Source organism: Kribbella sp. NPDC031520 (assembly GCF_055580825.1).
On sequence record NZ_JBVIKS010000002.1, the window covers coordinates 1031600 to 1089270 of the forward strand.

Annotated in this window: 52 protein-coding genes (2 of these 52 running past the window's edge); 18 read left to right on the forward strand and 34 right to left on the reverse strand. The window is 69.6% G+C overall.

Going from position 1 to position 57671, the window contains the following annotated elements:
• Positions 1-228, forward strand: the 3' end of a protein-coding gene (locus ACZ5BU_RS13615; RefSeq protein ID WP_465698617.1) for a DUF418 domain-containing protein. It extends 957 nt beyond the left edge of the window; only the last 228 of its 1185 coding nucleotides appear in the window; its start codon lies beyond the left edge, outside the window; the stop codon is at positions 226-228.
• An 18-nt stretch (positions 229-246) separates the two neighbouring features.
• Positions 247-849, forward strand: coding sequence for a GNAT family N-acetyltransferase (locus ACZ5BU_RS13620; RefSeq protein WP_465698619.1), 603 nt, complete (start codon positions 247-249; stop codon positions 847-849).
• A gap of 9 nt (positions 850-858) precedes the next feature.
• Here ACZ5BU_RS13620 and ACZ5BU_RS13625 read toward each other — a convergent pair whose 3' ends face one another.
• Positions 859-1443, reverse strand: a complete 585-nt coding sequence (locus tag ACZ5BU_RS13625) for a TetR/AcrR family transcriptional regulator (protein WP_465698621.1) — start codon at positions 1441-1443, stop codon at positions 859-861.
• An 85-nt stretch (positions 1444-1528) separates the two neighbouring features.
• On the opposite strand from ACZ5BU_RS13625, the gene ACZ5BU_RS13630 reads away from it, so the two are divergent.
• Positions 1529-2599 carry a Gfo/Idh/MocA family protein gene (locus ACZ5BU_RS13630; RefSeq protein WP_465698623.1) on the forward strand — a complete coding sequence of 357 codons (1071 nt, stop codon included), beginning with the start codon at positions 1529-1531 and terminating at the stop codon, positions 2597-2599.
• Between the two features lie 44 nt (positions 2600-2643).
• Complete coding sequence (locus ACZ5BU_RS13635; protein ID WP_465698625.1) at positions 2644-4353, forward strand: alpha/beta hydrolase; 1710 nt, start codon at positions 2644-2646, stop codon at positions 4351-4353.
• Between the two features lie 367 nt (positions 4354-4720).
• Here the strand turns inward: ACZ5BU_RS13635 and ACZ5BU_RS13640 are convergent, their stop codons facing one another.
• From ACZ5BU_RS13640 to ACZ5BU_RS13690, 11 genes are all read right to left on the reverse strand, one after another.
• On the reverse strand, positions 4721-7183 hold the full coding sequence (locus ACZ5BU_RS13640; protein ID WP_465698627.1) for an ATP-binding protein: 2463 nt from the start codon (positions 7181-7183) through the stop codon (positions 4721-4723).
• 103 nt (positions 7184-7286) lie between these two features.
• Complete coding sequence (locus tag ACZ5BU_RS13645) at positions 7287-7730, reverse strand: hypothetical protein (RefSeq protein ID WP_465698629.1); 444 nt, start codon at positions 7728-7730, stop codon at positions 7287-7289.
• Between the two features lies 1 nt (position 7731).
• Complete coding sequence (gene dapB, locus ACZ5BU_RS13650) at positions 7732-8478, reverse strand: 4-hydroxy-tetrahydrodipicolinate reductase (protein WP_465698631.1); 747 nt, start codon at positions 8476-8478, stop codon at positions 7732-7734.
• A gap of 37 nt (positions 8479-8515) precedes the next feature.
• Positions 8516-10327 (reverse strand): hypothetical protein, encoded by a 1812-nt coding sequence (locus ACZ5BU_RS13655; protein ID WP_465698633.1) that lies wholly within the window; start codon positions 10325-10327, stop codon positions 8516-8518.
• Between the two features lie 24 nt (positions 10328-10351).
• A complete protein-coding gene (locus ACZ5BU_RS13660) occupies positions 10352-11347 on the reverse strand; it encodes an ABC transporter ATP-binding protein (protein ID WP_465698635.1) in 996 nt (331 codons plus the stop codon).
• The gene (locus ACZ5BU_RS13665) at positions 11347-12348 is read right to left on the reverse strand and encodes an ABC transporter ATP-binding protein (RefSeq protein WP_465698637.1); all 1002 of its coding nucleotides are present in this window, start codon (positions 12346-12348) and stop codon (positions 11347-11349) included. The genes ACZ5BU_RS13660 and ACZ5BU_RS13665 overlap by 1 nt, the downstream gene beginning before the upstream one ends.
• Positions 12345-13238, reverse strand: a complete 894-nt coding sequence (locus ACZ5BU_RS13670; RefSeq protein WP_465698639.1) for an ABC transporter permease — start codon at positions 13236-13238, stop codon at positions 12345-12347. The genes ACZ5BU_RS13665 and ACZ5BU_RS13670 overlap by 4 nt, the downstream gene beginning before the upstream one ends.
• A complete protein-coding gene (locus ACZ5BU_RS13675) occupies positions 13231-14157 on the reverse strand; it encodes an ABC transporter permease (RefSeq protein ID WP_465698641.1) in 927 nt (308 codons plus the stop codon). The genes ACZ5BU_RS13670 and ACZ5BU_RS13675 overlap by 8 nt, the downstream gene beginning before the upstream one ends.
• Positions 14154-15737, reverse strand: a complete 1584-nt coding sequence (locus tag ACZ5BU_RS13680; RefSeq protein WP_465698642.1) for a peptide ABC transporter substrate-binding protein — start codon at positions 15735-15737, stop codon at positions 14154-14156. The genes ACZ5BU_RS13675 and ACZ5BU_RS13680 overlap by 4 nt, the downstream gene beginning before the upstream one ends.
• Positions 15738-16069: 332 nt before the next feature.
• The gene (locus ACZ5BU_RS13685; protein ID WP_465698644.1) at positions 16070-17818 is read right to left on the reverse strand and encodes an ABC transporter ATP-binding protein; all 1749 of its coding nucleotides are present in this window, start codon (positions 17816-17818) and stop codon (positions 16070-16072) included.
• Positions 17815-19410 (reverse strand): ABC transporter ATP-binding protein, encoded by a 1596-nt coding sequence (locus tag ACZ5BU_RS13690; RefSeq protein ID WP_465698646.1) that lies wholly within the window; start codon positions 19408-19410, stop codon positions 17815-17817. Before ACZ5BU_RS13690 ends, ACZ5BU_RS13685 begins: the two co-directional genes overlap by 4 nt.
• Before the next feature lie 308 nt (positions 19411-19718).
• Here ACZ5BU_RS13690 and ACZ5BU_RS13695 point away from each other — a divergent pair, with 308 nt between their 5' ends.
• Positions 19719-20924: an HNH endonuclease signature motif containing protein gene (locus ACZ5BU_RS13695; protein ID WP_465698648.1), complete on the forward strand. Its 1206-nt coding sequence runs from the start codon at positions 19719-19721 to the stop codon at positions 20922-20924.
• 236 nt (positions 20925-21160) lie between these two features.
• Here ACZ5BU_RS13695 and ACZ5BU_RS13700 read toward each other — a convergent pair whose 3' ends face one another.
• Both ACZ5BU_RS13700 and ACZ5BU_RS13705 read right to left on the reverse strand, forming a co-directional pair.
• Positions 21161-22132, reverse strand: a complete 972-nt coding sequence (locus ACZ5BU_RS13700) for an ATP-binding cassette domain-containing protein (RefSeq protein ID WP_465698650.1) — start codon at positions 22130-22132, stop codon at positions 21161-21163.
• Positions 22133-23322: 1190 nt separating this feature from the next.
• Positions 23323-24168, reverse strand: a complete 846-nt coding sequence (locus ACZ5BU_RS13705; RefSeq protein ID WP_465698652.1) for a TIGR03619 family F420-dependent LLM class oxidoreductase — start codon at positions 24166-24168, stop codon at positions 23323-23325.
• A gap of 71 nt (positions 24169-24239) precedes the next feature.
• Here ACZ5BU_RS13705 and ACZ5BU_RS13710 point away from each other — a divergent pair, with 71 nt between their 5' ends.
• Positions 24240-25139 carry a LysR family transcriptional regulator gene (locus ACZ5BU_RS13710; protein WP_465698654.1) on the forward strand — a complete coding sequence of 300 codons (900 nt, stop codon included), beginning with the start codon at positions 24240-24242 and terminating at the stop codon, positions 25137-25139.
• Positions 25140-25186: 47 nt separating this feature from the next.
• Here ACZ5BU_RS13710 and ACZ5BU_RS13715 read toward each other — a convergent pair whose 3' ends face one another.
• Positions 25187-25804: a TetR/AcrR family transcriptional regulator gene (locus tag ACZ5BU_RS13715; protein ID WP_465698656.1), complete on the reverse strand. Its 618-nt coding sequence runs from the start codon at positions 25802-25804 to the stop codon at positions 25187-25189.
• A gap of 79 nt (positions 25805-25883) precedes the next feature.
• Between ACZ5BU_RS13715 and ACZ5BU_RS13720 the strand changes: the two genes are divergently transcribed.
• Complete coding sequence (locus ACZ5BU_RS13720) at positions 25884-26510, forward strand: hypothetical protein (protein WP_465698658.1); 627 nt, start codon at positions 25884-25886, stop codon at positions 26508-26510.
• Positions 26507-27628: a cytochrome P450 gene (locus tag ACZ5BU_RS13725; RefSeq protein WP_465698660.1), complete on the forward strand. Its 1122-nt coding sequence runs from the start codon at positions 26507-26509 to the stop codon at positions 27626-27628. The genes ACZ5BU_RS13720 and ACZ5BU_RS13725 overlap by 4 nt, the downstream gene beginning before the upstream one ends.
• Here ACZ5BU_RS13725 and ACZ5BU_RS13730 read toward each other — a convergent pair.
• Positions 27606-28793 (reverse strand): MFS transporter, encoded by a 1188-nt coding sequence (locus ACZ5BU_RS13730; protein WP_465698662.1) that lies wholly within the window; start codon positions 28791-28793, stop codon positions 27606-27608. The two genes, ACZ5BU_RS13725 and ACZ5BU_RS13730, sit on opposite strands and share 23 nt — an antisense overlap.
• Positions 28794-28872: 79 nt before the next feature.
• Between ACZ5BU_RS13730 and ACZ5BU_RS13735 the strand changes: the two genes are divergently transcribed.
• On the forward strand, positions 28873-29742 hold the full coding sequence (locus tag ACZ5BU_RS13735; protein ID WP_465698664.1) for a LysR family transcriptional regulator: 870 nt from the start codon (positions 28873-28875) through the stop codon (positions 29740-29742).
• Between the two features lies 1 nt (position 29743).
• Here ACZ5BU_RS13735 and ACZ5BU_RS13740 read toward each other — a convergent pair whose 3' ends face one another.
• The 5 genes from ACZ5BU_RS13740 to ACZ5BU_RS13760 all read right to left on the reverse strand — a co-directional run bounded on the left by ACZ5BU_RS13740 (position 29744) and on the right by ACZ5BU_RS13760 (position 36346).
• The gene (locus tag ACZ5BU_RS13740; RefSeq protein WP_465698665.1) at positions 29744-31126 is read right to left on the reverse strand and encodes an FAD-binding oxidoreductase; all 1383 of its coding nucleotides are present in this window, start codon (positions 31124-31126) and stop codon (positions 29744-29746) included.
• Between the two features lie 66 nt (positions 31127-31192).
• Positions 31193-32506, reverse strand: a complete 1314-nt coding sequence (locus ACZ5BU_RS13745) for a M16 family metallopeptidase (protein WP_465698667.1) — start codon at positions 32504-32506, stop codon at positions 31193-31195.
• Positions 32503-34713: a polyribonucleotide nucleotidyltransferase gene (locus tag ACZ5BU_RS13750; RefSeq protein WP_465698669.1), complete on the reverse strand. Its 2211-nt coding sequence runs from the start codon at positions 34711-34713 to the stop codon at positions 32503-32505. The genes ACZ5BU_RS13745 and ACZ5BU_RS13750 overlap by 4 nt, the downstream gene beginning before the upstream one ends.
• A gap of 281 nt (positions 34714-34994) precedes the next feature.
• Positions 34995-35267, reverse strand: a complete 273-nt coding sequence (gene rpsO / locus ACZ5BU_RS13755) for a 30S ribosomal protein S15 (RefSeq protein ID WP_184833659.1) — start codon at positions 35265-35267, stop codon at positions 34995-34997.
• 116 nt (positions 35268-35383) lie between these two features.
• Positions 35384-36346: a bifunctional riboflavin kinase/FAD synthetase gene (locus ACZ5BU_RS13760; protein ID WP_465698671.1), complete on the reverse strand. Its 963-nt coding sequence runs from the start codon at positions 36344-36346 to the stop codon at positions 35384-35386.
• Positions 36347-36464: 118 nt separating this feature from the next.
• On the opposite strand from ACZ5BU_RS13760, the gene ACZ5BU_RS13765 reads away from it, so the two are divergent.
• Positions 36465-37490 carry an SGNH/GDSL hydrolase family protein gene (locus ACZ5BU_RS13765; protein ID WP_465698673.1) on the forward strand — a complete coding sequence of 342 codons (1026 nt, stop codon included), beginning with the start codon at positions 36465-36467 and terminating at the stop codon, positions 37488-37490.
• Between the two features lie 40 nt (positions 37491-37530).
• Here ACZ5BU_RS13765 and ACZ5BU_RS13770 read toward each other — a convergent pair whose 3' ends face one another.
• The 8 genes from ACZ5BU_RS13770 to rimP form a co-directional block, all read right to left on the reverse strand.
• A complete protein-coding gene (locus ACZ5BU_RS13770) occupies positions 37531-38424 on the reverse strand; it encodes an NAD-dependent protein deacetylase (protein ID WP_465698675.1) in 894 nt (297 codons plus the stop codon).
• Positions 38425-38444: 20 nt separating this feature from the next.
• The gene (locus ACZ5BU_RS13775; protein ID WP_465698677.1) at positions 38445-39287 is read right to left on the reverse strand and encodes an LLM class flavin-dependent oxidoreductase; all 843 of its coding nucleotides are present in this window, start codon (positions 39285-39287) and stop codon (positions 38445-38447) included.
• 33 nt (positions 39288-39320) lie between these two features.
• Positions 39321-40211, reverse strand: coding sequence for a tRNA pseudouridine(55) synthase TruB (gene truB, locus ACZ5BU_RS13780; protein ID WP_465698679.1), 891 nt, complete (start codon positions 40209-40211; stop codon positions 39321-39323).
• Positions 40212-40219: 8 nt separating this feature from the next.
• A complete protein-coding gene (gene rbfA, locus ACZ5BU_RS13785; RefSeq protein WP_465698681.1) occupies positions 40220-40660 on the reverse strand; it encodes a 30S ribosome-binding factor RbfA in 441 nt (146 codons plus the stop codon).
• 95 nt (positions 40661-40755) lie between these two features.
• The gene (infB, locus tag ACZ5BU_RS13790; protein ID WP_465698683.1) at positions 40756-43986 is read right to left on the reverse strand and encodes a translation initiation factor IF-2; all 3231 of its coding nucleotides are present in this window, start codon (positions 43984-43986) and stop codon (positions 40756-40758) included.
• A 67-nt stretch (positions 43987-44053) separates the two neighbouring features.
• Complete coding sequence (locus ACZ5BU_RS13795; protein ID WP_465698685.1) at positions 44054-44458, reverse strand: YlxR family protein; 405 nt, start codon at positions 44456-44458, stop codon at positions 44054-44056.
• A 45-nt stretch (positions 44459-44503) separates the two neighbouring features.
• Entirely contained in the window at positions 44504-45496 is a 993-nt protein-coding gene (gene nusA / locus ACZ5BU_RS13800; RefSeq protein ID WP_465698687.1) for a transcription termination factor NusA, read from the reverse strand.
• 1 nt (position 45497) lies between these two features.
• Entirely contained in the window at positions 45498-46019 is a 522-nt protein-coding gene (gene rimP / locus ACZ5BU_RS13805; protein WP_465698689.1) for a ribosome maturation factor RimP, read from the reverse strand.
• 152 nt (positions 46020-46171) lie between these two features.
• On the opposite strand from rimP, the gene ACZ5BU_RS13810 reads away from it, so the two are divergent.
• Both ACZ5BU_RS13810 and ACZ5BU_RS13815 read left to right on the forward strand, forming a co-directional pair.
• Positions 46172-46732 (forward strand): cell division protein FtsK, encoded by a 561-nt coding sequence (locus ACZ5BU_RS13810; protein ID WP_465698690.1) that lies wholly within the window; start codon positions 46172-46174, stop codon positions 46730-46732.
• Positions 46729-47142, forward strand: coding sequence for a ferritin-like domain-containing protein (locus tag ACZ5BU_RS13815; protein ID WP_465698692.1), 414 nt, complete (start codon positions 46729-46731; stop codon positions 47140-47142). Before ACZ5BU_RS13810 ends, ACZ5BU_RS13815 begins: the two co-directional genes overlap by 4 nt.
• Here ACZ5BU_RS13815 and hisH read toward each other — a convergent pair.
• From hisH to hisD, 4 genes are all read right to left on the reverse strand, one after another.
• Complete coding sequence (gene hisH / locus ACZ5BU_RS13820; protein WP_465698694.1) at positions 47139-47780, reverse strand: imidazole glycerol phosphate synthase subunit HisH; 642 nt, start codon at positions 47778-47780, stop codon at positions 47139-47141. The two genes, ACZ5BU_RS13815 and hisH, sit on opposite strands and share 4 nt — an antisense overlap.
• The gene (gene hisB / locus ACZ5BU_RS13825) at positions 47777-48376 is read right to left on the reverse strand and encodes an imidazoleglycerol-phosphate dehydratase HisB (protein WP_465698696.1); all 600 of its coding nucleotides are present in this window, start codon (positions 48374-48376) and stop codon (positions 47777-47779) included. The genes hisH and hisB overlap by 4 nt, the downstream gene beginning before the upstream one ends.
• Positions 48377-48448: 72 nt before the next feature.
• Complete coding sequence (locus ACZ5BU_RS13830; RefSeq protein ID WP_465698697.1) at positions 48449-49573, reverse strand: histidinol-phosphate transaminase; 1125 nt, start codon at positions 49571-49573, stop codon at positions 48449-48451.
• Positions 49573-50886 carry a histidinol dehydrogenase gene (hisD, locus tag ACZ5BU_RS13835; protein WP_465698699.1) on the reverse strand — a complete coding sequence of 438 codons (1314 nt, stop codon included), beginning with the start codon at positions 50884-50886 and terminating at the stop codon, positions 49573-49575. The genes ACZ5BU_RS13830 and hisD overlap by 1 nt, the downstream gene beginning before the upstream one ends.
• A gap of 102 nt (positions 50887-50988) precedes the next feature.
• Between hisD and ACZ5BU_RS13840 the strand changes: the two genes are divergently transcribed.
• Genes ACZ5BU_RS13840 through ACZ5BU_RS13850 form a run of 3 tightly spaced genes read left to right on the forward strand, consistent with a single transcriptional unit; the run spans position 50989 to position 52234 of the window.
• Positions 50989-51660, forward strand: a complete 672-nt coding sequence (locus ACZ5BU_RS13840; RefSeq protein ID WP_465698701.1) for an LON peptidase substrate-binding domain-containing protein — start codon at positions 50989-50991, stop codon at positions 51658-51660.
• Between the two features lie 38 nt (positions 51661-51698).
• Complete coding sequence (locus tag ACZ5BU_RS13845) at positions 51699-51932, forward strand: ribbon-helix-helix domain-containing protein (protein WP_465698703.1); 234 nt, start codon at positions 51699-51701, stop codon at positions 51930-51932.
• The gene (locus ACZ5BU_RS13850; protein ID WP_387667500.1) at positions 51932-52234 is read left to right on the forward strand and encodes a type II toxin-antitoxin system PemK/MazF family toxin; all 303 of its coding nucleotides are present in this window, start codon (positions 51932-51934) and stop codon (positions 52232-52234) included. The genes ACZ5BU_RS13845 and ACZ5BU_RS13850 overlap by 1 nt, the downstream gene beginning before the upstream one ends.
• Here ACZ5BU_RS13850 and ilvD read toward each other — a convergent pair.
• Positions 52231-54081: a dihydroxy-acid dehydratase gene (gene ilvD / locus ACZ5BU_RS13855; protein WP_465698705.1), complete on the reverse strand. Its 1851-nt coding sequence runs from the start codon at positions 54079-54081 to the stop codon at positions 52231-52233. The genes ACZ5BU_RS13850 and ilvD overlap by 4 nt on opposite strands.
• Before the next feature lie 120 nt (positions 54082-54201).
• On the opposite strand from ilvD, the gene ACZ5BU_RS13860 reads away from it, so the two are divergent.
• The 3 genes in view from ACZ5BU_RS13860 to recQ are tightly spaced (at most 35 nt apart) and all read left to right on the forward strand, a layout consistent with a single transcriptional unit that may run on beyond the window.
• Entirely contained in the window at positions 54202-55221 is a 1020-nt protein-coding gene (locus ACZ5BU_RS13860; protein WP_465698707.1) for an SAM-dependent methyltransferase, read from the forward strand.
• A gap of 35 nt (positions 55222-55256) precedes the next feature.
• Complete coding sequence (locus ACZ5BU_RS13865; RefSeq protein WP_465698709.1) at positions 55257-56105, forward strand: helix-turn-helix domain-containing protein; 849 nt, start codon at positions 55257-55259, stop codon at positions 56103-56105.
• Positions 56106-56115: 10 nt separating this feature from the next.
• Positions 56116-57671, forward strand: the 5' portion of a protein-coding gene (gene recQ / locus ACZ5BU_RS13870) for a DNA helicase RecQ (protein ID WP_465698711.1). It continues 277 nt past the right edge of the window; only the first 1556 of its 1833 coding nucleotides appear in the window; its start codon is at positions 56116-56118; its stop codon lies off the right edge, out of view.

A 57671-nucleotide genomic window follows, 5' to 3' on the forward strand; every position in this document is an offset into this window, starting at 1 on the left:
ATCTCCGCGCTCGGTCAGCGGTCGCTGTCGGGGTACCTGTTCCAGTCGGTGGCCTGGATGGCGCTGCTGGCTCCGTTCACGCTGCACCTGCGGTTCGGGAGTACGGCGTACACCGCGGCGCTGGTCGCGATCGGTGTCTGGGTGACGTCGGTGGTCGCGGCGTACGCGATGAGCCGGCGCTCGTACCGCGGACCGGCCGAGACCCTGCTGCGCCGGCTCGTGTACTGACTTGGGAGGATTGCCGTCATGAGTGACTTCGGCGTACCGGAACCCGCCAACCTCTCGGACCTGTCGGCTGAATCCCCGGTGGCCGAGACGAGCGTCCGGCTCGCGCTGCCGGCGGAGGCGGACGAGATCGGCGAGATCCAGGTGGCGGCCTGGCGGGCGTCGTACGCCGGGCTGCTGCCGGAGGAGGTCCTCGCGGAGCTGAACCCGGCGCAGTTCGCGGCCCAGTGGCGGGCCGCACTCCTCGCCCCGGGCGAGGCGCGGAACCGGGTGATGGTCGCGCTGGCCGGCCGTACGCTGGTCGGCTTCGCGGCCATCACCCCGTCGGACGACCCGGACGCCGACCAGCAGCGGGACGCGTTGATGGCGGAGCTGGCCGTGAGCCCGGAGGCCACCCGCGCCGGCCACGGCTCCCGGCTGCTGAACGCGGTCGTCGACACGGTTCGCGCCGACGGCTTCAGCCGGGTGACCGTCTGGGTGAACTCCACCGACGACGTACTGCGGGCCTTCTACACCGAGGCCGGCTGGGCCCCCGACGGCGCCCACCGCGAGCTCGACCTGTACGGCGACGAGTCCGTCCGGATCAAGCAGATCCGCCTGCACACCGATCCCGGTACGGAGTAGACCGGCCGGTCAGGACGCGCGGATCCCCTCCAGCACGATCCGCAGCGTCGTACGCCACTGCGTCCGGCCGGCGGTCATCCCCAGCGTCCGCGTCTGCGGCACGATCCCGGCCAGCGCGAAGGCGATGTCGCGGTAGGTCAGTCCGGTCCGGAGTACGCCGGCCGACTGCAGGCGTCGCACCAGCGCGCGGAACTCCTTGCCGAACTCGTCGATCCGATCGGCCAGCGCGAGCCCACCCGCACCGCCGAGGGCCTCGTTCAGTCCGCAACTGGTGGCGCGGAGCCGGACGTAGTCAGCGGCGAAGGCCGCGAACGCCGGCCACGGGTCCTCGGCGACTCGCGCGGCCCGGGCCAGTTCGGTCATCTCGTCGATCGCACCGGCGAGAACGGCCTCCAGCAGCGCCTCCCGGGAGGGGACCCGGCGGTAGAAGGTACCGATGCCGACGCCCGCCCGCCGGGCGATCTCGTGCGCGGTCACCGCCGTACCGACCTCGTCCACCGCGGTCCGGGCGGCCGCCACCAGCCGCTCGACGTTCCGCCGGGCGTCCGCCCGCGGCACCGGTCCGGCGAGCAACCGGTCCACCGTGCTGTCCATCCCCCGAGTTTAACCGGACCACTGGCGTCCGGTTAGGCTGGAGGCGGAAACGGACTTCAGAGGTCCGTTTAGAGTGGAGGCGGAGATGCGGGTCGGGATCATCGGAGCGAGTCCGGAACGCGGCTGGGCGCTGCGCGCGCACGTCCCCGCCCTGAAGGCCCTCGCGGACTTCGAACTGGTTGCCGTTGGCACCAGTCGGGAGGATTCGGCACGACAGGCAGCTGAGGTGTTCGGAGTGCCCCATGCGTTCACCAGCGCGGCCGAGCTCGCGCGGCATCCGGACGTCGACCTCGTCGTGGTGACGGTCAAGGTGTCCGGCCATGCGGAGCTGGTGCGGGCCGCGATCGCGGCCGGCAAGGACGTGTACTGCGAGTGGCCGCTGGCCTTGTCCGTTGCCGAGGCGGTCGAGCTGGAGCAGGACGCGAAGCGCGCCGGCGTACGTACGTTCACCGGTCTGCAGGGCCGCTTCTCCCCCGGCGCCGAGTTCGCCCGCAGCCAGGTGCGGGCCGGCGCGGTCGGCCGGATCACCTCCGTACACCTGCACAGTTCCCGGTCGAAGGGATCGACGCTCGCGGTACCGGGCTGGACGGCCTACACGTATTCCGCCACGTCCGGCGCCGGCATGGTCGAGGTGCTCGGCGGGCACGCCCTGGATCTGGCGGAGTACGCCACCGAGCCGATCGGCCGGCTGCTCGGACGGCCGGCGATCCGGCATCCGGAGCACGTGATCGCGGAGACCGGCGTACCGATCGACGTCACCGCTCCCGACACGCTGGACGTGACCGGTGAACTGGCCCGCGGGGCGGCGTTCTCCGCCCACCTCCACGACGGCGAACCCGGCATCCCCGGAACCCGGCTCGAAATCACCGGCACCGGCGGCACCCTGACCCTGGAGTCCGCACCGGAGGACAACCCGTGGGCGGCGCAACTCCAGATCTCCGAGTTCACCGTACGGCGCGACGGCGTGCTGCTCGACATTCCGGAGCACTACCGGACCACGCCCGGTCTGGCGCTCGAGCCGGCGAGCGTTGCCCGTCTGTACCAACGGATCGCGAGCAACCCCGGCGACGTCCCCACGTTCGGTACCGCCGTACGGCTGCATCGTCTGATCGGCGACTGGCCGGGGGTGGTGTTCGACGAGGCCCAGCAGGCATGACAGATTGTCACGGTCCGATCACGTAGAGGTCCGCTGGAGTCTGCATGAAGTACGTCGCCCTGGCCGTCGGCCTGGGGCTCTCCGCTGCTGTTGTCCTGGTCGTCCCGGGTTCCGGGGCGACCGCGTCGATGCAATCCCCGACCGCCCTCGACGGGCCGCACCGGGTCGCGTCGAAGTACCTGAAGCAGAGACCCCGGTGGACCAAGTGCGGTGACGAAGAGCTCCGTACGTACTGCGCGAAGATCACCGTCCCGCGCGACTGGGCGAACCAGTACTCGGGGAACGACCTGCAGATCGCGGTCAGCAAGGTCGCGCCGGCGAAGGGCACGCCGAGCCGGGTCGTCTTCGGCAACCCGGGCGGTCCGGGCGGCGCCGGGCTCGGCATGGCGCCGTACCTCGCGAGCCAGGCGCCGCTGGCCAAGGACTTCCTCGCGGTCGGGTTCGACCCGCGCGGCACCGGCGGCAGTACGAACGTCAGCTGTGACGGCGCACCCGGCTACACGATGGACGCGCGCGACCGCGATCCCGGGACGCGCGACCTGATCGCCGAGGCGTCCGAGCTGGCCCAGCCGTACTGCGACCGGCAGTCCCGCGGCCTGATGCCGTACATCACCACCGCGCAGACGGTGCAGGACATGGACCTGATCCGGCAACTGCTCGGCTACGACAAGATCGACTACGTCGGGTATTCCGGCGGCACCTGGCTCGGGGCGTACTACCAGACGTACTTCCCGGCGCACGTCGGCCGGTTCGTGCTCGACTCGAACGCCGACTTCACCGGGACCTGGCTGGACACGTTCGCCGCGCAGCCGCAGGCGTTCGAGCGCCGGTTCCGGGAGGACTTCGCGCCCTGGGTGGCGAAGTACGACGACCAACTGCGGCTCGGGTCGACGCCCGGCACCGTCGTCCGCGGGTACGAACGGTTACGGCGCAGCCTCGAGGCGCAGCCCGCGACCGAGGAGTTCCTGGAGGGCGCGGTCAAGGTGACGTACGACGAGAACGCCCTCGACCAGATGGTCACCGGCGATATGTACTCGAAGCTCGACTTCCATTCCCTGGCCTCCGATCTGCGCTTTCTGCAGGACCTTTCCGCAGCCCAGGCAAAAGGCGGACCGCGGGCCGCGCAACGCCGTGTCGACGCACTCCCGGCGGCGCGCCAGCAGCAGCTCGTCGCCCGCGCCCACCGGGCACCGATCGGCCTGCGGATGCTCGGCGAGGACAACTCCGACGACGACTCCGAGGACGCCACGTTCACCGCGATCACCTGCAACGACACCCCGTGGCCGCAAGGTCGCGAGTACGGCGAACAGCTCGCCGCGCGGCTCGGCCCGCACTACCCGCTGGTCGGCTGGACGATGACCGAGAACCCGTGCTTCTACTGGAACCGCCAGAACCTGACCATGCCGACGCCGACAGGCAAGGGATTGCCCACAACGCTGATGGTGCAGTCCGTGCACGACCCGGCGACGAACTACGGCCTCGCGGTCGAGGCCCACACGCAGTACGCCGGTTCGCGGCTGCTGACCGTCACCGGCGAAGGCGACCACGGCGTGTACGGCGGCGTGAACAAGTGCGCGGACCGGATCGTCAACACGTTCCTCACCACCGGCGTCGCGCCGGCGAAGGACGCGAGTTGCAAGGGTGAGGGCATCCCGGCACCGGGCCCGGACGTCCCCGGCCTGGGCGAAACAGCTGGTGCCCCTTTACAGAAGATTGCCGGATTCACGAAAGCCGTTTCCGGATATCTGCCGTAACGAGCGTTCGGCATTTCACCGGAATTCGCTGACACACCGGTGGTTCCCGGTCACGATCGGCGAATTCCGGTCCGTACTTTCGTTGTCAAGGCAGAGTTGTCAGGGCGATGTCAGGGTTGCGTCCCTGTGCCACGCAGCGTGATGACGGCACCCTGGATGTCAGCGCGGAGGAACCGGGCGTCGACTGGGAGGGCTCGACGACGGCCTACGCCGGACGTGGCTTCGGCCGGCTGTGATGGGTGGGGGGACTGCCTGGGGGGTCAGACAGGACACAGCCGGCCGGGTCCACGTATTCGGGATCCGCGCCCTCAGATCCCTCGCGGGGCACCGTCGATCCCCCAGGTCGTGGTGTCTCGCGAGGCACCAGTCAGAGCGGATCGCGGGTGAGATCCGGCTCCGGTGGATAACCGTCCGCGACGGCCGCCAGCGGTGCGGCCCGCCCGGCCGACCAAGCGGCCCGGAAGGCCCGCCGGTCGAGCGCCGCCCGAACCGCGGTCAGCGTCGCCTCGCGGTCGGCCTGTTCGATCCGCGGCACCGGCGCCCGGATCACCTCCCGGACTTCGTCGGCGGCCCCGAGCAGGAACGCTGCGTACTCGCTCCGGCCCCGCTGCTGCGCAACCGCGGCGAGCTCCTCGAGCACACTGGCCGACCGCCACCGATCGCCGAGATCCCGATGCTCCGCGAGGCTCTCGTCCAGCAGGTGTACGGCGCGCTCGGTCACCCCGCGCCGGCGTTCGACGATGCCGAGCTGGTTCAGCGACCAGGCGACCCCTTCGCGGTACCCGAGCCGCTGGGACAGCGCGAGGCTCTCCTGCAGCAGTTCCTCCGCCTGGTCGAGCTCACCGTCGTACTGCGCGATCGTGCCCAGGCTGATCAGTGCCCAGGCGAGTCCCTCGCCGTCGCCGACCACCCGGAAGCTGTCCCGCGCCCGGCGGCAGCGGCGCGCACCGAGCTCGAGGTCGCCGCGCAACCAGGCGACGAAGCCGAGATGGTTGTGCGCCCAGGCCATCCCGGAGCGGTCGCCGAGGCTCTCGTACAGGTCGTAGCTCTCGCAGTGCAGGTCCTCGGCCGCAACGTAGTCCCCGCGTTCGCGCGCCACTCCCCCGAGCCGCTGCAGCACCAGCGCCGTACCGGCCTTGTCCTCGAGCGCCTTGTACTGGCTCAGCGCCGTCTGCAGCCGATCCGTGGCGGCGTCGTACTCGCACTGCAGGAACGCGAGCGTGCCGGCGCCGAGGTTCGCCTTCGCGCGGGCCGGTGCGAGCTCGGCCGGCGCCGACTCGCCCAGCTGCAGGGCCCGCTCCAGCCACTGGCTTCCCTCGGCGTAGTGACCGCGCAGATAGCAGAACAGCCACAGCGCGCCGGCCAGCCGCAACGCCTCCGCGGCTGCGTTCGTCCGCAGCGACCAGGCGATCGCGACGCGGAGGTTGGCCAGCTCGACCTCGAGCCGGTTCAGCCAGTCCGCCTGCTCGGGTCCGCGCAGATACCCCTCGGCTTCCTCGGCCAGGCTCAGGTAATACCGCGCGTGCCGCTCGGCCGCGGCCTCCGCCCCGCCCAAGGCCTGCAGGCGGTCGGCGGCGAACTCGCGGATCACGGCGAGCATGTAGTACCGCGCGACTCCGCCGCGGCGGACGACCTTGATCAGCGACTTGTCCGCGAGCCGGCCGATCAGGTCGAGACCTTCGACGCGGGACGTCACGCCGGACAGTACGCTCGCCGCGGCGCCGAGTGTCCAGCCGCCCGCGAACACCGACAGCTGCGCGAACATCTCCCGCTCGGGTGGGCTGAGGAGCGCGTGACTCCACTCGATCGCGCCGTACATCGACTGCTGCCGCGGCGACGCGGTCCGCGAGCCGCCGGCCAGGATGCCGAACGAGACCTCGAGTTCTCCTGCCAGCTCCTCGATCGTCATCACGTTCGTCCGCGCCGCGGCCAGTTCGATCGCCAGCGGCATGCCTTCGAGCCGGCGGACGACGCGCGCGACCTGGTCCAGCTGCCCGGTCGGGTCGTACCCGCGGGCGGTCGCCCGGTCGACGAACAGCCGCACCGCCTCCGACGCCTCCAGGTTGTCCTCGTCGTGCGGCAGGCTGAGCGCCGGTACGACGTACACGCTCTCGCCGTCCAGCCGCAGCAGCTCGCGGCTGGACGCGAGGATCGACAAGTTGGGGCAGTGCTCCAGCAGGGCGGCGCAGACCTCTCCGACCGTCGCCACCAGGTGCGAACAGTTGTCGAACGCCAGCAGCATCCCTCGCCCGCCGATCTGCTCGGCGATCTGCTCGACCTGCTGCGTCTGCAGGCCGAGCGACGCGGCCACTGTCGAGAGGACGTTCTCGGGGCTCGTCAGCGACGCGAGCGGAACCCAGCAGATACCGTCCGGGAAACTGTCCCGGACCTCGCCGATGATCGCCTGCATGAGCCGCGTCTTGCCGACGCCGCCCGGACCGGTGAGCGTGAGCAAACGAGTGATCTGCTGCCCCAGCAGGCGGGTGGTCGCGGTCAGCTCGGTGGTGCGCCCAATCAGCTCGCTGGTCGGCGCAGGCGGCGGTCGCAGCGGCAACCGGGCCGTGCCGGCCTCTTGACGGGCGGCCGCGGTGAGCAGCAGACGGTCGGGATCGCCGAGTCGTAGCGCGTCGGCGAGCAGACGCACCGTATGCGCCCGCGGCGCACGCCGGCGTCCCCGCTCCAACGCCGCGATCGCGTCGACGCTCAGACCGGCGAGCTCGGCCAGACCCTCCTGCGACAGCCCGGCCGCTCGCCGGTGCTTCCGCAGTAGCCCGCCGAATCCACCCCCCTGCGCGTCGTCGGCGCCGCGGCGAGACCCGTCTGACGGCACAGGACGGCCCCACCCAGTCTCCGACCCCTAGACGTGGCGGCTGCCACGTCTACTACCTGAAAATAGCCCTAACCACACCGGCTTGTCAGGCTTCGGGATGAACTCACGGGGTCGAATCGTGGTGCCCGATCGCCTTCCGCATCGCCGCGCGGGCCCGTTTCCGGTCCCCCGCGGCGTCGTACGCGGTCGACAGCCGGAACCACACCCGCCAGTCCTCGGGTGCCGCCTCCGCCTCCGCTCGGTACCGTCCGAACGCCTCGTCCGCGGCGGCCCGGTCGATCCGGCCGGACGGCCGCCGCGGCAGATCGTCGACCGGCAGCCCACCGGCCGCCTCAAGCTCCTTGGCCAGTACTTCGGTCCGCCGGCCGAACTGGATCTCCCGCCAGACCAGGTACGCACCGACGATCGGGATCACCAGGACGGCGAGCCCGAGGACGACCGAGACCGCCGTACCGACCTTGATCAGCAGGACGCCGCGGTAGCCGATCAGAGCGGCGTACGCGACGAACACGACCGCCAGCACGAAAGCGGTCTGCTTCGCTTTCATCTCAGCTGAGATCCATGAACTGCTCGAGCCCGACGGTCAGACCGGGCGCGGAGACGATCTTCCGGACGCCGAGCAGGACGCCGGCCATGAACGAGACCCGGGACATCGAGTCGTGCCGGATCGTCAGCGTCTCGCCCTCGTCGCCGAACAGCACCTCCTGGTGCGCGACCAGCCCCCGCAGCCGGACGCCGTGCACCCGGATCCCCTCGACGTCCGCGCCCCGGGCGCCGTCCAGGGCGGTCGTGGTCGCGTCCGGGATCGGCCCGCAACCGGCCACGCGGCGCGCGTCGGCGACGAGTTCCGCCGTACGGCGGGCCGTACCGGACGGGGCGTCGACCTTGTCGGGGTGGTGCAGCTCGATGATCTCGACGGACTCGTAGTACTTCGCTGCCTTGGTGGCGAACTGCATCATCAGCACCGCGCCGATGGAGAAGTTCGGGGCGATCAGGAGGCCGGTCGACGGCGACGTGGCGAGCTGCGCCTGCAGGGTGGCGAGCCGTTCGGCGTCGAAGCCGGTGGTGCCGACGACCGCGTGGATACCGTGCTCGATGCACCAGGCCAGGTTGTCCATCACGACCTCGGGCCGGGTGAAGTCGACCACGACCTCGGCACCGGCCTCGGTCAGCGCGTCCAGCGGGTCGCCCTGGTCGAGCTGCGCGACCAGCTCGCAGTCGGCGGCCTCCTCGACCGCGAGGCACGTCTGAGCGCCCATCCTGCCCTTGGCCCCCAGCACACCGACCTTGATCATGCGCACCCTTCCTCATCGGTTCGAAGCCACCAGGATCTCATCCGGCCGGCCGCTCAGTTTTGGGTACCCACACCTGCAGGCCGATCGTCTGTTGCGCCGGAGCCAGCTGCACGTACGCGGTACGGAAGTCCACGCCGCAGGTGCGGAGGGCGTTCACCTCGAGGTCCGAGATCTTCCGGTTGAGGATGATCAGCGGCAGCCGGTCCGGGCGGCGCTGCCGGCAGACCTCCTCGATCCCGGCGGCGGTCCGCTCGCGTTCCTTCGGCGCGATCCAGGCCTCGCCGAGCGGTCGCCCGCCGAGCATCAGCACCAGGCCGGCCATCTTGTCGAAGGCGAGCATCGGCCGGCCGGGCGGCTCGGTGTACGGCTTCAGGTCCGCGGCCAGGCGGCTGAAGTTCCGCTCCGCGGGTTCGGACAGGTACAGGCCCTGCAACGGCGGCACCGTCGAGGCAGCGGTCAGCTGGGAGTGTCCGACCGAGCGGTACGGGTAGTGGAACAGGCCGGTGTACGCGATCACCGACGTCGCGACGAGCGAGCCCCCCAGTACGGCGGCGAGCGTCAGCCGGGCCACGATCGGCGTGGCCCAGATACCGGTCAGTACGGCGATCATGACCGCGGCCCAGGCGGCGAACCCGTTGAAGCCGATCGTGTACAGCGGGGTGTTCGTCCCGAACGCCTGTACGAACGGCAGCAGTACGAGCAGCGCGAGGATCACCCAGGTCCGCAGGTTCTCGCGGCCCAGGCGCGAGCAGGGCGTCACTCCGATGCGGCCCGCGATCACGGCAACGGCCGCGGCCACGACTGCCACGAGTACGGCAGCCAGCAGGGTCTCGGCGTACATCGGGATGTGCTGTGACCCGCCCAGTGCACCGTCGCCGACGATCACGTGGCGTACCGACAGGATCAGGGCCACCAGCGCGAGGATCGCGGCCGCCAGCCGGAGCAGGCGCGGACGGGCGACGACGGCGACGGCGGTTGCGAGCAGCAGCAGGCCGTGTGCGACGAGTGTCCGGCCGAGCAGGCCGACGGTGCTCGACCAGTACAGGTGGAGCAACTCGGACGGCGTGTACGACGTACCGGCGATGAACTTGTTCACCTTGAGGATGCCCGGTAAGGCGACGTCCAGGTGGACCACGAACAGCTGGACGGCCAGCGCGGTGATGCCGATCCCGCCGAGGGCATAAAGGATGCCGCGGGCAACGGACCGCCAGGCCTGCCCGGCCAGGACGACGACCGCGGTGATCACGATCAGCCCGATCACCACGACCGAGGTCCACTTGGCGAGCAGCATCACGCCGATCACCAGGCCGAAGACTACGAAGATCCAGAACGGTACCGGCGTACCGCGATCGACCGCGGCGGCCATCCACAACACGCACGACACCAGCGTCAGCGCGCCGAGCAGGACGACGTCGTTGTACCCGGGCGACTGCGGCAGCCACGCGTAACACATCCCGCCCGCTGCGAGAACGACCCCCGTACCGGCGATCTCCCACAGCCGTGTCGGCGGCGCCGCGGGCCGCCGGCCGCGTAGCCAGCGCATGAAGCTGTACCCGAAGAGCAGGTGGACGGCGACCACCGTGAACAACCGGAAGAACCGGAGCTTGACGATGTCGTACCCGAGCCACTCGAAGATCGGGCCGTAGATGTACTGCACACCGGTCAGCGCCAGCGGATTGCTGTCCCACCAGCGGTACGAGAGCAGGTAGTAGCCCTCGTCGGTGATGTCGAACCCCTCGTTGGCGGCCCGGCCCGCGGTCAGGATCCACCACCCGGCCAGGGCGCCGGCCACGACGGTCACCCCGGCGAGCAGCACGACCCGCCTGCCCGCCGAGGAAACCGTAGCCACGGCCGCCACCCTAGGCCATCGGCCTCAAACGGTTGAGTAAGCCGCCTGCGCGTCCTCCGCGAAGTGACACGAGACGAGCTGGCCGGACTTGATTTCCCGGAGCTCCGGAACCTCTCTGCTGCACCTGTCCTCGGCGCGTAAGCAGCGGGTGTGGAAGCGGCAGCCAGACGGGGGCAGCACGGGTGACGGCGGGTCGCCGGCCAGCACGATCCGCCTGCGGCCCTGACGGGCCAGACCGGGCTCCGCGGACAGCAGCGCCTGCGTGTACGGGTGGGCGGGTAGGCCGTACACCTGCTGGTGCTCGCCCAACTCGGCGACCTTGCCCAGGTACATCACGGCGACCCGGTCCGAGACGTGCCGGACGACCGACAGGTCGTGCGCGACGAAGATGATGCTCAGGCCGAGCTCACGCTGCAGCCGCATCAGCAGGTTCACGACCTGCGCCTGAACGGACAGGTCGAGGGCCGACACCGGCTCGTCGCACAGCAGGACGTCGGGATTCAGCGCGATCGCCCGCGCGATGCCGATCCGCTGCCGCTGCCCGCCGGAGAACTGGTGCGGGAACTTCGTCTCGTCCTCCGGCCGCAGACCGACCAGCTCGAGCAGCTCCCGGACCCGCTTCCGGACGTCGATCCCGCGCGAGACGTCCGGGTGCACCTGCAGCGGTTCGCCGACGATCTCGCCGACCCGCATCCGCGGGTTCAGGCTGGAGTACGGGTCCTGGAAGACCACCTGGACGTTCCGCCGCCACTTGCGCAACTCGCGGCCGCGGAGCTTGCTGACGTCGACGCCGTTGTACGCGATCTGCCCGCCGGTCGGCTTCTCCAGCGCCGCGAGCAGCCGGACCAGCGTCGACTTCCCGCAACCGGACTCGCCGACGATACCGAGCGACTCGCCCTTGCGCAGCGTCAGGTCGACGCCGTCGACGGCGCGGACGATGGTCTTCGTTCCGAAGCTCAGCGCCGGGCTGATGTCGTAGTGCTTCACGACATTCGTTGCCACCAGCAACTCGTCGGCCATTACACCGCCTCCCTCTCGGCGAGCGTCGTACGGCGGATGCAGGCCGCGTCCCGGCCGGGCGCGACCGCCAGCAGCGGCGGTACGTCGACCGCGCAGTCGTCGACCGCGATCGGGCAGCGGGTCCGGAACGCGCAGCCGGACGGGATCGCCCGCAGCGACGGCGGCGTACCCGGGATCGTCGGCAGCTCGCGGCCCTTCAGATCGGCCGACGGCATCGAGCCCAGCAGCCCTTCGGTATAAGGATGTACGGGATGCTCGAGCGCCTCGGCCGTCGCGGCCCGCTCGACGACGTGACCGGCGTACATCACCACGACGTTGTCGGCGACGTCGGAGACCACGCCGAGGTCGTGCGTGATCAGTACGACGCCCATGTCCCGCTCCTTCTGCAGTTCCGCGATCAGTTCGAGGATCTGCGCCTGAACGGTGACGTCGAGCGCCGTCGTCGGCTCGTCGGCGATCAGTACGTCGGGATCGAGCGCGAGCGCCATCGCCAGCATCACCCGCTGCCGCATGCCGCCGGAGAACTCGTGCGGGTAGTCCCGGACCCGCTGCGCCGCGGCCGGGATCCGCACCTGGTCGAGCATCTCCGCGGCCTTGGTCATCGCGTCCCGCTTCGACATCCCGCGGTGCACCCGGTAGCACTCGGCGATCTGCGTACCGACCGACTGGACCGGGTTCAGCGCGGACAGCGAGTCCTGGAACACCATCGTGATCCGGTCGCCGACGATCTTGCGCCGTTCCTTCACGGTCATCGCGATCAGGTCCGCGCCGCGGTACTCCGCCGTACCGGAGACGATCCGGCCGGGCGGCATCTCCAGGATCCCGGTCAGCGCCTGGGTGGAGACGCTCTTGCCGGAGCCGGACTCCCCCAGGATCGCCAGCGTCTCCCCGGCCCGCACCTGCCAGGACACCCCGTCGACCGCTCGTACGGCACCATGCGGCGTGTCGAACTCGACGGACAGGTTGTCCACCTTGAGCAGTACTTCGCCAGTCCCAGTCATCGCATCAGCTTCGGGTCGAGGGCGTCGCGGATGGAGTCGCCGATGATCATGAACGAGATCGTCATCGTGGAGATGAAGATCGCCGGCCAGACGAACAGGTGCGGCGTCTCCCGGTAGGAGGTCGCCACGCCGAACTGGGATCCCCAGGAGATCGACGGCGGCTGCAGCCCGACCCCGAGGAACGTCAGTACGGCCTCGAGCCCGATCAGGCCGCCGATCCCGAGCGTCGTCATCGCCAGCAGCGGCGCCATCGCGTTCGGGAACACGTGTTTGCGCAGGATCCGCAGCGGCGGCACCCCGATCGAGCGCGCGGCCAGCACGTACTCGCGGTTGCGGACCGAGAAGACCGTGGACCGCATGATCCGCATCCCCTGCGGCCACGCGGTGACCAGGATGATCGCGACGATGATCCAGATGCTGCGGTTCGGTACCGAGTTCAGGATCACGATCAGCGCGATCAGGCCCGGCAGCGCGAACAGTACGTCGGCCACCCGGGAGATGATCGTGTCCACCGCGCCCGGGAAGTACCCGGCCAGCAACCCGAGCAGCCCGGCGACCGCGAACCCGCCGAACCCTGCGACCAGGCTGACCAGCACCGACGGACGCGCGCCGTAGATCACGTTCGCGAAGTAGTCGCAGCCCTGGATGTCGAAGCCGAACGGATGCCCGGGCTCGCGACCGTGCTGGCTCTTGGTCAGCTCGCAGAACCGCGGATCCACCGACGTGAACAGCCGCGGCACCCCGGCCATCGCGAAGAACACGACCACCAGCACGAGGCAGATGTCGAACTGCGGTTTGCGCAGCAACGCCCACAGCAGCTCGCGGTTCGACAGGGTCCGGCCCTCGAGCTCCTGTGCCTCGGCCCCGAAGACCTGTTGAGTGTCAGACATTGCGCACCCTCGGATCGATCGCGCCGTAGACCACGTCGACGATCAGGTTGATCAGGATGAACATCAGGAACGCGAGCGTGGACAGCAGCACCACGACGCCACCTTCCTTGAGCTTGATCGCCTGGAACATGAACTGGCCGAGCCCCGGCAGGTTGAAGATGCTCTCCGCGAGCACGGCACCGGCAAAGATCCCGGCCAGGTCGATACCCATCAGCGTGACCACGGGCAGCAGTGCGTTCGGCAGCACGTGCCGCCAGAGGATGCGCTGCTCGCCGAGCCCCTTGGCGCGGGCAGTCTTCACGAAGTCCGAGCCGGTGGTGTCGACGATCGACGTCCGGGTCAGCCGGGCCAGGCCGGCGAACCCGGAGATGCCGATGCAGAGCGCGGGCAACAGGTACGACATCGGCCAGCCGTCCCGTACGCCCGACACCGGAAGCCATTTCAGCTCGACGCCGAACAGGTACTGCCCGGTGAAGTAGAGCACCAGACCCGGCACGGCCAGCACCACGAGTGTTGCCAGCAGCAACATTCTGTCGACGACGCCGTTGCGGCGGAACCCGGCGTACAGACCGAACAGCAGGCCGAAGATCCATTGGAACACCAGGCTCATCGACGCCAGCTTCAGCGTCACCGGGATCCGCAGCCGCAACTGGCCGGCGATGTCGGCACCGGCGAACGTGGTGCCGAAGTGGCCGGTGAGGATGTCTTTCATGCTCAGCAGGTACTGCACGATGAATGGATCGTCGAGGTGGAACTGTGCCCGCTTGGCGGCCAGCACCGCCGCCGGGATCGGCTTGTCGCCGGCCAGCTCACGCAGGGGGTCCCCGGGCATCGCGAAGACGAGCGCGAAGACCCCCAGCGTGACGACCAGGCCGATCGGAATCGCCCCGAGGACCCGGCGGAGGACGAAACGGATCACTTGAAGGTCGCCCAGAGTGCCGAGACGCCGGTGTACTTCGAGACGCGCGGCTGGATCTTGTCCGAGTGCAGGTACGCATTCGACTTTGTGTACAGCGGGATCAGCGGCATGTCCGTGAGCGCGATGTCCTCGGCCTGCTGGTACAGCTTGATCGCCTTGTCCGGGTCCGGCTCGGCGTCGCCCTTGGCCAGTACGGCGTCCAGCGCCGGGTTCGCGTAGTGGGCGAAGTTCGCGTCGCCGTTGGACTTGAACATCGGCGTCAGGTAGTCCTCGATCGACGGGTAGTCGTGACCCCAGCCGCTGAACCGCAGCCCGTCCAGCTTGTGCGAGTCGGCCAGCGTGGTGATCTCCGAACCTTGCTTGCCGGTGTACTTCACCTGCAGGCCGAGGTTCTGCCGGAGCATGTTGCCGATCGCCTCGGCGAAGATCTGCCCGGTCGCGGACGTGGTGTTGTAGTTGATGTTCAGCGCGCCGGAGAAGCCACCGGCCTCCTGGAGCAGCTGCTTGGCCTTGGTGGCGTCGAAGTCACAGGTCTTGCAGGCATCGGCGCGGTAGCCCTGCATGTCGGGCGCGACCAGGCCCTTGGCCGGCTCGGCCAGCCCGACCAGGTCGGCGAAAGCCTTGCGGTCGATCGCCTCGGAGATCGCGTACCGCAGCTTCGGGTTCTTGAACCGCGGGTCCCAGGCCGGGATCACCAGGTAGTTCGCGCCCGAGCTGACGCTGGTCACCCACTGGTCGGGTGCGTCGGTCTTGAAGCTCTTCACCTTGGTCGACGGGACGTCGGTGAAGTCCACGTTGCCGGCCAGGAACTCGTTGTACGCGGTGTCCGCGTTCGGGATGAACCGGTACGTGATCTGGTCCGCCTGCGGGATCTGCGGGCCCTTGTAGCCGTCCCACTTGGTCAGCTTCAGGTCGTCACCCGGGTTCCAGGCACCGTCCAGCTTGTACGGGCCGTTGCCGATCGGCTTGCGCTTGTACGCGTCCGGGTTCTTCCGCACCTCTTCGGGCAGCGGGGCGAGGCCCAGGTACTGCAAGGTCAGGCCGAACTGCGAGAACGGGACCTTGAGCTTCACCGAGAACGTCAGGTCGTCGATCTGCTTCAGGCCGCTCATCGCCTTCACGGCGGTCGGCTTCGGTGTGGCGCCGTCCGGGGTCGGCGGGTTCAGCGCGTCGTACCCCTCGACCTTGGAGAAGAAGCCGTTGTTCTTCCAGCCGTTCGAGCCCTCGGCGGTCATGTTCCAGCTGTCCACATAGTCCTTCGCGGTCAGCGGCTGGCCGTTCTGGAACGTGTTCCCGGCCTTCAGCTTGATCGTCCAGGTCTGGCTGGTCTTGTCCGGCGTGACCGAGTCGGCCATCACGTTCTGCAGCTTGCCGGTGTCCGGGTCGGTGGTGACCAGCGGCGCGAAGATCGCCATCGACACCCCGATCCCCGCGGTGCCGTTGTCGTTCAGCGGGTTGATGTAGTCCGGCGGGTCGGCCGAGACCGCGATGACCTCGCTCTTGGTCCCGGAACCGCTGCCGGAGCCGCTGCCTTTTCCATCGCCACACGAGGCGAGCACCAGCGCCAAGCCGAGTGCCACCCCCACTACCCCAGTCAGACGTCGCACGGTCTTACCAACTTCCTCGGCGGGAGGGCCGCTAGGCGGGCGGATCAAGCGTCATGTTTGCTGGTCGAAACTGCGCATGTCAACGTTGTCAGGCACAAAACGGCGGCGCGTAACTCAGGCGTTACTTTGCCAAGACCTCAGATGACCGCCTGCTTGACCGCGATGCTAGCGGTCACTTAATCAGATCAGCGTAGGAGAGTCATCTGATGACAGGTCAAGTCGAGTTCAAACCTTGACGGTGCTCACAATTGCGCACTGTTGAGCGCTTCGACGAACGCGCTGAGTGTTCGGCCGGCCGCGCTCGATCACCGGTAGCCGGCGGCTTGCAGGCTGTAGAGCTCGGCGTAGGTTCCGTCGCGGCTCATCAACTCGTCGTGGGTGCCCTGCTCGGTCACACGGCCGTTCTCGAGTACGACGATCAGGTCCGCCGCGCGCACCGTCGAGAAGCGGTGCGAGATCAGCAAGGTGATCCGACCGTCGGCGTGGCCGGCCCGCGCCTCGGTTGCCAGCCGGTCGAACAAGGCGGCCTCGGTCTGCGGGTCGAGCGACGCACTCGGTTCGTCGAGGATCATCAGCAGGGGGGCGGGCCGGACCAGAGCGCGGGCGATCGCGAGCTTCTGCCACTGGCCGCCGGACAGCTCGACGCCGCCCGCCCAGGCCGTACCGAGCTGGGTGTTTCTGCCGTGCGGCAGGTCGTCGACAAAGGTCGCTTCGGCTTTGATGATCGCTTGGTGTGTACGGGCTTCCGACTCGGTCAGGCCACCGACCGCGACGGCCTCGCCGGCGGTGAGCTGGTATCTGACGAAGTCCTGGAAGCCGGCGCTGACCTTCTCCCGGTATTGCCTGAGGTCCATCGCGGCGAGGTCGACTCCGTCGACGAGCACCTCGCCGGACTGCGGGCGGTGCATGCCGGTGAGGAGTTTGACCAACGTGGACTTGCCGGCACCGTTCTCGCCGACGATCGCGACCGTTCGACCGGCCGGCAATTCCAGTGTGACTCCGGCCAGGGCCGGGCGGTCGCCGTACCCGAAGGTCACGTTCTTCAGTTCGATGCCATGCTCGAGGCGGTCCGGCACCGGTTCGGTTCCTGTGTGGTGCTCTGCTTGTTCGGCGAGCCAGTAGTAGTGCTCGGCGGAGGTGCGGACGCGCAGTACGGATCCGGCCAGGTCGAGGATGCGAGTCGCGGCGCTCACCACGGCGCCGGCCAGCGCGATCGCCAGCGCCACGTCGCCCGCGGTCACGCCAGGCTCATGGAGGACGATGAGCAGCGCGCCGAGGTACGTGACCGGAAACAGCGACCAGCCGAGCGAGCCGAGCATGACCGACGTGAAGAGGGCCCGGTGTGCGATCCGGTTCGCCTTGCCGGCTGCTTGCCGGTGTTCCGACAGGAGCTCAGCTCCCAACGAGGCAACGTGAATCTCCTGCGCCGACGCGGGCGCGACCGACAGCATGAACAGTCGCTGCGCGAACCTGCGTTGCGGCGCAGCTTCCAGCTCGGAGTGGCGTCGGAGCAGCTCGGCTCGGCGGCTCAACCACAGGGCGGGAATCGCGACAAGCAGTGTCAGGGCCAGCACAGGTTCGAGGTTCGCCAGCAGGACCGTACTGATCACCAGCTGCGCAACCATCAACGGAGCGACGAACGGAAGCGTGACGCTGTCACCGAGTTCTGATGCCTCGCGCCGGAGGGCCTGCAGGCGGTCCAGGAACTCGGGCCGCTCGAAGTGGTCGATCCGAGGCGCGTCCGCAGCCAGTCGCAGTACCCGCCGCTCGGAGACGAAGCTGGAGCGCTCGCGCATCCGGACGGTCGCCCAGCGGTACCCGATCGGCGCCACCAGCACCAGCGTCAACGCGACGACGACTCCGATGCCTCCGGCAACGACCTGCCTCGGCTCACCGGACACCACGCCGTCGACCAGCGGCCGTACAGCGAGCGCGAACAGCAACGGGCTGACGAAACTCGACATCGTGACGACGGTGTAGAGGACGAACAGCCCCGGGCCGATCTCCCATCCGAGCCCGACCAGGAGCCGGGCCGTGGCGACCCACGACCTCATTGCTCGGCTCCGAAACGTGCTGCCTGCAGGCGGAACATCCGGGCGTACGTCCCGTCCAGCTCGAGCAGTTCGGCGTGCGATCCGTGCTCGATCACGCGGCCCTCGTCGAGTACGACGATCGAGGACGCCTGCCGGACGGTCGAGAAGCGGTGTGAGATCAGGATCGTGGTCAACCCCGCGGTCAGCTCGAGGAAACGCCGGTACAGGTCGGCCTCGGACCGGGCGTCCAAGTGCGCGGCAGGTTCGTCGAGCACCAGCACGGAAGCGCCGTCCTGCACGGCGTACAGGGCGCGCGCGAGAGCCAGCCGCTGCCACTCGCCACCGGACAGTTCAACGCCGCCGTCGTACTCGGCCGAGAGAATCGTTTCCCACCCGTTCGGCAGGGCCTGTACGACGCTCGTTGCCCCGGCGCGGTCTACGGCGGCGTCAGGCGACGCGTCGCGGCGGCCGAAGCGGACATTGGTGTAGGCCGACATCGGCAGGCGGAGAGGCTGCTGGAACACCACGGCCAGGCGGCGCCGCCAGTCGTCGAGGTCGAGCTCCGACAGCCTGGCGTCGTCGATCGCGATCGAGCCTCGCGTCGGTTCGTACAGCCCGCAGAGCAGCTTGACGAGGCTCGTCTTTCCCGCACCGTTCGCACCGACGACCGCGAGCGACTGTCCGGCAGGGATCACCAGGTCGAGGTCCCGAAGTACGTCCGTACTACTGCCTGGATAGCTGAAAGACACGCCACGAAAGGAGATCTGGCGCTCCGGCATCGCGGTCGCCGGTCGAGTTCCAGCCGGCGCTTCGGCGGGTGCAACCGCACGCAGCGCATCGTCGTACCTCCCGAGGGTTGCCAGCGCGAGCTCGGTCTGCAGGCTGCACCAGGACGACTGCTGGATGCCGCCGAGCGCAACCATGAACGTCTGTACGTACGTCGCCGTCGCACCCGCGTGAAGGTGCCCGTTCAGCGCCGCGCGGACCACGAGCACGACACCGCCCAGTACGACGATGCCGAGGACGGCGGTGGCGATCAGCGGGCGCCGGCCCGGACGTCGCAGGACGCGCTGCATCGTCTCCAAGTAGGTCTCACCGTGGCGTGCGACGACGTACTCCTGCAGGCCGAACAGCCGGATCTCCTTGGCTGCGGGAGGTGTGGTGCCGAGCTCGTCGAAGTACTGCATCCGTCGGGCGGACTCCGTCGCGCCGTAGTGGTGGCCGGCCTCCGCACGGGAAGCCACCTTGTCCTCGTAGGCCGCCCAGACGCCGGCCAGCAGCAGAGCCGCGCCGAGCCACCAGGAGAAGCCCGCCAGGATCACGCCAGACGCGATCAGGACGATCCTTCCGGTCGCCAACCCACCGATCGTGCCGGCGAGCCGACCCGGTCGTGCCCAGTCCGCCCGCAAGGTGTCCCGCCCGACCTCCACCAGACTCGCGGTCTTCGCATCCTCCAGGTGCCGTACGCCGCTCGGCGCCAACACCGCCCGCATCAGCTGCTGCTGCAACGAAACGTCGACCCGCTCCCCCAACGCCGTCGCCGACGCCCGCTGCAGCGCACTGGCAAGCCACTGCAGCAACAAACACCCGGCAGCGACAACTGCCCAAGCCACGGCCCGGCCACTTCCAATGCCCGCAACAACCTGCCCGATCGCCAGCGCCGTTCCAACAGGCGCCGCAGCCGACAGAACGACGGTCGTGACCACTAGCAAGCAAAGGCCCGGCCCTGCTCGCCACGCGACTGACACGAATCCCCGAAGTCCGGTCACAGGCCAAGTCAACACCTGCCAAGGTCCACGCGGCTATCAGCGTTCGATGGTTCGGCGGTGTGATGTTTGTTCCTGTGGACAACCGGAAATCCCTTGCACACAAGGCTGTTCTGGGTCGAAATCTGTCGGATGTGAGGTCTAGGGTCGACGGTATGGAACTCCTGGACATGCGACCGGCCTGGTCGATGAGCGGCGCCGAGATGCTGACCGCTCTCGACCAGTTGCAGGCTGAGCGCACCAGGATCGACGCCCGTCGCCTTGAGCTGCTGGCCGCGTACGACGCGATTGGTCACGCCAAGGACCTCGGCGCCCGGGACACCGTGCAGCTGTTGTCGGTCCGCCACCAACTGGATCCCGTCGACGTCCGCCGCGATCTGAAGCTCGCCAACGCGCTGCCGAAGTACCCGACCGTCGCCTCGGCCCTTACCGGCTCGTCCGACCACTCCGGCTCGCAACACCTGAACCTGGCTCAGGCCGAGGCGATCGTGTCCGCCCTGGAGAAGGTCCCGGCCACGGCCAGGGTTCCAGCCGAAGACCTGCAGGTCGCCGAGGACGAGATGGTCACCGCGGCACAGCTCCTGTCGCCCGCCGATCTGCGGGTGCTCGGCAGAGAGGTTCGCGAGCGCCTGGACACCGATGGCCGGCGCCCTGACGACGACTTGTCCACGCGAGAGACCTTCTGGTTGAAGAACGCCGACAGTGGCGTCACCTTCGGCGGCTATCTCGCCGACGAGAACGCCGAACTCCTCCGGACCTTGATCTTCGCCGGCGCCAAGCCGCACAAGACCACCGAGGGCAAGTGCGACCCACGTCCGCGCAGCAAGCGGCAGGCCGATGCGCTCACCGCCATCCTCGCGGCTGCGGCCGGGACCGGCTCGGCCGTGCCCGGCCATGGCGACATCAAGCCGCACATCACGGTGACGATCGACCTCGAGGACCTCAAGCAGGCCACCGGGACCGGTGCTCTCGTGTACGGCGACTTCCTCTCCGCAGCCGCCGTACGACGGCTCGCCTGCGACGCCGGGGTGATCCCGCTGGTCCTCGGCTCGGACTCCGAGCCGCTCGATATCGGCACCGAGGCACGCTTCGTCACCCGCGCCATCCGCCAAGCCCTCAACAACCGGGACAAAGGCTGCATCGCCTGTGGCGCGCCCCCGGCAATCTGTGAAGCCCACCATGTCATCCACTGGGCCGACGGCGGCCCGACCGCCCTAGACAACCTCGCACTGCTCTGCAAACGCGACCACATCAACCTCCACCAAGGCCGCATCACAATCTCCTTCCACAACGGCCACCCCACCGTCACACGCCCATCCTGGTCCGACCCCGATCCCCCACCTGCCCGCCAGTCAGCCTGACTCCCCGCGCCCGCCTCGCCCGCATGCTTCCCGCGACGCGAGCCACTCACGGGCGCCCTCAAGCCGCCGGCCGCGCGCTCGCAGCCCACTGCCCGCACAACACAACTACTCGACACAACACCGGCGCGCGACACAAGCCAGGCGCTGGTACACGACCGGCGCTGGTACACGACCGGCGCTGGTGCACGGCCGGCGCTGGTGCACGGCCGCGGTGCTACAAGGCGGGTCTAGTTCGGCTAGTTGTTCGGGGTTTGGTCTGCGAAGAGTTGGGCGAAGCGCCCGTTTGGTTGGGCGATCAGCTCCGGGTAGGTGCCTTGCTGGACTACCTTTCCGGCGTCTACGACGTAGATGCGGTCCATGGCGCGGAGGGTCCGGGCGCGATGGGATACGACGATGGTGATGCGGCCGCCGCTGGTACGGCGGAGGTCGGTGAAGATCTCGTGTTCGGCCTCGGCGTCGATTGCGGAGGTCGGTTCGTCGAGGATCCAGACTCCGGCGTTGCGCAGCCGGATACGGGCCAGCGCGAGCCGTTGCCACTGGCCGCCGGAGATCCCGGTGCCGGACCATTGTTGTCCGAGCTGCGTGTCCAGCGGGAGTTCGGCGGCGAACGTACCGGACAGCGCCGCACGGATCGCCCGATCTTCGACCTCGTCCGGCGTACCGAGATCGACGGTGTCCCGGAGCGTGAACTCGAAACGCCCGAACTCCTGGACCAGCAGGCCGAAGTGCGCGAGCCGCTCGTCCTCGGTCATCAGGTTCGCGGCCCTGCCGTCGATCAGCACCTGGCCGCAGTCCGGCGCCAGCGCGCCGATCAGCACGTTGATCGCCGTCGACTTCCCCGTGCCGTTCGCGCCGACCAGCGCGACCAGCTCACCTCGGCGCGCCTCGATGCACACGTTGTGGAGTGCGGGGGCGGCCGCGCCCGGATACCGGTAGGTGACGTTGTCCAAGGCAACGGAATCGACCTGGTGAACGACCTCCCGGCGCGGCCGCACCGGTACGCTCCGCACGAACCACCGATAGATCGCAGCCTGCGGAGCCGCCGTGACAATGCTCCCGAACGCGTACCCACACTGCCGGATCGCGTTCAGTCCGGTGATCGTCCCAGCGACCGCCGCGGCCGCCCCACCGGTTCCACCGGCCCCATCGATCCCACCGCCAGTCCCACCGGTTCCCCCGCCGGCCGCCCCGCCGTGTACGAGCGCCATCAGCGCGCCGCCGAGAGCAGTACGGTGACGAGCGCGGCGACCGGCTCGGACGCCACCAGTACATGCGCAGCGGTGCTCGGAGCCGTGATGTCCGCAGAGTTGTCATCAGCTCAGATCAGTCGGTCGGGTCGAAGCTAGACTCTTGTTATATGGGTCGTGAACTGAGCCGCGAGCCTGCGGGCATCCTGTGGGTGGGTGGTCCGGCGGCGGCGGGTAAGACCACGGTGAGCCGTCTACTCGCGCGGAAGTATGGATTTCTTTGGTACAGCGTCGATGCTCATGCATTCGCTCATGAGAAGCGCGCCGCTGCGGCCGGGCTTCACGTCCTGGGTAGTGGGCCTGGAGACTTTGATCGCCGGCCGATGATCCTGGCAGACATCGAGTCCCTGCCCCTGGATACCTCGGTCATCGTCGAAGGTGCATTCGTCACTCCCGAGATGGCTGGGATCGACGAGAACGCAGTGTGGCTGATGCCGTCGAGGGAGGAACAGCTCGTACGACTGGACCACAGGCGGCCGGGCAGTGACCACAGAGGTCAGATCTGGGGCTGGGAGCTGGTGCGGAGCCAACTCGAGGGAACCAGCGCAAGTGTCATCGTGGTCGACGGCCAGACGGTCGAGCAAACAATCCTCGCAGTAGAGCAGAGGTTCGGCCCGCTGCTTGGATCCTGGCCGGCCGCGCGCACCGCCGGTGAGCGGCAGTCTTTGATTCGTGTCAGTAACCGCCAACTCGCTGATCAGGCGGCCGAAAGACTGCGATTGGGACGCAACCAGGAAGACGGACACCACGCCGTCTGCGTCTTCGACTGTGAGTGCGCACAGACAAATTGCACCGAGGTGGTCGAGCTCGCCGTCGACGAGATCCCGAATGTGCTCACCCAGGCGGCCCCCTTCAATTTTCGCAGCGGGACACTACACCTCAACCTGACGGGTTACCCCTCAGCGCAGGACCTCCCAGACACCGTCGGCCGGGGTGATGCGTACAGCGTCGATCAGCGAGTCGCGGGCAGTACGGTACGCGTCGAGCACGGGGATCCTCTTTCACGCATGGCATGCGGGACCGCGCCGGGGTTCCGGCGGGTCGGCCGCAAATTGCGTGTCATCCCAGCAAGCGGGTCCTGCCCGTGCGCCCAGGGATCCAGTGGCAGATCGCGTGTGACGTCTCGCGACCGTCTACCGACGTGTTCGGGTCTAACGGCGTGTTCGGCTCCGGCCGATCAGGTCCCGGCCGGTCGAGCGGATCAGGTCGTCGAAGTCCGAGCCGTCCTCGGTGGTCGGTTGCAGGATGAGCCGATCGACTCCGAGTGCGGCGTACTCGTCGGCGGTCGCGGCATCGACCGCGCCCGGCGGGGTGATCGTGATCTCCAGCGGACCGAGCTCGGCCGGCCTGGTGGCCTCGAGTGCGCGGAGCTCGGCCAGCAGCTTCGCGGTTTCGGGGACGTCGAGGTAGACGCCGTACCAGCCCTTCGCGGCGGTGATCGCCCGGCGCATCGCCTGCTCCGAATGGCCGCCGACGACGATCGGCGGGTACGGGCGCTGCACGGGCAACGGGAGCTGGGAGACGCGGTCGAACGTCACCGTCCGGCCGGCGAAGCTCGCGATCGGCTCGGTCCAGAGGACCTGCATCGCGGTCAGGTACTCGTCCGTGCGGGCGCCGCGGCCGGCGAGTGTCGCGCCCAGCGCCTGCAGTTCGCGCTCGACGTACCCGACGCCGATCCCGACGTCGAGGCGGCCGCGGGACAGGATGTCGAGGGTCGTCAACTGCTTGGCCAGCAGGACCGGCTGGCGTTGTGGCAGCACGATGACGCCGAGCCCGAGCCGGATCGTCGTGGTCACCGCCGCCAAGTGGCTGATGGCAACGATCACCTCCAGCCGGGGCTGGTCGCCGCCGTCCTCGGCCGGCAGGGCGAGGTGGTCGCCGACCCACAGCGACTCGAAACCGGCCGCCTCCGCGAGTTGCGCTCGCCGGACCAGTTCGCCGGGCTCGACGCCCCGGCCGCGGAACAAACCGTAAAGACCGAACTTGAGATTCTGCACGGGGTTCACGGTAGGAGCGGATCCGACATGCAACAAATGAAATGATTGGATGCCTGACATACAGTTTGCGTATGGATCTCGAAGGCCTGGCCGTCTTCCGCGAAGTGGCCCGTCAGGGTTCGCTGACCGCGGCCGCGGCAACGCTCGGATACACCCAGCCGACGTTGTCGCGGCAGTTGTCCGCACTGGAGAAGGACGTCGGCGTGCTGCTGTTCGACCGGCTGCCGCGCGGGGTGCGGCTGACCGAGGCCGGCCGGTCGCTGCTCGCCCATGCGGAGGCGGTGCTGGAGCGCGTGCAGGTCGCCCGGCGGTCGCTCGACGCGCTACGCACCCTCGACGCCGGCCGGATCCGGCTCGGAGCCTTCGAGACCGCGGACGCGAACCTGGTACCACGGGCAATCGCTGCCTTCCGGGCCGCACATCCACGCGTCGAGTTGACCCTGCTCGAGGGCAACAGCAGCGACCACGTGGAGCGGCTGTGTAGCGGCGAGCTCGACCTCGCCGTCCTCAGCGCCTATCCGCACCAACCACTCGACGGCAGCAGGCTCGAGCTGCATCACCTGATGGACGACGCGTTGCTGGTCGCGCTCCCGGCCGGGCATCGGCTGGCGAAGCGCCGGAGCCTGCGGTTCGCGGAACTCGCCGCGGAGGGCTGGGTCGAGGGATTCCCGGACAGCCTCGCGACGCTGCGGGAGGCGGGCCGGCGAGCGGACCTGGTGCCGCGGCTCGACTTCCCGGTCCGCGAGTGGACCGCCAAGCTCGGGTTCGTCGCCGCCGGTCTGGGAATCGCGCTCGTCCCTCGACTGGCGGCCGCTGCTGCCCGCCCGGGCCTCGCCCTGGTGCCGCTGCGGGCGGCGGATGCGCCGGTGCGGACGGTTCTGGCGGCGACCTGGCGTGGCGTCACCGACTCGCCCGCGGTCGTGGCCTTCCTGCCCTACCTCGAACAGGCAGCGAAGGACCTCAGCGGCTGAAGGCCGTGGCGTCCTGTCTTGAACGGGCCCATCATGACCAGCTCAAGCTAGCTCCGCGGGAGGAGTTGGGTCACCAGGGCGTCCGCGGTCCATCGCTCCCAGCGATCGGCGTCCCAGCCGCGACGAGCGGTCAGCAGGTGGTACAGCTCGGGACTCAGCAGGGCGAGCGTGATGTCGGTCGCCATCGCGGCGTCGAGACCTTCGCGCAGTGCGGTCTTGGCCGTCAGTGCCGTGATCATCCGCTCCATAACGACGGCGCGTTGGGCGTTGTTGGTCTCCCAGAGCTCATGGATCTCGGGATCCGCGGTGGCCGCGTGCGCGACGACCTGGAGCACCGGAGCAACTCGCTCGTAGACCTCGCGGGAGAACCTGGCCAGGGTGCGCAACTGCGCCACGGGATCCGGATCCTCGAGTGCCGCCACTACGGCCGGACGTTCCAGGTTCGGCACGGGCTCGTCGTCGCCGGCCACGGCCACGTCGAGGAGTTCCGCGAGCAGGGCTCGCTTCGTCCCGAACGTGAAGTACAGCGTCTGCACGGCCATCCCGGCCTCGTCGGCGATCGCCTGCATCGAGGTCGCGGCGTACCCACGGGCCGTGAACAGCGTCTGGGCCGCCACCCGCATCCGCTCCCGGTTGGCCTGGGTCTGTTCCGCTCGTCGCGCCATGAACAAGAGCATACTCGATTGACTAGAGTCACCCACTAGTGGTTCGCTAGTGGCTCACTCTAGTGAAAGTAGATCGACGATGACCACCACCGAAACCGCACCGACCGGCCCGCGCCGGCAGTTGCGTACGACCGCCCGCCTGACCGCCTTCACCGGCGGCCCGCTGTTCTGGCTCGGCACCCTGCTGCACCCGGCCCGCGACGGCTGGAGCATCGCGGCGGTCGGCGAGCGCTACGGACTCACCCACGACATCCAGGCGCTCGGCCTCGGCCTGCAGGTCGTCAGCCTGGCCAGCATGATTGCGCTGAGCAACCAACGCCGCGACCTCCGGTCCTGGTACGCCGCGATGACCGGCACACTGTTCTGGTTCGCGCTGATCATCTTCGACGGCTCGCACAACCCGGTGCGGGCGGAGTACGCGCCGAGCATGGTGCACGAGCCGGCCGACCTGAACACCCCGGCCGCGTTGATCGTCTTCCCGGCATTGCTGATCTTCCCGCTCGGCTACGTGTGGCTCGCACGGACGCTGAGCCGCCGCGGCCTCCGAGCGGCAGGCCTGCTGCTCGGCGTCGGCGCGGTCGCCTACACCGTCGGCGGCCTGTTCATCTTCACATCCGGTCCGCGCTTCGGGCTGATCCAGATCTTCGAGGTGGCAGGCGCGACGCTGTACGCGACCGGCTACGTCCTGCTCGGTCGCCGCGCATGAACGGGGCCGAGATCCTCCAGCAGCTCCTGTCGCCTGCGGGCCGCATCGCCCCGTTCCCGCTGTACGCCGCCGCGCACCGCCTCGGCCCGCTGCTTCCGGTCACCGACGACATCTTCCTGGTCGTCGGGTACGCCGCAGCGAACGAAGTACTGCGCAACCCGGCGTTCGAGATCCCGGCCGAGCCGTCGAGCCAACCGTCGCTGGAGTTGATGCAACGCTCGATCCTGCGGACGAATCCACCCGATCACGGCCGGATGCGTTCGCTGATCTCCCAGGTCTTCACACCGCGCCGGGTCGCGGAACTACGGCCCGCGATCGAGTCCGCGGTCGACGACCTGCTCGAGGGTCTTCCCGCCGAGGTGGATTTCATGGACCGGTTCGCCTTCCAGCTTCCGGTGACCGTGATCTGCGAGCTGCTCGGCGTACCGGCGTCCGACCGGCATCGTTTCCGCCCGCTGGCCTCGGACCTGACGGCAGCGCTCGAACTCACCGACGAGTCGGACGCTTCCGCGGACGCGGCGGCCCGCGAGCTCGGTGCGTACTTCGCCCACCTGATTGCGGATCCGCCACCCGGCGGTCTGGTCGCCGCGCTGGTCGCCGCCCGGGAGCGGCTGTCCGACGAGGAACTGCTCGCCAATCTGATCCTGCTGCTGGTGGCCGGCTTCGAGACCACCACCGACCTGCTCGGCAACGGTCTCGCGATCCTGCTCCGGCAGCCCGAGCTGCCGACGGATGCGGCGTTCGTCGAGGAGGTACTGCGGTACGACTCCCCCGTACAGGTCACGACCCGCGTCGCCCGGGACGGCTCGACGATCGCGGGTACGCCGATCCCGGCCGGCAGCAATCTCGTACTCCTGCTCGGCGCGGCCAACCGCGACCCCGCACGCTTCCCGGACCCCGACCGGTTCGATCCACAGCGCCCCGGCAACAAACCGTTGAGCTTCGGCGCCGGTGCGCACATCTGCCTCGGCAACAGCCTCGCCCGGTTGGAGGCCACGATCGCCTTCGACCGCTTGCGCCGCTTCACGATCGAACCGAACGGCGAACCGGTCCGGCGGGATCGGCTGGTCCTGCGCGGCTACCAGACACTGCCCGTCAAGCTGTCCGGCGCCCACTGACAAGGGTGACGAGCAACGAGGCGGCGGTGAGCGCGATGCCGAAGTACATGACGCTGTTGATGCCCACATGGTCGGCGAAGAGGCCGCCGAAAAGTGCGCCGAGGGCGATGGACGTGTTGTACGCCATCGTGTTCAGCGACATGGCCGCTTCGAACGTGTCGGGTGCTGCTGCCTGGGTGAGGTTCACCTGGCACAGCTGTACCACGCCGAACGACATGCCCCACAACACGAGCGTGACGACCTGGCCCGCCGGCGAATGGCCGACAACCAGCAACAACAGCAGAGCCGCGGTGACACCGGTGCAGCCGATCATGAACCCGCCGCGGACGTTCCACGCCACGATCCGGCCGCCGAGGAAGTTGCCGACGGCACCTGCCGCGCCGTACGCCATCAGAACCGCGGTGATGAACGCCGGGCTCGCGGACGATTCGCCTTCCAGATAAGGCCGTACGAAGGTGTACGCGCCGAAGTGCCCGAGCACGAACAGCATCACCATCACCATCACGAGCCGGAGTCGCGCGTTACGCACCGGCAGGGCGAACACCGCGCGGACCGGCACCGCGTTGTCCGACGGCAACGACGGGATCGCGGCCACCACCGCGATCAGCACGAGCAGGCTCAGGCCCGACCAGATCAGGAAGGTCGTACGCCAGTCGGTGCGGCTCTCGAGGAAGATCCCGAGCGGGATGCCGACCACGGCCGCGACCGAGATACCGGACATCACGGTCGCAGCCGCCCGCCCGGCATCGCGGGGCGGCACGAGACGCATCGCCATGCTGACACCGATGGCCCAGAACACCCCGCTCGCGAACCCCATGCACAGCCGGGTCGCCAGCATCAGCGGGAAGTTCGGCGCGACCGCGGTCACCAGGTTCCCGACGGTCAGCACCGAGAGCAGTACCGACAGCAGCACGCGGCGGTTGACCCGCCGGCTCCACGCGACGATGAACGGGACGCCGAGGCCGGCCGAGACGCCGTACAACGTCACCATCAGGCCGGCGACGCCGACCGGGACGCTCAGGCTGCTGCTCAGCGGGGTCAGGAGGCCGACAGGCATCAGTTCGGTGGTCAGGAAGACGAACAGGCTGGCGGTGATCGCGGCGACCCCGAGCCACGATCGCGCTGTCGAAGCCCGCTGTTCGGTGAGGACAGATTGGTTGGTCACCCTGGCAGTTTCCGGCCACGACGATCGATGAGTCCAACACATGTTCGTCACCGCATCGATCGTGATTCAAGATAGATCCATGGAACTCCAGCAACTCCGGTACGTCGTCGCGGTCGCCGAGACGAACAGCTTCACCCGGGCCGCGGAACGCTGCCTGGTCGTCCAGTCCGCGCTCAGCCACCAGATCGCCCGGCTCGAACGCGAACTCGGCGCCCGCCTCTTCGACCGCACCAGCCGACGCGTCGCGCTGACAAAGGCCGGTACGGCGTTCCTCCCGGCCGCCCGGCAGTGCCTCGACGCGGCCGAACGTGCCGCCGCGGAAGCAGCCGCGGCGGTCGGCATGGTCCGAGGACGACTCGCCGTCGGACTGATCCCGACCGTGGCCGCGGTCGACATCCCCGCCGCGCTGCGGGACTTCCGGCGCGACTACCCCGACGTACGGATCTCGATGCGGGTCGGCGCGAGCGAGAAGCTCGCCGAACAGGTCAAGGAAGGTCTCCTCGACGTGGCTTTCCTCGGTCTGCCCACCAGCATCCGACCGCGCGGCGTGGAGGCGCGTGAACTCGCCCGCGACCGCCTGGTCGCGGTGGTACCGCCCGACCACCCGCTGGCCGGACAGCCGACCGTCACCCTCAAACGGCTGGCGAGCGAACCGTTCGCGGACCTACCGCCCCGCACGGCCGGTCGCCTGCAGAGCGACCAGGCGTTCGAAGCCGCGGGACTTGTCCGCGACGTCGCGTTCGAGGTCAGTACCGCCGAACTGATGGCGCGGCTCGTCAGCGAACGGCTGGCGGTCGCGTTGTTCGCGTCGACCTACGCACCACAGCTGACCGGGGTCGCCACCGTCGAGATCGAGGACGCGCCGGGCCGGATCGAGTACGTGGTCTGGAGCGCGGCCGGCCGCTCGCCCGCTGCGACTGCCTTCTTGACCCTGCTCGGCATCGAATGACTCAGCAGGGTGGGATGTTCTGGTTGAGGTGGAACAGATTCCCGGGATCGTACTTCTGCTTGAGCGCCGTCAACCGGTCGTACGCCGTCGCGCCGTACGCGGAACGGATGCGGTCGGTGCCCTCGTCGGCCAGGAAATTGACGTAGACGCCGGACTGGTGCGGCTCCATCGCCCGCCACGAGTCGCGCACCCACTCGCGCTGCTCCTCGAAGCCTTCTGCTCCGAGCGTCGCACCGACGAAGTTGAACGTATGCCCGGAGGCTCGGCCGCCGAAGGCCGTGGCATCGGCAGGCACCCGCGCGATCGCACCACCGAGATGGAAGATCGGGTACGCCGTGTACGGCGAACTGATCGCGCGACCGCGCGCCGCGGCGATGTCGATGACCTCGTCGGTCAGCTCGCCGACGTCGCAGGAGCGCATGTAGTACCAGCGACCGTGCGGGAAGCTCGGGTCGAACATCGCCTGCAGGTCCAGGTACGGCATCGCGGTACACAGATCCAGCAACGGTGGCGCGAAGGCCCTGAGCGGCGCGACCGCCTTCTCACCGTCCCCGACCGGACCGGCGTAGCAGGCGACGACGCCTACCACCGGGCGGCCGTGCAACTCGGCCGGGACGGTCGGCAACGCGGGGAGCCGGCGGTGCATGATCGCGGTGGTCAGCTCGTCGGGGATGCCGGTGATCCAGTCGCGGTAGAAGTGCAGCAGTTCCGGCGACCGTTCCATCGGCCATGCCACGAAACCGGCGTGGACGACCGGCCCGACAGCGTGCAGCTGGAACTCGAACTCCGTGACGATGCCGAAGTTCCCGCCACCGCCCCGGATCCCCCAGAACAGGTCGGCGTTGGTGTCCTCGCTCGCGGTGACCAACTCACCCTCGGCGGTCAGGAGGCCGACCGACAGCAGGTTGTCGATGCTCAGCCCGTACTTGCGCATCAGCCAGCCGATCCCGCCGCCAAGGGTCAACCCGGCCAGACCGGTGTGGGTAACGATGCCGGACGGCGTCGCGAGGCCGAACGCCTGGGTCGCCCGGTCGAGTTCCCCGAGCAGTACGCCCGCCTGTGCGCGCGCGGTACGCCGTACCGGATCGACCTGGATGCCCTTGAGCAACGCGAGGTCCAGCAGGATGCCGCCATCGCAGGTCGAGTGGCCGGGGAAGCTGTGGCCGCCGCCGCGGATCGCCACCGGCCCACCGGTGCGGCGCGCGTACGCGAGCGCGGAACGGATGTCCGCGACCCCGGTACAGCGAGCGATCACCCCGGGCCGACGGTCGATCGACCCGTTCCAGACCTTCCGGTGCTCGTCGTACGCCGGATCGCCCGGTTGCACCAGCTCGCCGCGGAAGTCCTCGCCGAGCGCCCTGATCTCCGCTGTGGTCGTACTCATGACCCACCCCAAGCCTCCCCCAGGCCCGTTGCCAGTGTGCTCCTGGCGGGTAGGCCTGTCGAGGTGCTAGAGCGTGAAGGCGGTGGTGTCCTCTTCGAACGGGCCCATCACCGTGAGCGCCGGGGTGCCTGCGTAGAGGTCCGCGGCGAGTTGGGTGACGTCGTCGAGGGTGACCGAGTCGATCCGGTGCAGGATCTCGTCGACGGTCGGCAGTTCACCGTACACGAGCTCGGCCTTCGCGATCCGGGTCATCTTCGCGCCGGTGTCCTCGAGGCCCATCACCACCGAACCACGCATCTGCCCCTTGCCGCGGAGCAGCTCGTCCGGCGTGATGTTGCCCTGGGCAATCGCCTCGAGCTCGCCACGGATCACGTCCAGCACCTCGGGAGCCTTCTTCGGCAGGCAGCCCGCGTACACGCCGACCATGCCGGAGTCCGCGTACGCCGAACCGAACGTGAACACCGAGTACGCCAGGCCGCGCTTCTCCCGCACCTCCTGGAACAACCGCGACGACATCCCGCCGCCGACGATCCCGTGCAGGACGCCGGCGATGTACCGGCGGTCGTCGCTGCGCACCAGCCCGGGCATCCCGAGTACGAGGTGCGCCTGCTCGACGTCACGGCGGTGTACCTGCACCCCGCCGTACGTCGGAACGCGGCGAGCCGCACCACGCCGTACCGCGGCAGGCTCGGCCTCGGCCGTCACCCAATGACGCTCGAACGCCTTGCGCACCAGGCGTACGACGTCCGCGTGGTCGACGTTGCCGGCCACCGAGACGACGATGTTCGACGGCTTGTAGCGGCGGCGGTACCAGCCCACGACCTGCTGGCGGGACAGCCCGGCGACCGATTCCGGCGTACCGGTGATCGAACGGCCGAGCGGGGACTTGCCCCAGAGCTGCTCGGCGAACAGGTCGTGGATGTGGTCCGACGTCTCGTCGGCGTGCATCGCGATCTCTTCGTCGATGACGTCCCGCTCGCTCTCCACGTCCACGTCGGTGAGCGTCGCGGAGGTGATCATGTCGCACATCACGTCGACCGCGAGCGGCAGGTCCGTGTCGAGCACCCGCGCGTAGTAGCAGGTGTACTCCTTGCCGGTGAACGCGTTCATCTCGCCGCCGACCGCGTCGATCGCGGCGGAGATCTCCAGTGCGTCACGACGCTCGGTGCCCTTGAACAGCAGGTGTTCGAGGAAATGCGTCGCACCGGCCAGCTGCTCCGGCTCGTCGCGGGAGCCCACGCCGACCCAGAGGCCGAACGTGACCGAGCGGAAGCCCGGTACGGACTGGGAGAGAACCCGGAGCCCGGAGGGCAGGACGGTCCGTTTCACCGGACCGCCCGCCTCCGGGCTCAGCAAGGTACTCGTGATTGCGCGAGTCACTCGGCGGCCGGCGCCTCTTCCTTCTTCTCTTCGCCCTCGATCACCGGGATCAGCGAGAGCTTGCCGCGGTCGTCGATCTCGGCGATCTCGACCTGCAGCTTCTGGCCGACCGACAGCACGTCCTCGACGGCCTCGACCCGCTTGCCACCGGCCAGCGGACGCAGCTTGCTGATGTGCAGCAGGCCGTCCTTGCCCGGCAGCAGGCTGATGAACGCACCGAAGTTGGTCGTCTTCACGACCGTACCCAGGTAGCGCTCACCCTTCTCCGGCATGGTCGGGTTCGCGATCGCGTTGATCGCGGCCCGGGCGGCCTCGGCCGACGGGCCGTCGGTCGCGCCGATGTACACCGTGCCGTCGTCCTCGATCGAGATGTCGGCGCCGGTGTCCTCGGTGATCTGGTTGATCATCTTGCCCTTCGGGCCGATGACCTCGCCGATCTTGTCCACCGGGACCTTCACCGAGATGACCCGCGGCGCGAACTCGCTCATCTCACCCGGCGCGTCGATGGCCTTGGCCATCACGTCCAGGATCGTCAGCCGCGCGTCCTTGGCCTGCGTCAGCGCACCCGCCAGCACGCTGGCCGGGATGCCGTCCAGCTTGGTGTCCAGCTGCAGGGCGGTGACGAAGTCCTTCGTACCGGCGACCTTGAAGTCCATGTCGCCGAACGCGTCCTCGGCGCCGAGGATGTCGGTCAGCGCGACGAACTCCTCCTTGCCGTCGATCTCACCGGAGATCAGGCCCATCGCGATACCGGCGACCGGGGCCTTCAGCGGGACACCGGCGTTCAGCAGCGACAGCGTCGAGGCGCAGACCGAGCCCATCGAGGTGGACCCGTTCGAGCCGAGCGCCTCGGACACCTGACGCAGCGCGTACGGGAAGTCCTCGCGGGACGGCAGCACCGGCACGAGCGCCCGCTCAGCCAGCGCGCCGTGACCGATCTCGCGGCGCTTCGGCGAACCGACCCGGCCGGTCTCACCGGTCGAGTACGGCGGGAAGTTGTAGTTGTGCATGTACCGCTTGCGCGTCTCCGGGGAGAGCGTGTCCAGCTGCTGCTCCATCCGGAGCATGTTCAGCGTGGTGACACCCAGGATCTGGGTCTCGCCGCGCTCGAACAGCGCCGAGCCGTGCACCCGCGGGAGCACGCCGATCTGCGCCTTCAGCGGCCGGATGTCGGTCAGCCCACGGCCGTCGATCCGGACCTTCTCCTTCAGCACGCGCTGCCGGACCAGCTTCTTGGTCAGCGAGCGGAACGCTGCGGACAGCTCCTTCTCGCGACCCTCGAAGTCGGGGGCCAGCTTCTCCACCGTGGCGGCCTTGACCGCGTCGGTGGCGTCGTCACGCTCGTGCTTGCCGGCGATCGTCAGCGCCTGGGCGAGCTCCTCGCTCGCGGAGGCCTCGACCGCGGCGAACGCGTCGTCGGCGTAGTCCGGGAAGACCGGGAACTCACCGGTCGGCTTCGCGGCCCGCGCGGCCAGGTCGGCCTGCGCCTCGACCAGGGTCTTGATGAACGCCTTGGAGGCCTCGAGGCCCTCGGCGACGATCTCCTCGGTCGGTGCCTGGGTGCCCGCGGCGACCTTCTCGAAGGTGCCCGGCGTCGACTCGGCCTCGACCATCATGATCGCGACGTCACCGCTGTCGGTCACGCGACCGGCAACCACCATGTCGAAGACCGCGTCCTCGAGCTCGGTGTGGGTCGGGAACGCCACCCACTGGCCGTTGATCAGCGCGACGCGGACGCCGCCGATCGGGCCGGAGAACGGCAGGCCGGCCAGCTGGGTCGACATCGAGGCCGCGTTGATCGCGAGCACGTCGTACAGCTTGTCCGGGTTCAGCGCCAGGACAGTGATGACGACCTGGATCTCGTTGCGCAGGCCGGACACGAACGACGGCCGCAGCGGGCGGTCGATCAGCCGGCAGGTCAGGATGGCCTCTTCCGAGGGCCGGCCCTCGCGGCGGAAGAACGAGCCGGGGATCCGGCCCGCGGCGTACATCCGCTCCTCGACGTCGACCGTCAACGGGAAGAAGTCGAACTGGTCCTTGGGCTTCTTGCTGGCCGTGGTGGCCGACAGCACCATCGTGTCGCCGTCGAGGTACGCCGCGGCGGAGCCGGCGGCCTGCTGGGCCAGACGGCCCGTCTCGAAGCGAATGGTGCGGGTGCCGAAGCTGCCGTTGTCGATGACGGCCTCAGCGAATTCGGCGCCGTCCATCGGCGCACTTGTGGATCCCGACACGGGATACCCCTCTCTCACAGTGTGACGACTGCGAGGCGCGAGCTTCCGGGGTGCCGGTCTTCGATCGAGGCCCGCGGATGACGAGTTGTCACCTGCATCCGAAAGCCACTACCGAGGACCGGTCGTCCTCCCGCCACGCGCTTCGCGTCGCCTCGTTCGTCTTGCTGTATTCAGTTGTGGATCCGCGATCCCGTCTTGTCAGGGCGCGGATACGCCAGGAGCGGCCACCCGGGTCTCGGGGGCCGCTCCTCGCGACGTCATCGGCGGAGGCCGAGCCGCTCGATCAGGGACCGGTAGCGGTTGATGTCCTTCTTCGCCAGGTAGTTCAGCAGCCGGCGGCGCTGACCGACGAGCAACAGCAGGCCACGACGGCTGTGGTGGTCGTGCTTGTGCTCCTTGAGGTGCTCGGTCAGGTGGCTGATCCGGTAGGTCAGCAGCGCGACCTGGACCTCGGGGGACCCGGTGTCACCCTCGGTCAGGGCGTACTCGCCCATGATCTTCTTCTTCGTAGCAGCGTCAACAGCTGACACAGGCATCCTCTCGATTTCCGTTGCGCGGCGCACCGGGGCATTCTTCACCCGAGCACTCTCGATCCGCGGCCGTTCAGACGGCAGCAGCCAGGATATCAGTCCGTGGACGCGTCACCCTAATCAGCGTGCAGGAGGCGGCGCGCGCCGTCCACGTCGGCCTTCACCTGGACGAGCAGCTCGTCGATGCTGTCGAAGCGGATCTGGGTGCCGCGCAGCCGGGCCACGAAGTCGATCGCGACCTTGGCGCCGTACAGCTCGAGGTCGTCGCGGTCCAGCACGTACGACTCCACCCGCCGGTCCAGGCCGTCGAAGGTCGGGTTGGACCCGACGCTGATCGCCGCCGGCAGCGGGTCCGGGTACGCCGGGGCGCCGGGCGCGGGCGTGAGGACCGTGAGCCAACCGGCGTACACCCCGTCCTGCGGGACCGCCGCCCCCGGGTCGGCCGGGATGTTCGCGGTCGGGAACCCGAGCTCGCGGCCGCGCTTGTCGCCCTCGACGACCACGCCGGTCACGCGCAGCGGGCGGCCGAGCGCCGTCGCGGCCGCTTCGACGTCACCCTCGGCGAGCTGCTGCCGGATGTACGTCGACGACCAGGGCTGCTGGTCCCCCGCCAGGCTCAGCCCCTCGACCTGGAAGCCGTACTGCGCTCCCGCCTGGACGAGGGTGTCGACGTGGCCTGCCGCCTTGTGCCCGAAGCGGAAGTTCTCGCCGACGACGATCGCCTTCGCGTGCAGGGTGTTCACCAGCGTGCGCTCGATGAACTCCTCGGGCGACCAGTTCGACACCTCCCTGGTGAACGGGAGGATCAGCACGGCGTCCGCGCCGGCCTTGCCGAGCAGCTCGGCCCGTTGTTCGGGGTCGCTGAGCATCAGCGGCGCGTGGTCCGGCCGCAGCACCCGCATCGGGTGCGGGTCGAACGTCATCGCGACCACCGGCAGTCCGCCCAGCTCGGCCGCCCGCGCGCGGGCGTGCGCGAGCACCTCCTGGTGACCCCGGTGTACGCCGTCGAAGTTGCCGATGGTGACGACCGTCGGCCCGAAGTCCGGGCTCACCTGGTCCAATCCGTGCCAGACACGCATGGGAGCAGGATTCCATGCCTTCATCAGATTGCCTCAACCAGGTCGCCGATCACCCCTTGTAATCGGGCAGTGACTCAACTTATGGTAGGCCGCGCACTGGTGAGCCTGGGGAGGTCTCGTGAAGCTACGCCGTCTGGTCGCCGCCTGCGCGGCGGTCACGCTGGTCGCAGGTCTGCCTGCCGTCAGCGCCGCCGCAGCACCCTCTGCCACCTCTTCAGGACCGAGCTTCGAGCGGTACGTCGCGCTCGGCGACTCGTACACGTCGGCGCCGTTCGTCCCGCTGGCCGACCTGTTGTCGCTCGGCTGCGCGCGCTCGTACAGCAACTACCCGAAGCAGCTCGCCGCGGCGCTCGGCGTGTACCGGTTCACCGACGTGAGCTGCGGCGGCGCCGACACCACGAACATGACCCAGCCGCAGAGCACGATCCTCGGCACCGCCGCGCCGCAGTTCGACGCGCTGACACCGGACACCGACCTGGTCACCCTCGGGATCGGCGGCAACGACTTCGGCGTCTTCGGCGACATCATCGGCACCTGTCCCGGGCTGCGGGCTTCGGACCCGACCGGCGCGCCGTGCAAGGCGCACTTCACGGTCAACGGAGTAGACACGCTGCGGGCGAAGATCGCGCAGACGCAGACCAGAATCGCGATCGTGGTCCAGGGCATCCGGGCGCGGTCACCGAAGGCGACGATCGTGCTGGTCGGCTACCCGAAGATCGCGCCGGAGCACGGCACCTGCGCGGCGATCCTGCCGTTCGCCGACGGCGACTACTCGTACCTGTACTCGATCGAGCAGGCGCTGAACGCCGCCGTCTCGAACGCGGCCGCCGCGGGCGGAGCGACGTACGTCGACACCTTCGGCCCGTCGACCGGGCACGACGCCTGCGCACCGGATGGCCAAGCGTGGATCCAGGGCAAGGACATCAACCTGCTCCGGGCCCTGAACTACCACCCGCGCTTCGAGGGCGAGGCCGCGATGGCCGCCCTCACCTACAAGACGCTGACCGGCGAGCCGACCGTGATCACCGCGGCCGAGCAGTCCGCCTGGGCCACCAAGGCCAAGGCGCTGGCGAAGCAGGCCGCAGCGTCACCTCTGGCCCTCGAGGCCTCCAAGAACCGCGTACGGACCAGCGCGCAACGCTGACCCTTTCCAATCCGTACTGCGGACTCCGGGCCGGGCCACCTCACGCGTGGCTCGGCCCGGTGGTGTTCAGCAGCTCGGTGAGCGCTCGGCCCAGCGGGAGGTTCACCCGATGTGCGGCGTACGGGTCGCCGCGGGTGACGCCCTGGTTGATGATCAGGACCTGCTTGCCGGCCTTCGCGGCGTGCCGGACGAACCGGAAGCCGGACATCACGGTCAGGGACGAGCCCAGCACGAGTACGGCGTTCGCGTCGTCGATCAGCTGGTAGCAGCGCTGCACGCGGTTCTTCGGGACGTTCTCGCCGAAGAACACCACATCCGGTTTGAGGACACCACCGCAGACCGGGCACGGGACGACCCGGAACGTCCGGACCACGTCGTCCGGGAGTTCGACGTCGCCGTCCGGGTTGATCCGGGTCGCCTCGGCCGTGAACGCCTGGTTCGCGGCGCGCAGCCGGCGGTCGAGGATCTCCCGCGGGGAGGTCGTACCGCAGTCGAGGCAGACGATCCGGTCCAGGTTGCCGTGCAGCTCGATCACGTCGCGGGCACCGGCGGCCTGGTGCAGGCCGTCGACGTTCTGGGTGATGATCCCGCTCAGGTAGCCGCGGGCCTGGAGCGCGGCGACGGCACGGTGGCCGTCGTTCGGGGCGGCGCGGGCGATGGTCCGCCAGCCTAGGTGGCTGCGCGCCCAGTACCGCTGCCGCGCTTCCTCGCTCCCCTGGAAGTCGCCGTACGTCATCGGGGTGTGCGTCCGCAGGCTGCCGGACTCGCCCCGGTAGTCGGGGATGCCCGACTCGGTGGAGATTCCGGCCCCGCTCAGTACGACGACACCGCCGGCGGCCACGAGCTCCGCGACCGGGCCGACATCGGCCGACCCCGGCTCCAACGCCAGCACCTCAGGGCCCGGAGCCCATTCCAACGTCGGACGAGAACGCACGACTCAAGGGTACGGCGCGATCAATCGACGCGTGGCGGTCCGGCCTTCAGGCGGCGCTCGGCGGCGGGGCGTGCGACGGCGGGATCCAGCGAGGACCAGTCCGCGTCGATCCACCAGGTGGCGCCCGCGTCGGCCCACGGGCGGACCGTGTCGGCGGCCTTCGGGTCGTCCGCGGTCGTCATGCCTTCGGCGGCCACGTCGTACCCGTCCATGGTCAGGCCGTGTTTCTCGCGCTCGTTGCGGATCCACTCGACCCCTTGGGCAACCACCTCGGGCGTGACCTGACCGTCGCCGACGTACGCCGGAAGCCAGCCGTCCTGCAGGGCGGCCCGGCGCATGGACCTCGGCCGGGGCCAGCCGCCGACGACCCAGGTCGGGACGCGCGGCTGCTGCACCGGTGGCGGCGGCGCGGGCGGATTCAGCTCGGGGACCATGCGGGAGCTGTAGTGCTTCCCGGAGAACTCGAACGGCTCGTCGCGCCACAGGTACGGCAGCATCTGCAGCGACTCGTCCATCAGCTCGGCACGGACCTTCCGCCCCGGATCCTCCTCGAACAGCCAGAACCGGTCCTCCCCCGTCACCCCGAGCCCGACCGACAGGATCACCCGCCCGTCGCTCAAGTTGTCGACGGTCGAGACTTGCCCGGCAACGTCCCACGGTTTTCGGCGCGGCAGCGGAGTAAGCATCGTGCCCAGCCGGATCCGCTCGGTCGTCATCGCCGCGGCGCCGAGCATCACCCAGGCGTCGATCCCCCAGATCGACTCCCAGACGAAGAACCCGTCCCAGCCGTGGCCTTCCGCGATCACGGCCAGCTCGGCCGCGTCGCGCGCGTCGCCCATCGCCATCACGAACCCGTACTTCATGCCACGTCACGCTACGCGTGGCCTCCGACAGTTTCAGGCGACGAAGACCGCGGTCGGTTTGGCGAGCGGGCCGTGCGGCTCGTACAGGGCCAGGAAGGTGCCGTCCGGCGCGAACATCGCGGTCTGGCCGGCTCCCAGGTTGAGGCCCGGCAGCGGCCGGCCGGTACGGATCAGAGTGGCCTGCGCGTCGTCCGCGTCGTACCGCGGGAAGGTGCCGGCGGCAACGTCCGCGATCGGCAGCCAGTCGAACGACTTCGCCAGCGCCTCCAGCGAGTGCGCCACCGACAGGTCGAACGAGCCGACCCGGGTCCGGCGCAGCGCCGTCAGGTGACCGCCGACGCCGAGCTCGGCACCGAGGTCCCGGGCCAGCGCCCGGATGTACGTACCGCTGGAGCAGTCCACCGAGACGTCGACCGAGATCCCGTCCGGGTCCGGCCGGACGTCGAGGATGTCGTACCGCGACACGGTCACCGCACGGGCCTTGAGCGCGACCTCCTCGCCGGCCCGGACCCGCTCGTACGCGCGTTTGCCGTCGACCTTGATCGCCGACACCTTCGACGGCACCTGCGAGATCTCGCCGCGGAATCCCTCGACCGCGGCCGAGATCGCCTCCGCGGTCACGCCGTCGACCGGCGCGGTGTCCACCACCTCGCCCTCGGCGTCGTCGGTCGTCGTACTCGCACCGAGCCGGATCGTCGCGTCGTACGACTTGTCCGCCAGCTGCAGGTGCCCGAGCAGCCGGGTGGCGCGGTTGATCCCGACGATCAGCACACCCGTCGCCATCGGGTCCAGCGTCCCGGCATGCCCGACCTTGCGGGTACCGGCCAGCCGGCGGATCCGGGCGACGACGGTGTGCGAGGTCATCCCGCCCGGCTTGTCGACGACCACGATCCCGTCCGACGCCGACGTGAAGTCAAGGCTCAACGCAGTACTCAGTCCTCGTCCTCGTCGGACTCGTCGTGCGGCCGCTTGTACGGGTCGGCGTCGCCGGCCGGCTTCGCGCCCGCGGCGGCCTTGGCCACCTCGGCGTCGGCCATCCGCGCCTTCTCCAGCAGCTCTTCGATCTGCCCGGCGTTCTCCGGTACTGCGTCCAGGAAGAACGCCACGCTCGGCGTGTGCCGCAGACCCAGCGCCTTGCCGACCTCGCTGCGGATCAGGCCCTTGGCCGACTCCAGCGCGGCCGCCGTGTTCGCCCGGGCCTGCTCGTCGCCGTACACCGTGTACCAGACGCTGGCCTCGCGCAGGTCACCGGTCAGCCGCGCGTCGGTGACCGTGACGAACCCGAGCCGCGGGTCCTTCACCCGGCGCTCCAGCAACTCCGCGACGAGCACCTGGATCCGGTCGGCCAGCTGCTTCGCCCTTGCTTCACCCATCAGGGCTCACTCCCTCATTCATGAACAACGTCCGGAGAGACCGCAGTCTCTCCGGACGCTACTCCTCGGTGACCCGCGCCGGGTCACCGCCTACGTCAGCTCCGCGGCTTCTCGCGCAGCTCGAACGCCTCGACGACGTCGCCGATCTTGATGTCGTTGAAGTTGTTGATGGTCAGACCGCACTCGAAGCCCTCGCGGACCTCGGACGCGTCGTCCTTGAACCTCTTCAGCGACGACAGCTCGGTGTTGTCGACGACCACGGCGCCGTCCCGGATCAGCCGGACCTTGGCGTTCCGCTTGATCAGGCCGCTGGTCACCCAGCAACCGGCGATGTTGCCCACCTTCGAGGAGCGGAAGATCTCCCGGATCTCGGCCTGGCCGAGGGTGACCTCCTCGTAGATCGGCTTCAGCATGCCCTTCAGGGCCGCCTCGATGTCGTCGATCGCCGAGTAGATGACCGAGTAGTACCGGACATCCACGCCCTCGCGCTCGGCCAGGTCACCGGCCTTGCCCGCCGGCCGCACGTTGAAGCCGATGATGACGGCGTTCGACGCGATGGCCAGGTTGACGTCGTTCTCGTTGATCGCACCGACCCCGCGGTCGATGATCCGCAACGACACCTCGTCGCCGACCTCGATCCGGACCAGGGCGTCTTCCAGCGCCTCGACCGAACCGGACACGTCGCCCTTGAGGATCAGCAGCAGCTCCTGGGCCTCGCCCTTCTCCATCGAGGCCATGAAGTCCTCGAGGGTACGGCGGACGCGACGCTTGGCGTTCGCCGCCGCCCGGGCACGGGCCTCCCGCTTCTCGGCGATCTGCCGGGCCCGGCGGTCGTCGTCGACGACCAGGAACTTGTCGCCCGCACCCGGTACCGCGGTCAGACCGAGCACCAGGACCGGACGCGACGGGGTCGCCTCCTCGACGTTGTTGCCGTGCTCGTCGAGCATGGCCCGGACCCGGCCGTACGCCGGACCGACCACCATCGAGTCGCCGACCCGGAGCGTTCCGCGCTGCACCAGCACGGTCGCCACCGGACCACGGCCCTTGTCGAGGTTCGCCTCGATCGCGATGCCCTCGGCGTGCATGTGCGGGTTCGCCCGCAGGTCCAGCGCCGCGTCCGCGGTCAGTACGACGCCCTCGAGCAGGCCGTCGATGTTGATCCGGGACTTGGCCGAGACGTCGACGAACATCGTGTCGCCGCCGTACTCCTCGGGAACCAGGCCGTACTCGGTCAGCTGACCGCGCACCTTGGCCGGGTCCGCCGCCGGGACGTCGATCTTGTTCACCGCGACCACGATCGGGACACCCGCCGCACGAGCGTGGTTCAGCGCCTCGATCGTCTGCGGCATCACGCCGTCGTCGGCCGCGACCACCAGGATGACGATGTCGGTGGCCTGCGCACCACGGGCACGCATGGCGGTGAACGCCTCGTGACCCGGGGTGTCGACGAAGGTGATGGCCCGCTGCTCGCCGTCCACCTCGGTGGTCACCTGGTACGCACCGATGTGCTGGGTGATACCGCCGGCCTCGTCGGCCACGACGTTCGCCATCCGGATCGCGTCCAGCAGCTTCGTCTTACCGTGGTCGACGTGACCCATCACGGTCACCACCGGCGGCCGCGGAGCCAGGTCGCCCTCGCCGCCCTCGTCGGCACCGAACTCGATGTCGAACGACTGCAGCAGCTCGCGGTCCTCGTCCTCCGGCGAGACGATCTGGACGTCGTAGTTCAGCTCGGTACCGAGCAGCTCGAGCGTCTCCTCGTTCACCGACTGGGTCGCGGTCACCATCTCACCGAGGTGGAACAGCACCTGGACCAGCGACGCCGGGTCGACTCCGACCTTCTCGGCGAAGTCCGTCAGCGAGGCACCACGAGGCAGCTTCACGACCTCGCCGTCACCGTGCTTGACGCGGACGCCACCGACCGCCGGGGCCTGCATGTTGTCGAATTCCTGACGCTTGGCGCGCTTCGACTTGCGGCCACGACGGGCCGGACCGCCCGGACGACCGAAGGCACCCTGCGTCCCGCCCCGGCCCCGGTTGCCCGGACCCGGACGGCCACCGCCGCCACCGGGCGGACCGCTCGGGCCGCCGCCACCGGGACGGAAGCCACCGCCGCCGCCACCGCCACCACCGCGCGGTCCGGCACCCGGGGCACCGCCCGGACGGCCACCGCCGCCGCCACCACGGCCACCACCAGGACCACCGGAGCCGCCACCGGGGCGACCCGTGAACGTACCGGCCGAGGACTTCGGCATCATCGCCGGGTTCGGGCGCGGAGCACCCGGAACGCCGCCGCCGGCCGGACGCGGCCGGTCGCTGCCGCCACGCTCGTTGCCGCCACTACGACCCTGCGACGGGCGCGGCGCCATCCCGGCCGGGCTCGGAGCGCCGCCCTGCCGGTCGCCGCCACCACCCGGGCCGGGGCGCGGTCCACCGCGCTGCATGCCCTGGGTCGAGCTGAACGGGTTGTTGCCCGGACGCGGCGCACCCGGACGCGGGCCGCCGCCACCTTGGCCGCCACCCTGGCGGGGCGCACCGGGACGCGGGGCGCCCGGACGGGGACCGGCACCCGGACCACCCGGACGCGGACCGGCGCCCGGACCACCCGGGCGGGGGCCGGAGCCCTGGCCACCCGGACGCGGGGTCGCACCCGGGGCTGGACGCGCGCTCTGGCCACCCGGACGGGGGCCGGAACCCGGACGCGGAGCCGAAGGGCTGTCGGTACGGCGGGCCGCCGGGGCCGCGCTGTCGGCCGCCCTAGCCGCGGGCGCCTCGAACGCAGGCGTCGCCGGAGCGGCCGGAGCCTCTGCCTGAGCCTGAGTCGGAGCCTGAGCCGCCGGAGCCTCGACCGTCGGAGCCTCGGCCGCGGTGGACTCCTGGCGCGGACCCGGCTTCGGGCCCGGACGCGGACCCGGGCGGGCACCCGGCGCCGGAGTGGAAGCCGGTGCAGGCGCAGCCACCTCAGGCGTCTCCGCCTTCGCCGCCGGAGCCGTGGAAGTCTCCGCGGCAGGCGTGACCGGCTCGGCGGCCGGAGCGGAACGCTCGGCCGGAGCCTTCGGGGTGGCCGGCTGGGCCGGCCTCGGGGCCGCGGGGGCGACCGGTGCGGTCGCCTGCGGCGCTGCAGACGTGCTCGCGGCGGCCTTCTTGGCCGCACGCTTCTTCGGCGGGTTCTTCTCGAACTCCTCCGCCAACCGCCGGACGACAGGTGCCTCGATCGTCGAGGATGCCGACCGGACGAACTCGCCCATGTCGTTCAGTCTGGTCAGAACGACCTTGCTGGTAACTCCGAGCTCCTTCGCGAGCTCGTAGACCCGGACCTTTGCCACTACTCTCCCTCTGGTCCGAGCCTGGGGCGCGGACCGTTAGTTGACGTACGTGCTCATCGCATTGCACTCATCGGTAGACACTCATCGAGTGGTCATGAGTCGATGACCCGCCTTCATGTCGGTCAGCACGGTCCGGTCGGACCGTCTGTACTTCGTCCTGCTGTACTGCGTCTTCATTATCACGCTGCGCGACGTACTCCCGCAGCCCGGTCACGTCGAGCGGCCCCGGGACCTTGAAGGCCCGTGGGAACGCCTTGCGCCGGACGGCGAGGTCGAAGCACTCGATCGTCGGGTGCAGATGCGCCCCACGGCCAGGTGCCCGACGATCGGGATCCGGGCGGACATGTCCGCCGGAAACCGTCATCCGCAGCAGGTCAGCCGGGCTGGACCGCTTCCGGCACCCGATACAGGTGCGCTCCCTGGGCCGATGAGATTTATCCGGCCCCGGGCGCGCGTCTGTAGCCACTGTCACGTGTTCCTCAGGGTGTGGTTGCGACTCAGCCGACCGACCGAGAGATCAGTCTACCTTCTCCGGCTCAGGCGTCACATCGGTATCCGGCCGGATGTCGATCCGCCAGCCGGTCAGCCGGGCGGCGAGGCGGGCGTTCTGCCCTTCCTTGCCGATCGCGAGCGACAGCTGGTAGTCGGGTACGACGACGCGCGCGGCACGTGCCGCGGCGTCGACCACCTCTACAGACGTAACCTGCGCCGGGGACAGCGCATTCCCGACGAACGTCGCCGGGTCGTCGCTGTGGTCGATGATGTCGATCTTCTCGCCGTGCAGCTCGTGCATGATGTTCCGCACCCGCTGCCCCATCGGCCCGATGCAGGCGCCCTTGCCGTTCACCGACGGGTTCAGGGTCCGGACGGCGATCTTCGTCCGGTGCCCCGCCTCACGCGCGATCGCGGTGATCTCGACGGTGCCGTCGGCGATCTCCGGTACCTCGAGCGCGAACAGCTTCTTCACCAGGTTCGGGTGGGTCCGGCTGACCGTGATCTGCGGGCCCTTGAAGCCCTTCCGGACGCCGACGACGTACACCCGCAGGCGGGAGCCGTGCTCGTACTGCTCCCCCGGGACCTGCTCAGGTGCCGGCAGCACGGCCTCGATCTTGCCCAGGTCGACCATCACCGACCGGGGGTCGCGGCCCTGCTGGACGACGCCGGAGACGATGTCGCCCTCCTTGCCGGAGAACTCGCCGTACCGGACCTCGTCCTCGGCGTCGCGGAGCCGCTGCAGGATGATCTGCTTCGCCGTGGTGGCGGCGATCCGGCCGAAGTCGTGCGGGGTGTCGTCGTACTCGCGGGCCAGCGTGCCGTCCTCGGCCAGTTCACGCGCGTACACGGTCACGTGCCCGGTCTTGCGGTCCAGCTCGGCGCGGGCGTGCTGCTGCGCGCCCTCGGTGCGGTGGTACGCGACCAGCAGCGCCTGCTCGATCGCTTCCACCACCACGTCCAGGGAGATGTCCTTCTCCCGTTCCAGCGACCGCAGCACGGCCATGTCGATGTCCATGTCAGTTCTCCTCCACCGTGCCGTCGGCAGGTGTTTCAGGTTCGTCGTTGCCGGCAGCCCGGTTGAACTCGATCTGGACCTTGGCCTTGGCCACGTCGGCGTACGCGACGCGCTGCCGCTTGCCGTCGACGTCCAGTTCGGCCGCCTCGTCGGAGGCGGACTTGATCCGGCCGGTGAGTGTCCCGCCGGCCGTCAGGGTGACCTTCACGAGGCGGTCGAGGTTGCGCCGCCAGTGCCGGGGCAGGGTGAGCGGCCGGTCCACGCCGGGGCTGGAGACCTCCAGCGTGTACGCGCCCTCGCCCATGATGTCGTCGGCGTCGAGCGCCTTGGAGATCGCCCGGGTGACGTCGGCGACGTCGTCGAGGCTGATCCCGCCGTCGCGGTCGACCAGCACGCGCAGCAACCGGCGGCGGCCGGCCGGCGCGACGTCCGCGGCCTCCAGGTCGCAGCCGAACTGCTCGACGATCGGCCGCAGGAAGTTCTCGAGGCTCGTGGTGTCCGTGTGATCGGTCTTTCTGCTCACAGGTTGACCTGCCTCTCTCTCCAGTTGTGCACCCGTTGTGCTCCCGGCGTCCCACCGAGAGCAGTAGCCCACCATATCCGGCCCGTACCTGGATCCCGGTCACCGGCTCGGGGTGGGCCGGTCGTGCCTCGGTCACCAGGTATCGTTCCGGCGTGCCTGAACGCCGCCTCACCCGTCGTGCCGTCGTCGCGACCGCCGCCCTCGTTCCCGGTGCGGCCGTGCTGGCCGGCTGCAAGGACGACCCGTCGGCCGGCTCCGGTCCGTCGGGCACCAAGGGCGCCGTGAACGGTACGGCGACGTCGCCGGACCCGGCCGCGGAGACGCCGGCGGCCGACCCGGTTGTCGTCGCCGCGCTCGGTGCCGCGGCGACCCAGGTGACTCAATTGTCCCAGCTCTACGCAACCGCGAGCCGGAAGTTCCCGGCGCTGCGGGCGCAGCTCGCGGCCGGTGCGAAGTACCACGCGACCCACCTGGCGAAGCTCAAGGAAACCCAGGGCGTCACGGCCCAGGCAACCAAGACCGCTGTGCCCGCGAGCTCCCTGGCCGCGCTCGCCACGATCGCCAAGCAGGAACGGGCCGCCGCCACCGCGCACGTCGCCGCCGCGGCCAAGCTGTCCGGCGCCCCGGCCCGCCTGCTCGCCGAGATCGCCGCCTCCGAAACCCAGCTGAGCTCGACCCTGACCCCAGCCAAGAAGAAGCAGGCGGCCTCATGAACGAGCTCGACGCCCTGCAAGCTGCACTCGCCGGGGAGCATGCCGCGATGTACGGGGTCGGCGTGGCCGGCGGCAAGCTCAACGGCGCCCGGTTCGGCGCGGCGACCGACCTGTTCGGGGCGCACCGCAACAACCGCGACCACCTGAGCGCGCTGATCGTCGCCGCCGGGCAGACCCCGGTCGCGGCCCAACCGGCGTACGACCTCCCCCAGGCCGTCACGAACTCCGCGACGGCGGCCGTGCTGATCCTCTACATCGAACGCCGGATCGCGGCCGTGTACGGCGACCTCGTCGAGGTCGCCGAACAACCGGCCGTCCGTACGTTCGCGATCGACGCCCTGCTGACCGCCGCCACCAACCAGCTCAGCTGGGGCGGCGCGCCGACAGCGCTGCCCGGCGCCGTCTCCTAGAGCGAGCGGACCCAGTTCTCCAGGAGGGTCGCGCCGGCGTCGCCGGACTTCTCGGGGTGGAACTGCGTCGCGGTCAGCGGACCGTTCTCCACCGCGGCGACGAACCTGTCGCCGCCGTACGTCGTCCAGGTGACCAGCGGGGCGACCGACGCCCGGGCGTCGTCGAGCTGCCAGGTGCGGACGCCGTACGAGTGCACGAAGTAGAAGCGTTCCTTCTCGATGCCCTCGAACAGCTGGGTGCCGGACGGTACGTCGACCGTGTTCCAGCCCATGTGCGGGACCGGCTGGGCGTCCTCGGGCCGAAGGCGCTCGACCGTACCCGGCCACTGCTCGCAGCCCTCGGTCTCGACGCCGTGCTCGATACCGCGGCCGAACAGGATCTGCATGCCGACGCAGATCCCGAGCACCGGTCGGCCGCCGGTCAGCCGGCGGTCGACCGCGACGTCACCATGGACCGCCTTCAGACCGGTCATGCAGGCCTCGAACGCGCCGACGCCCGGCACCAGCAGACCGTCGGCGTTGCAGGCCTCGTCGAAGTCCGCCGTCACCGTCACGTCGGCGCCGACACGCTGCAGTGCCCGCTCCCCCGACCGGATGTTGCCCGATCCGTAGTCGAGCAGGACGACCTTCTTGGTCACAGTGCGCCCTTGGTGGACGGGATGCCCGGCTGCCGCGGGTCGAGCTCGGCGGCGGCCCGGAGGGCCCGGGCGAACGCCTTGAACTGGGCCTCGACGATGTGGTGCGGGTCGCGGCCCGACAGCACCCGGATGTGGACGCAGATCGCCGCGTTGAACGCGAGCGTCTCGAACACGTGCTGGGTCAGCGATCCGGCGTAGTCGCCGCCGATGATCGCGTACACCTGGCCGTCCGGCTCGCCGGTGTGCACGCAGTACGGCCGGCCGGACAGGTCGACCGTGCAGTGCACGAGCGCCTCGTCCAGCGGCACGGTCGCGTCACCGAACCGGCGGATGCCCCGCTTGTCACCGAGTGCTTCGCGCAGCGCCTGGCCGATGCCGATCGCGGTGTCCTCGACGGTGTGGTGCGCGTCGATCTCCAGGTCGCCGACCGTGTTCACGTGCAGGTCGAGCAGTGCGTGCTTGGCCAGCGCGTTGAGCATGTGGTCGTAGAACCCCACGCCGGTCGAGATGTCGGCGCGACCGGTGCCGTCCAGGTCGAGCTCGACCAGGACCTTGGACTCGCTGGTCTCCCGATCGATCCGGGCAGTGCGCGTCATGTGCGTCCTCGCTTCGCTGCGGGCGCACATGACACGCATGGCGCACAGCGTTGTTTGATGAGCTCGCTTCGCTCACTCATGGGTCAGCCTTCCGATGTCTGTCTTGAGGATGCGCTCCAGTGCAGAGCGGAACGCGGCCATCTCCTCGCCGGTGCCGATCGAGACCCGCAGCCAGCCGTCCGGCCCGGTCTCGCGGATCAGTACGCCGTTGTCGAGCAACGCCTGCCACACCGCGTGCCGGTCCGCGAACGTCCCGAACAGCACGAAGTTCGCGTCCGAGTCGACCGCGCGCAGACCCAGCGAACGCAACCAGTCGACGGTCTCGTCACGCTCGACCCGCAGCTGCTCGACCCGGCCGAGCAGCTCGTCGGAGTGCCGCAGCGCCGCCCGGGCAGTCGCCTGGGTGATCGCCGACAGGTGGTACGGCAGCCGGACGATCCGCAGCGCGTCGACGAACTGCTTGCTCGCGGCAAGGTATCCGACCCGCCCGCCGGCCATCGCGAACGCCTTCGACATCGTCCGCGAGACGGCGAGGTTCGGGTACGACGGCAGCAGCGACACCGCGCTCGGCGTCCCGGCCCGGCGGAACTCCGCGTACGCCTCGTCGACCACCACGACCGAGCCGAGCGCGGCGGCCTGCGCGACGATCGCCTCGGTCACGTCGATCGGCAGCGCCGTACCGGTCGGGTTGTTCGGCGAGGCGAGCAGCACGACCGACGGGCGGTGCCGGGAGATCGCGGCGATCGCCTTGCTCCGGTCGAGCGTGAAGTCCTCGGCGCGACGGCCGGTGACCCACGCCGTGTTCGTGTCGCGCGCGTACTCCGGGTACATCGAGTAGGTCGGGGCGAACGACAATGCCGTACGGCCCGGGCCACCGAACGCCTGCAGGATGTGCAGCATGACCTCGTTCGACCCGTTGGCGGCCCACAGCTGCTCCGGCTCCAGCTGCGCGCCGGACTCGCGGGCCAGGTACGCCGCGAGGTCCGCGCGCAGTCCGCGGAACTCGCGGTCCGGGTAGCGGTTCATGCCGCGCGCCGCGTCCGCCACCGAGGCGGCGACGTCGGCGATGGTTGCCTCGCTCGGCGGGTACGGGTTCTCGTTGACGTTCAGGAGGACCGGGACGTCGAGCTGCGGGGCGCCGTACGGCTCGAAGCTCTTGAGCTCCTCCCGGATCGGCAGCCCGTCGAAGCGGCCCATCACTTCTCTCCTGGGAATCGCGCCGACACCGCGGCTCCGTGGGCGGGCAGGTCCTCGGCGTGCGCGAGCGCCAGCACGTGGCCTGCGACCTCGTGGAGCGCGTCACGGGAGTAGTTGACGACGTGCACAGCCTTCAGGAAGCTGCGTACGGACAAGCCCGACGAGTGGCAAGCACAACCCGCCGTCGGCAGGACGTGGTTGGACCCGGCGCAGTAGTCGCCGAGCGAGACCGGCGACCAACTGCCGACGAAGATCGCGCCGGCGTTCGTGATCTGACCGGCGCGCACCTCGGCGTCGGCGGTCTGGATCTCCAGGTGCTCGGCGGCGTACGCGTCCACGACGGCCGTGCCCTGGTCCAGATCGTCCACCAGGACGACGGCGGACTGCTGCCCGGACAGCGCTTCGGTGACGCGCTCGGCGTGCTTGGTCCGCGCGACCTGGACCGGCAGCTCGGCCTCCACGGCCGCGGCCAGTGCCTCGGACGGTGTCACCAGCACGCTGGCGGCCATCGGGTCGTGCTCGGCCTGGCTGATCAGGTCCGCGGCGACGTGCGTCGGGTCCGCGGTGTCGTCGGCGAGGATCGCGATCTCGGTCGGACCGGCCTCGGAGTCGATCCCCACTTCACCCAGCAGGTTGCGCTTCGCGGCGACGACATAGATGTTGCCCGGACCCGTGATCAGGTTGACCTTCGGGCAGCCGTCGAAACCGTACGCGAACCCGGCGATCGCCTGCGCGCCGCCCATCGCGTACACCTCCTCGATCCCGAGCAAGGCACACACCGCGAGCACGGTCGGGTGCGGCAGACCGCCGAACTCCTTCTGCGGCGGGGATGCCACCGCGAGCGACGGCACGCCGGCCGCCTGGGCCGGTACGACGTTCATCACCACGCTGGACGCCAGCGGTGCGCGACCACCCGGGACGTACAGCCCGACCCGTTGCACCGGGACGAACCGCTGGGTCACCCGGCCGCCTGGTGCCGGCTCGGAGGCGATGTCGGCGGTGAGCTCGTCCTGGCTGACCTCACGGACCCGGCGGATCGACTCCTCGAAGGCGCTCCGCACCTCCGGGTCGAGCTCCTCCAGCGCGGTCTTCAGCGCCGCCGCGGGCACCCGGACGTCGTCGACCCGCACGTGGTCGAACTTCTCGCCGTACTCCCTGATCGCCTCGAGGCCGCGATGACGGACGTCCAGGCAGATCGGTCGGACGACGTCGAGGGCAGCCTCGACGTCGAACACGGCTCGGGGGACCAGGGCCTGGAGGTTCAGCACCTCTCCAGCTGCCACTCGGCCCCGCAGGTCGACGCGGCGAATCATGCCGTCAGTCTAGTGGTCGCCCCCCGCGCCCCCGACCGGCTATCCACAGGCCGGGCCGGTCACGGCACGTGAGCGGAGCAGTTGTCCACTACGCTCGACCGCATGGACTCCCGCCTGCCGTTGCTCACTGTCGACACGGTGATCTTTCCCGGGCTGGTGCTGGCGATTCCGGTGACCGACGTGCAGGGCCGCGCGGTGGTCCGCGACCTGGTCGAGAACGGCGGCGAGCTGGTCTGCGGCGCGCTCGCGGTCCGGGACGGGTACGAGCTGGGTGAGCGGGTGTTCCGGTCGCTGTACGGGACGGGCTGCGCGGCAACGATCTCGGAGATCGCGGTGGACGCCGACGACGAGGGCCCGATCGAGGTGACGCTGACCGGCAACCGCCGGTTCAAGGTGAGCGAGCTCGACGGGACCGGCGACTACCTGGTCGCCGACGTCGAATGGCTGGCCGACGACCTCGGCGACGACCCGTTGGGAACGGCAACGATCGCGCTGGAACGCTTCCGCACGTACGCCGAGGCCGTCAGCGAGATCAGCCGCCCCGGCCTGCACCTCGGCGAGCTCCCCGACAACCCAAGCACCCTGTCGTACCTGATGTCGGCCGCGATGAAGCTGATGACCCCGGACCGGCAGAAACTCCTGGAAGCCCCTGACGCCACCACCCGGCTGGCCCAACTGGTCGGCCTGATGGACAACGAACTGGCCGCCATCAAGGCGATCCCGTCGCTGCCCGCCACCGACCTCATCGCCTGGTCCGCCCTGTCCCCCAACTAGCGCTACCGAATTGAATTCCACGGCGGTATGGTCGTGGTATGAGCAAACAGATCACCGTCCGGTTGCCGGACGACCTGGTCGACTTCATGGACGAGCTCGTCGCCACCGACAAGGCGACGAGCCGGGCGTCCGTGGTCGCCCGGGCGATGGAACGCGAACGCCGCCGCGAACTGGCCACCCGGGACCTCGCCATCCTGAGCGAGCACGGCGGGTACGACGACCTCGAGGGCCTCGCCCCCGCCGCCGCCGGCACCGCCCTCGACCTCGACTGATGCGTCCACTGCACATCGCCAGGCTCGACAAACCCCGACCCGTGGTGGTGCTGACCCGCGAACTCATCCGCCCGCGCCTGACCAACGTGACGGTCGCACCGATCACCAGCACGATCCGCGGCCTGTCCACCGAGGTGCTGGTCGGCCCGGACAACGGCCTGGATCACCCGAGCGCGATCTCCTGCGACAACATCCAGACCATCCCGAAGTCGCAACTCGGCCGGCTCATCGGGTACCTCCACCCCGACCAGGAACCTGCCCTGGCCGAGGCGATCAACCTGGCCTTCGACCTGGAGCTCTAGCCCAGCTTGGACAGGTCCCGGACGGCGCCCTTGTCGGCGCTGGTCGCCATCGCCGCGTAGGTCTTCAGCGCGCTGGACACCTTGCGGTCGCGATCCTTCGGGGCGTAGACGCCGTTCAGCGCCGCATCGCGCGCGGCCAGTTCCTCGTCGGAGACCAGCAGCTCGATCGAACGGTTCGGGATGTCGATCTTGATCCGGTCGCCGTCCTGGACCAGGGCGATCGTCCCGCCGGAGGCCGCCTCGGGCGACGCGTGCCCGATCGAGAGTCCCGACGTACCGCCGGAGAAGCGGCCGTCGGTGATCAGCGCGCAGACTTTGCCGAGCCCGCGGCCCTTCAGGTACGAGGTCGGGTACAGCATCTCCTGCATACCGGGGCCGCCCTTCGGGCCCTCGTACCGGATCACGACCACGTCGCCCGGCTGGATCTGCTTGGTCAGGATCTTCTCGACGGCCTGCTCCTGCGACTCGCACACCACCGCGGGACCCTCGAACGTCCAGATCGACTCGTCCACGCCGGCCGTCTTCACGACGCAGCCGTCGACGGCCAGGTTGCCCTTGAGTACGGCCAGGCCGCCGTCCTTGGAGTACGCGTGCTCGCGGTCGCGGATGCACCCGTTCGCCGCGTCGGTGTCCAGCGTCTCCCAGCGCTCCGACTGCGAGAACGCCGTCGCCGACCGCTTGCAGCCCGGCGCCGCGTGCCACAGCTCGACGGCCTCCGGCGACGGCGAACCGCCGCGCAGGTCCCACGTCTTCAGCCACTCGTCGATCGAGTCGCTGTGCACGGTGTGGACGTTCTGGTTCAGCAGGCCGGCCCGGTACAGCTCGCCGAGGATGGCGGGGATGCCGCCGGCGCGGTGCACGTCCTCCATGTAGTACGTACCCTGCGGGGCGACGTTCGGCGCGACCTTCGACAGACAGGGAACCCGGCGGGACACCGCGTTGATGTCGTCCAGGTCGAAGTCGACCTCGGCCTCCTGCGCGGCGGCCAGCAGGTGCAGGATCGTGTTCGTCGAGCCGCCCATCGCGATGTCGAGGGCCATCGCGTTCCCGAACGCCTCCTTGGTCGCGATGTTCCGCGGCAGCACGGTGGCGTCGTCGTTGTCGTAGTACCGCTTGGTGATCCGGACGACCGTCTCGCCGGCCTTCTCGTACAGCGCGCGGCGGGCGGTGTGGGTGGCCAGTACGGAACCGTTGCCGGGCAGCGACAGGCCGATCGCCTCGGTCAGGCAGTTCATCGAGTTCGCGGTGAACATGCCGGAACAGGAACCGCAGGTCGGGCAGGCGTTCTCCTCGATCCGCAGGATGTCGGCGTCGGAGACGTTCTCGTTGACGGCCTCGGACATCGCGTCGATCAGGTCGAGCTTGCGGACCGTACCGTCGACCAGCGTCGCGCGGCCGGCCTCCATCGGGCCACCGGAGACGAACACGGTCGGGATGTTCAGCCGGAGCGCGGCGTTCAGCATGCCGGGGGTGATCTTGTCGCAGTTCGAGATGCAGACCAGCGCGTCCGCGCAGTGCGCCTCGACCATGTACTCGACCGAGTCGGCGATCAGGTCCCGGGACGGCAGGCTGTACAGCATGCCGCCGTGGCCCATCGCGATCCCGTCGTCGACGGCGATCGTGTTGAACTCGCGGGCGATCCCGCCGGCCGCGTGGATCGCCTCGGACACGATCCGGCCGACCGGGGCCAGGTGGGTGTGACCGGGGACGAACTCGGTGAAGCTGTTCGCCACCGCGATGATCGGCTTCCCGAAGTCCTCCCGGGCTACCCCGGAGGCCTGCATGAGCGCGCGGGCGCCCGCCATGTTGCGGCCGTGGGTGACAGTACGGGACCTCAGAGCAGGCACGACGACATCTCCTTGCTGCTAGTACGTATCTTCCGATACTGCCACGCGAGTCCGGATGGCGGTACGCCGGTCCCGGATGACGGATCCTCCGGTGCCACCCCTGCGCCGTATTTTGAGCCAGTGAGTACATCTGGGGACACTGATCCGCTGGTCCGCTTCGCGTCGGCCGGCGCGGCGCGGAGCACTCTCCAGGCGTGGGCGGACGGCGCGTACGTCCTGCGTCTGCTGACCGCCGTGCGCGACAAGGGCTGGACGGCGTACCTGACCGAACCGCGCTCCAGCGGCGAACTGGCGACGTACTCCGGGCTCGCGCCGGAACGCGTCGCGGACATCGTCGACGTGCTCGAGGCGTACGGCGTGGTCGACCGGAACGACACGACAGTCAGGCTGACGACGGAGTTCGCGGCGCTGTCCGCCGACGACGCGTGGGTCGGCCTCGACGAGTTGCTCGACCGGATCGAGCTGACGACGCGGCTGGTCCCGGCGACCGCCGAGGCCAAGCCGCTGCCACTGACCGAAGCCGATGCGCTGGTCGTCGCCCGCTCGTCCGGCGGCAACTCGACCCATATCACCCGGGCCTTGTTCGACAGGTTGTTCCTGCCCAAGCTCCCCGAACTCGTCGACGTCGTCCGCACCGAGCGGTGGCTCGACGTGGGATGTGGTGTCGCCGGATCGACGTTGACATTGGCCGGCCTGTTCCCCGAACTCAACGCGGTCGCGCTCGAACTCGTTCCCACGGTGGCCGCCGAGACGCGGCGACGCGCCGAGGCTCAGGGAGTGGGCGACCGGTTGGACATCCGGACGACGGACGTACGCGACTTCGACGAGCAGGACGCGTTCGGCGGGGCCTTCTGGGCACAGCCGTTCTTCCCCGAGGCGACCCGCGCCGCGGCGCTGGCGAGGATCCTGCGCGCGCTGCGCCCCGGAGGTCTGCTGTTCCTGCAGGAGATGGAGCCGGTGCCGGACGAGGCTGCTCGGCCCGCGTACACCCTGCGACGGCTGGTCGCCCAGGCACAGGGGATCCCGTTCGGCCGGACCGCCGAGGAGCTGACGGACGAGACCGGGGCTGCCGGGTTCGAGCCGGTGCGGGTGGCGCAGACCGATTTCGGACGGATCGTGATCGTGCGACGTCCGGACTGACCGCAACTGTCGGAGGCCCGTTCTAGCCTGCTCGTATGGGATACGCGACCCGCGCAGTGCACCCAGTGCTGCGGCCGTACGTCGGCGACGTCATCGGGTACTCGTCCGACGCCCCTCCCCCGGAGGTGCACCGTGGGCTGCCCTCGCGTCATCTCACCATCGTCGTCACGCTCGACGAACCGCTGGGCTTCCGATGGCCGGGAGGGCCGGTCGAGAAGCACGACGCGTTGATCGGCGGGCTGCACTCCACCGCCGTGGTGATCGCCGGTACGGCGAGCCGCGCGGGCGTACAGCTGTCGCTCACCCCGGCGGCCGCGCGAACGCTCTTCGGGGTTCCACCCGGTGAGCTCGGCTCCGTGGTCGTGAGCCTCGACGAGATGCTCGGCCGTCGAGCTCGTGAGCTGACCGAGCGACTCCGCGAGGCTTCGGCCTGGGCGGAGCGTTTCGATCTGCTCGAGCGGATGCTGCTGCGGAGGCTCGGCGAGCGTCGGCAAGCGGCAGTCCGGCCGGAGCTCGGGTGGGCCTGGCACCGGTTGTGCGAGTCCAGCGGCGCGATCAGCGTACAGGAGCTGGCGTCGGAGGTCGGCTGGAGCCGTCGCCACCTCACCGACCGCTTCACCGCCGAGTTCGGCCTGGCACCCAAGGTCGCCTCCCGGGTGCTGCGCTTCGAACGCGTCACCGCATACCTGCGCCGGCAGCCGCGCCCTCGGCTCGTCGACGTCGCGGCCGCCGCCGGGTTCGCCGACCAGTCACACCTGACCCGCGAGTTCCAGGCGATCGCCGGCTGCTCGCCGCGCCGGTGGATGGCCGAAGAACTGCCCAACCTGCCGAGTAATCCACAGGCTGCGGCGATCGCGCCAGCATCGCCGGCCGGATCTCACTAGACTCGCCGGGGTGAGTGAGACGACCGAGTTGCCCGATTCCGAAGCTCTTCAGGTCCTCCGGCGGGTGTTCGGGTACGAGTCCTTCCGAGGCGAGCAGGCCGACATCATCGAGACCGTGGTGTCGGGCGGTGATGCGCTGGTGCTGATGCCGACCGGCGGCGGCAAGTCGTTGTGCTACCAGATCCCCTCGCTGGTGCGGTCCGGGGTCGGCGTGGTGATCTCACCACTGATCGCGTTGATGCAGGACCAGGTGGACGCGCTGACCGCGCTCGGTGTACGGGCCGGTTTCCTGAACTCGACGCAGGACTTCGAGCAGCGGCGTGAGGTGGAGCAGGCGTTCCTCGCGGGCGAGCTCGACCTGTTGTACCTGGCGCCGGAGCGGTTGCGGGTCGAGGCGACCGTACGGCTCCTCGACCAGGGCAAGATCGCGCTGTTCGCGATCGACGAGGCGCACTGTGTTTCGCAGTGGGGGCACGACTTCCGGCCCGACTACCTGATGCTGTCGGAGTTGCACGAGCGCTGGCCCGACGTACCGCGGATCGCGCTGACCGCGACGGCGACCGAGGCGACGCACCAGGAGATCGCGACCCGGCTGAACCTGTCGCAGGCGAAGCACTTCGTCGCGAGCTTCGACCGGCCGAACATCCAGTACCGGATCGTCCCGAAGGACAACCCGCAGCGGCAACTGCTCGACCTGCTGCGCACCGAGCACGCGGGCGACGCCGGCATCGTGTACTGCCTGTCCCGCAACAGCGTCGAGAAGACCGCGGCTTTCCTCACCCAGAACGGCATCGAGGCCGTGCCGTACCACGCCGGCCTGGACAGCCGGACCCGCGCCGCGAACCAGGCGCGGTTCCTGCGCGAGGACGGGCTGGTCGTGGTCGCGACGATCGCGTTCGGGATGGGCATCGACAAGCCGGACGTCCGGTTCGTCGCACATCTCGACCTGCCGAAGTCCGTCGAGGGCTACTACCAGGAGACCGGCCGCGCCGGGCGGGACGGTCTGCCGTCCACGGCCTGGCTGGCGTACGGGCTGCAGGATGTCGTACAGCAACGCAAGATGATCGACACCTCCGAGGGCGACCTCGCGCACCGGCGGCGGCTGAGCTCGCACCTCGACGCGATGCTCGCGCTGTGCGAGACCGTACAGTGCCGCCGCTCGCAGCTCCTGGCGTACTTCGGCCAGCACGGCGAACCCTGCGGCAACTGCGACACCTGCCTGACGCCGCCCGAGTCGTGGGACGGCACGATCGCGGCGCAGAAGCTGCTGTCGACGGTGTACCGGCTGCAGCACGAGCGCGGGCAGAAGTTCGGCGCCGGGCAGCTGATCGACATCCTGCTCGGCAAGGAGACCGACAAGGTCAAGCAGTTCCGGCACGACCAGCTGACCGTCTTCGGGATCGGCACCGAGCTGAAGGACCCCGAGTGGCGCGGCGTCGTACGGCAACTGCTGGCGCTGCGACTGCTCGCGGTCGAGGGCGACTACGGCACGCTCGTGCTGACGGAGGACAGCGCCGAGGTGCTCGGCCGGCGGCGCGAAGTGATGATGCGCCGCGAGCCCGAACG

Bases quoted from the DNA above. Each gene is read 5' to 3' on its own strand.
- ACZ5BU_RS13815 (WP_465698692.1), top strand. From the start codon at position 46,729: ATGAACGAGCTCGACGCCCTGCAAGCTGCACTCGCCGGGGAGCATGCC.
- ACZ5BU_RS13830 (WP_465698697.1), bottom strand. From the start codon at position 49,573: ATGGGCCGCTTCGACGGGCTGCCGATCCGGGAGGAGCTCAAGAGCTTC.
- ACZ5BU_RS13620 (WP_465698619.1), top strand. From the start codon at position 247: ATGAGTGACTTCGGCGTACCGGAACCCGCCAACCTCTCGGACCTGTCG.
- ACZ5BU_RS13635 (WP_465698625.1), top strand. From the start codon at position 2,644: ATGAAGTACGTCGCCCTGGCCGTCGGCCTGGGGCTCTCCGCTGCTGTT.
- ACZ5BU_RS13710 (WP_465698654.1), top strand. From the start codon at position 24,240: ATGGATCTCGAAGGCCTGGCCGTCTTCCGCGAAGTGGCCCGTCAGGGT.
- ACZ5BU_RS13670 (WP_465698639.1), bottom strand. From the start codon at position 13,238: ATGTCTGACACTCAACAGGTCTTCGGGGCCGAGGCACAGGAGCTCGAG.
- hisB (WP_465698696.1), bottom strand. From the start codon at position 48,376: ATGACGCGCACTGCCCGGATCGATCGGGAGACCAGCGAGTCCAAGGTC.
- ACZ5BU_RS13630 (WP_465698623.1), top strand. From the start codon at position 1,529: ATGCGGGTCGGGATCATCGGAGCGAGTCCGGAACGCGGCTGGGCGCTG.
- ACZ5BU_RS13685 (WP_465698644.1), bottom strand. From the start codon at position 17,818: ATGAGGTCGTGGGTCGCCACGGCCCGGCTCCTGGTCGGGCTCGGATGG.
- ACZ5BU_RS13715 (WP_465698656.1), bottom strand. From the start codon at position 25,804: ATGGCGCGACGAGCGGAACAGACCCAGGCCAACCGGGAGCGGATGCGG.
- ACZ5BU_RS13865 (WP_465698709.1), top strand. From the start codon at position 55,257: ATGGGATACGCGACCCGCGCAGTGCACCCAGTGCTGCGGCCGTACGTC.
- ACZ5BU_RS13735 (WP_465698664.1), top strand. From the start codon at position 28,873: ATGGAACTCCAGCAACTCCGGTACGTCGTCGCGGTCGCCGAGACGAAC.
- ACZ5BU_RS13775 (WP_465698677.1), bottom strand. From the start codon at position 39,287: ATGAAGTACGGGTTCGTGATGGCGATGGGCGACGCGCGCGACGCGGCC.
- ACZ5BU_RS13725 (WP_465698660.1), top strand. From the start codon at position 26,507: ATGAACGGGGCCGAGATCCTCCAGCAGCTCCTGTCGCCTGCGGGCCGC.
- ACZ5BU_RS13625 (WP_465698621.1), bottom strand. From the start codon at position 1,443: ATGGACAGCACGGTGGACCGGTTGCTCGCCGGACCGGTGCCGCGGGCG.
- ACZ5BU_RS13665 (WP_465698637.1), bottom strand. From the start codon at position 12,348: ATGACTGGGACTGGCGAAGTACTGCTCAAGGTGGACAACCTGTCCGTC.
- ACZ5BU_RS13845 (WP_465698703.1), top strand. From the start codon at position 51,699: ATGAGCAAACAGATCACCGTCCGGTTGCCGGACGACCTGGTCGACTTC.
- ACZ5BU_RS13695 (WP_465698648.1), top strand. From the start codon at position 19,719: ATGGAACTCCTGGACATGCGACCGGCCTGGTCGATGAGCGGCGCCGAG.
- ACZ5BU_RS13720 (WP_465698658.1), top strand. From the start codon at position 25,884: ATGACCACCACCGAAACCGCACCGACCGGCCCGCGCCGGCAGTTGCGT.
- ACZ5BU_RS13660 (WP_465698635.1), bottom strand. From the start codon at position 11,347: ATGGCCGACGAGTTGCTGGTGGCAACGAATGTCGTGAAGCACTACGAC.
- ACZ5BU_RS13700 (WP_465698650.1), bottom strand. From the start codon at position 22,132: ATGGCGCTCGTACACGGCGGGGCGGCCGGCGGGGGAACCGGTGGGACT.
- nusA (WP_465698687.1), bottom strand. From the start codon at position 45,496: ATGGACATCGACATGGCCGTGCTGCGGTCGCTGGAACGGGAGAAGGAC.
- rbfA (WP_465698681.1), bottom strand. From the start codon at position 40,660: ATGGGTGAAGCAAGGGCGAAGCAGCTGGCCGACCGGATCCAGGTGCTC.
- hisD (WP_465698699.1), bottom strand. From the start codon at position 50,886: ATGATTCGCCGCGTCGACCTGCGGGGCCGAGTGGCAGCTGGAGAGGTG.
- ACZ5BU_RS13850 (WP_387667500.1), top strand. From the start codon at position 51,932: ATGCGTCCACTGCACATCGCCAGGCTCGACAAACCCCGACCCGTGGTG.
- ACZ5BU_RS13840 (WP_465698701.1), top strand. From the start codon at position 50,989: ATGGACTCCCGCCTGCCGTTGCTCACTGTCGACACGGTGATCTTTCCC.
- dapB (WP_465698631.1), bottom strand. From the start codon at position 8,478: ATGATCAAGGTCGGTGTGCTGGGGGCCAAGGGCAGGATGGGCGCTCAG.
- ACZ5BU_RS13740 (WP_465698665.1), bottom strand. From the start codon at position 31,126: ATGAGTACGACCACAGCGGAGATCAGGGCGCTCGGCGAGGACTTCCGC.
- ACZ5BU_RS13760 (WP_465698671.1), bottom strand. From the start codon at position 36,346: ATGCGTGTCTGGCACGGATTGGACCAGGTGAGCCCGGACTTCGGGCCG.
- ACZ5BU_RS13645 (WP_465698629.1), bottom strand. From the start codon at position 7,730: ATGAAAGCGAAGCAGACCGCTTTCGTGCTGGCGGTCGTGTTCGTCGCG.
- ACZ5BU_RS13750 (WP_465698669.1), bottom strand. From the start codon at position 34,713: ATGGACGGCGCCGAATTCGCTGAGGCCGTCATCGACAACGGCAGCTTC.